Here is a 46,064-nt window from a genome sequence, read left to right as displayed (position 1 = left end):
AATCTGATTTATTCAACAAAGCCGTCTTGGCCCTACTAAACTCATTTCCCCTTTCAGTACATTAAATAGCTGGGGCAATTCATCTAAGCTAGTACGCCTCAAGAAAGCCCCAATTTTAGTAACTCTAGGGTCATTCTTTAATTTAAAAGTTTCTTCCCATTCTTTTCTTGCATTTATATCCTTCAAAAGAAGTTCTTCTAAAACTTCCTTTGAGTTAATAACCATCGATCTAAATTTTAAACATTTAAAAGGTTTCCCGCCTTTCCCGATTCGCTCATGGCCATAAATAGCTGGCCCACCATCTTCTTTAACTTTGCGACTGATATAGATTAATATTGGCGAAAGCAAAATTATTATTGAAATTGAGCCTATAATATCAAATATTCTTTTTATAAGTCTTGATGACAATTTTGCCAAATTTTGCTGAACTCTGAAAATCATAACTTCGTGGCTAAAAATAAACGACATATCTGTGCTATCCAAAGGCATACCACGCAGTGTTGGTATGACTGATACGTAGCGATAGCCTTTAATCATAAAATTCCGTAGCCATGTATTTCTTATTTCACTTTGTGAAGATTCAACAGCAACGATAAATTGGGTATTTTTATTTTTATTTTTTAGCCATTCTATATCATTTGGTAAGACTGGTATATTGTTAATAATCGATTTGTTTGTTTCATGATCATCGCTCGCAATAAAGCCGACTATTTCAAGCCCCAGATTTCTCTCGCTACTTATTGCTTTAAAAGCCTCCTGCGCATTTGGACCATTACCTATGATCCAAGTTTCGCGCCGCCACAGGCCTAATGAATCTAGAATACGCTTGGCCGTCATGCGAAAAACAGGCACCAGCAGCAATACAAAAACCCAAGTCAAAATCCACAAGAATCTAGAGAATGACCATGTTGTGAAAGCCATTACAGCTATTTCAATAACACCAAAAATAATTAAAGTCCGTAATATCTCTTTCAATTCAAACCAAAACGTTTTACGATAAAAATAATGTCTAAGCCTGACTGAGTACCAAGCAACACAACAAAATGCAAGAATCCAGTGAAGAAAAACCCATCCTTTTATTTGGTTAACATGTATGGATTCAAAAGAATTACTTGCCGTAAGATTTAATATACCAATTGCCAGATAAAGCGACATAATAAAGCTTATTAAGTCTGTGATAGCAAGCGTAATGCTTACTATAAAATTCCGCCCAAATGGTGTCATATTATTTTCTCGCAAATTGAGTTTTATAATATTAATTTTTACTTATTGTTAATAACTGTAAAGCCGACAATAAATGTCGGCTTTAAAAATCATATATTAAGAATCTTTATATGAATATCCATAATGATTATAACCATAGCCATAGTAACTACTTGCTTTTTTGACAACACCATTAAGAATACAGCCTTTAACAATTACGCCACTTTGCTCAAAACGCTTATAACTCACTTCAATTTCTTTGGGCGTGTTTTGTTCAAATCGCGCTATTAGCAAAGTTGTCCCAGCATAATGACCAATGATGGCTGCATCGGTAACAGCTAGTATAGGTGGTGTATCTAATATAACAATATCATAATTATTGCTCGCCCAAGTAATTAACTCGCCAAATCGTCTATGCATCAACAGTTCAGCTGGATTAGGAGGAACAACTCCACGAGATATGAAATCGAATTCTACATTCTTTATTTTTTTTACTGACTTTGGTAAATCATTTTTACCAGATAGAAAATCAGAGAGCCCATATTCATTTGAAACTTCAAATAATTTATGGGTATAGCCTTTACGCATATCTGTGTCTATTAATAAAACTTTTTTTCCTGCTTGCGCAATAATTGCAGCTAAGTTTGTACTAACAAACGTCTTACCAGCATTTGGACTAGCTCCAGAAATCATTAATACATTGTTTCTAGCCTCCATCATTGCAAAGTGAAGACTAGTTCTTAAACCTCGAATTGCTTCAATTGCAAGATCAGCCGGGTTTTCAATCGCTAGAAAACCATAAGTATCTTTATTTCGATTTTTTTTCCAAGATGGCGTTTGAACCATTCTTTTAGCGAATGTTTCAGACACAGGTATACTCGCATATACGTTTATGCCTAACTCTTCAAGCTGCTCCGGATTCTCAATCCCACGTCTTAAGAACACGCGTAATAATACTATTCCTACTGAAGTAGCAAATCCAAGAAATACCCCGATCAAGACAATTAGTATTTTCTTTGGCTTTACTGGTTTAGTTTGCGTAATGGCTGTATCAATAATTCTAACATTACCAATCGCGCTTGATTTTGCAATATTAAGCTCTTGTTGTCGATTTAATAATTGCATATAAACAGCCTGCCCCGACTCAACATCTCTACTCAATCTTAATATTTCTTGTTGAGTTTTTGGCATAGCTGAAACTTTGTTATTCAATTTTTCTTTTTCGTCTTGAAGAGTTTTCCTTTTCTCTAGTAAGGCTTTATAGGTTGGATGTTCTTTCGTATAGAGTTGTGATATTTCAGACTCCCTGAATGTTAATTCATTGAGTTGATTGTCAACATTAACTATCTGCTCTAATACAGATTTAGCCTCAAGAGAAAGATCTACCGAGTCTTTTTGTCTTCTATACTGATTTAATGTGTCCTCTGCAATATCAAGATCTTTACGAACCTTTGGCAGCTGTATATTCAGAAACTCCAAACTTTTTTCATCTTGCGCAGCTTGTCGTGCAATATTTTGTGACAAATAATTTTGTGCAATACTATCGACAATTTTGCGAATGAGAATTGGATTGTCACCCGTTAAAGAAAGTGTGAGAATTCCAGTATCTTTTCCTTGATCAGCTACCGTAAATACATCTTGTAAGTCTGAAATCGCTTTTAGTCTATCTTCATATTTGACCGTGAATCTACTGCCTGGTTTTGCCGAGATTTCAGAAACTTTTAATGAAACTCCTTCTTCATCTATTGCTATTCCAACAGTTCCTTCTATAACTTTATTATTATATTTGACAAAATAATGCGATTGATCTTTGACTTCTATTTCTAATTCGGATGCCTCATTATCAACTATTGGAATATATAACCTTGTGATTTCTAATGTACCATTTTTTTCCCCCATCAACCTCGATAAACCTTTCCCAAAAATAGGAAAATACTTTGGTTCAATTTTTGACTGCAGATTCAAATCGTCGACCGTTTTGCCTAAAATCATTCTTGACTGTAAAAGAGCAATTTCAGGTGCTGACATTGGTTGGCTATTTGGAAGCATTTGGCTAAGATTGCTTAAAATAGCATTGCCTTGCTTTTGCTCGACCTGTACTAAAGCATCAGCTTTATATATTGGTGTAGCAAAAAGCGCATATACTAAGGCCAGTACGGTGAATAATGCAGTCACAGAAATTATTAGTTTTCTGTGATCAATTAATTCACCGATAATTCGGCCTATATCTATTTCATCCGTATCTTTTGTGACGCTATGTTTAAGTACTGGAGACATGCAATGATTCCTGATTATTAACCGCTTAGTTTCTCAACCCAGCGCTGACCTGTATTTTCGATTAATTGAAACACCAACGCAAAAGCTTCTTCACTTTTACGATAAGGATCGGGAATTTCCTTTTGTCCTAACCAATGCCCAAATAACATTGTCTTACCACGAGCTTCGGGCGCAATTTTTGAAATTTTATCAAGATGTTCTCGCTCCATGACAAGAATTAGATCATAATTTCTGGCAAGGGATGATGTGAACTGCCTAGCTTTGTGGCCTTCTAATGATAATCCATTTTGCTGTGCAATTCTTTGCGCTGCTGAATCTGCTTCATGATCAACTAAAGCCCCAGTACCTGCAGAATCTATTTTTTTATTCGGCAGAGCATTCCTTAAGTATCGCTCCCCAAGCGGAGAACGACATATATTACCTGTACAGACAACAAGAATTGAATCAAACATATCAATTCCAAGTTCTTATAAATTTTGCAGTTTCAGTCATATCATGTACCCCAGTGATTGTTGGTACCAATTGAGATATAACTCTATTCCATCTCACAATTGGTGCAGACGTTACATACACGATATCATATGGTTGTAACTGAAATTCAGTTCCTAAAACCATGGCGGATGCATCTTGAGCATTTAGTTGATAAACGTTCGCAATCTTCCCATTCTTATCATCTTTCAGCTGGCGAATTACAAACACTCCTGTAGCGTCACTAAATGCTTGAGACATACCTTCTGCATTGCTAATCGCCTCAGCTAAGGTCATCCCGCTGCGATCCATTTTCATGGTGCTTTGTTTTCCTACCTCACCCATAACGAACACTTTAAGATCGTCATTACGAGGAACAAACAGAATATCTCCAGAATATAAAAGATGATTTTGAGACAAATCGCCTTTTTGCATTAAAGCGTATAACGATACTTTTGTATCCTTACCATCATGGGTTAATACAACATTACGCCAGTCGGCATCAGGTGCAAGTCCTCCTGCAGCATTTATCGCATCCATTACAGTTAGTGGAATGTTCGTTATTGGCTGCTGACCGGATTTAACTACTTCGCCTGTTACATAGGCTTTTTGCGATCGAAACGCTGCAACGCTTACATCAACCTGCGGACTTTCAATATAAGTGGTCAATCGACTGGCGATATCTTGCCGTACCTGACTTAATGTTTTACCCGCAACCTGAAGCTTTCCAATGTATGGATAGAAAATTGTACCATCTGAATTAACCCAGTTACCGGTGTCGCTGGCGCTACGATATTGACCCGCAGGAGTAGTCAATTCCGGATGATCCCATACCGTAACCATCAGTACGTCACCAACCCCAATGCGATATTCATAACTACGCAACAAATTATCCAGCTGCGGATTTGGACGAGCCAGAACAGTTTCCGGTCGGAGTTGGTCGATCAGGCCTGGTGTCATCGGATACACATTCACCAGCTTATCCAAATCGTAATCACTATCTGGGAGTTCAACCACGTTCTTGCGCAGACTGTTTAATCCTTGACCAGGGATGATTGTACAACCCGATAAAAACCCAATCGCCAACGCTAATGCCGAAAATCTAACAATTTTTTTCTTCATAATGTCACATCATCAGTAAATCAAAATTTGCCAATTCCTGAGCAGCTGTCATCGCCGTTGCTTACCTGCCGGCTTGTGGAGAGATAAAAACTGACTGCCTCCTGCAGCACTACCACCCTCTCTCCTCTATTTTCAGCATTCAGCCTTATAAACTAAACGGTATCTCTATCCCTGCGCTGGCCCCAACGTCATCGCTGTCGCTGTTGTTCGCGTTTGTGTACCACAAAGAGGTATTCAGACGAACAGACTGGTAAACATCGCCGCTCCAGCCTAGCTGTACACCTTTCAAGGTATCAGCATGGGGGAATGCTTTATTGATCGACTGGTTCTCAGGGTTAACTTTGGCGTAAACGAGGCGTGTACTCCAACGCTGGTTATCATCGGTAATCAGCTCAACCTTCCCGGCAATGAGTTGACCATCCCCACCCATCGCATCCCCCAGTGGATACCCTTGTTGGTAATAACCATCTTTATAGATGTGGTGGGTATAGCTGTAATTGGTTCGGCTCATGTTGGTACGCGTGTCATGCGCTTCCACATACCAGTTAACCGCATCTTTGCCCCACCCTTGGTGCCCTTCAACACCGCCAAGGAACATATTTGCTGAAGGAAGAAAACCAGACTCATCCTCGCCGATCATCTGCCCGTAGAAGCTCACCGGCCAGCCAAGAGTCGGCTCGAGTTTGAACTTAAAGTCAAAACCGGCCAGTTGGTTCCCTGGTTCATTGGGATCGTTTGCGGCGGTATTATCCTTGCCTGTTAAACCATCCCAGAAGTTACTGAGTGATTCAGGCCGCCCTTCCCCACCCCACTGCATAATGCGTGATGCGCCTAATTCTAAAGACTGGAATGGTGTAAAGGTAAAACGACCGCCGATAATTTTGGCATGGGGTACCGCGGTATATTGATTCATCTGGCTGGCGGAGATCTGGTACTGCCATGGGCCGACCCAGCGCAACCACCAGGTTTCTGGCGCTGCCTGCTCTGCGCGCTGCATCAGGAAACCAGTCATCGGCCGCATGGCATCCCCGCGGATCAGGTTACCTTCATAGCCCGGTCCCCACCACTGCGGAACCTGACCAAAAGAGAGCCACTGGTTCCAGAACTTCACCGCGCCGTATGCGCCGTTGGCGTTGAAGCGCGATCCGTTGCTGATCCGCTCCCCTCCTTCGACGTTGCCCTGGAGGTGGATATCCCACCACTCGCCGCTGTTGTTGAACGCCAGGCCTAACGAGTTATCTGCCGGCTGTGTCTGACCAAACCCCTGCGGAGTGCCCGGCTGATCGGTTGAAGTGTAGCCGGTAACCCGGAAATCCGCTTTTAAGGCAGACAGTCGCTGGTTAATACGAGCAAGGACCACTTGCTCAGAAGAATAGGAAGGCTTGGCCTTTTTCAGCGCCCGGGCGATCTCTTCCTGGCTTAGCGGCCACGTCGACAGGCTCAGATGAATGACCCCACGATCGGAAAGCCAGGCCAGGTCGTTACGCAAGTCGTTGTCATTTACTACTAACCCGGCCGCGTAAGCCTGGGCTCCCAGGGAGGAAAGCAAACCCAACGTCACGGCAATGCGCGCAATTTTTATCATTGTACAAGATCCATTTTCAGCCCCGCTGTCGTATCTCAATGAGAATGAGGGGAATACCAAGATAGAAAGCGCTCGCGGCACCAGCTGACTTCGCTGTGCAACACCGGCGAGGCAAGTACATTTACCCTAAGCTGCTTGTTAGCCTTATAACATCCACTCAGCTCACAATGTAGGCGAATTTTACCCTACAGGCTATGGATGAGACAGGAAAGTTAATGTCCAGGCGATAACAGCAGCCGCTCCTGGCCAACTTCTGAGGATATCCGTAGAAAATTGATAGATATCTATTGATGATGATCATCCTGACCGGGTCGATATTTACAGCCGTTGAAGAGAACCTCTGTGCAGCAGCAAGCGGCTTCAGCGACGCTACCGCCCCTGGCTTAACAGCTACCAGCGCACTGACTACCTGAACGACTTAATTTTTATCGACCTGTGGATGAATAATTGGTCAGGCCATTATTTTTGGCGGCGTTAAGTTTACGGGATTTCGGTCACAATTGGGAGTGTTGTTACCGAATATCTGCCAATTAATGCCACCTGTCGTTCTACTGACAAAAAATAAGCGGGTCACCAATTAAGATTATTCACTGATTTCCAGGGTTAGAGATCTTCCCGGTATTGCTACATCATCACACATGCAGCTAACTGACTGTAAAAAAACGTCTTTTTACATAGCTCATCATCATGCAAAAATCAGATGATGGCGTTATAGTCAACTACAATTTCTAATAGTTTCCTGTGTCTGGATATTCATTGAATGTGCATCAGGTAACGTCTCAGCGCATTTAAGAAACGTCTGATCAAAGCTATATCCAGGCAAATATTCAATAACAATGTAGTAGCACTTCATTATTTCATAAATATGAATTATCAATTACCGGGTATATAGTAGATTATTTTCTTATTTGTCTAATTAACCGGCGAAAACTTAATTTCCCCTGTAAAACAAATGGCGATTACCAAGCCTGCTTGTGCAGATCGGTACGCGTAAAGGGTTTATCCAGCGGCCCCACCGCGGTGGCGATTTGTCCCAGCAGGGACTGAGTCGGCGCTTTGCTGCCGCTATGTAACAGGATAAGCGGAACCATCACCAGGCATGCAACACCGCCCCATGAGATATTCACGCTTTCCGGATCAGGGGTACGTTTTTGCAACACCAGGAACAAAGCGCTGCCAGCAGCGCCCAGCAGCAGGCCGGCAATCACTTCCGAGACGGAATGCGCATGGATGACCAGCCGCGAATAGCCCACCACGGCGGCCAGAACATAGCCGGTAATAACGGCCGCTTTACGCAGACCGACGGAGAAACGGGCGCTGAGCAGCCACAGGAATATAGGCCAGAAGGCCGCGGAGAGCGCGGAGTGGCCGCTGAAGCCGGTGTAATCCAGTTCACGAATACCCAGACCCCAGCCCATAAAGGCCAGTTTGGAGGCGCAGACGATAGCGCCGGTGATGCCGAACAGCAAACTCCACTGCCACGCCAGCAACCGCGACGTTTTACGCAGCATCAGGACAATAAACAGCGCCGCTGCGCTGGGCAGCAAAACGGTGCTATCGCCAAAAAATGAGATGAGTTGCCAGTTCATATACCTGTGATCCTTCGATGATGTCCACTGCCGTGCTCAGGGATTATCCGTAATGTCTGTACCAGCTCGCATGCCAATTCATTTCACATTTTTATGCATGCAAGTGAGATGTTTAAAGCGGAAACATGATCGCAGTCAAGTTTTATTTTTGGCTGTCGTTGACCGCTTTCCCTTCGCTTTAGGAATTGTCGCACTAAGTGACTATTCATAAAGCATTATTGCCGCTACTCCGACCATTGCACCACAGAGGCCAGAGACAAACTACCAGAAGTCTACGAAGCCATACGTTTCTTTACAATCGTTATAACATTCGCGTTATGAATAATTTCTGCATAACGTTATGAGCGGCAGGACGAATGCTTCAGCCTTGCCGCTCGGTTTCAGGCTGGCGCTCAGGCCAGCAGTTTTTTAATACTTTCGCGGAATTTGGCGCCTTCTTTCAGGTTACGCATCCCGTAGGTGACGAAGGCCTGCATGTAGCCCATTTTCTTCCCGCAGTCGTAGCTTTCGCCGGTCATCAGCATCGCGTCGACGGACTGCTTCTTCGCCAGTTCGGCAATGGCGTCGGTCAGTTGGATACGGCCCCATGCGCCCGGCTCGGTACGTTCCAGTTCGGCCCAGATATCCGCCGACAGCACGTAGCGCCCCACCGCCATCAGATCGGAGTCCAGGGTCTGCGGTTCGTCCGGTTTTTCAATAAACTCGACGATACGCGCCACCTGGCCTTCAGCCACCATCGGCTCTTTGGTCTGGATGACGGAGTATTCGGAGAGATCGCCCGGCATGCGTTTCGCCAGCACCTGGCTGCGACCGGTCTCGTTAAAGCGGGCGATCATAGCGGCGAGGTTATAGCGCAGCGGGTCAGCGGTGCCGCCGTCAAGGATGATATCCGGCAGGACCACCACAAACGGGTTGTCGCCGACTACCGGGCGGGCGCAGAGGATGGAGTGGCCCAGGCCCAGCGGCTGCGCCTGACGCACGTTCATGATGGTCACGCCCGGCGGGCAAATGGCCTGCACTTCCGCCAGCAGCTGGCGCTTCACGCGCTGTTCCAGCAGGGCTTCCAGCTCGTAGGAGGTGTCGAAGTGGTTTTCCACCGCGTTCTTCGAGGAGTGCGTCACCAGAACAATCTCTTTGATCCCGGCGGCGACGATTTCGTCAACGATGTACTGAATCATTGGCTTATCAACGATCGGCAGCATCTCCTTTGGAATTGCCTTTGTGGCCGGCAGCATATGCATGCCTAGTCCTGCGACCGGAATAACCGCTTTCAAATTCGCCATATTCATCTTCACCTGTTTGGTTGCAAAACACGCGGTTTTGCAAAATTGTACATGTCACAAATCCATTGAAACTGATAATACACGGATACTGCCCGGGCATCTGCCCGCCAAATTCTTAAATTCACTGTCACGTAAAAGAATACACACAACTCCCTTATACCAACAGTTAGAAGTGAGAATAATCTTATTTTCGTTCAGGTTATTCAGCGGCTCGTTCCCTTGCGCCGCGCGATGTGGCTGAGAGGCCCGTCTATCGGGGTCTGTTGGCCGCCGGCCCCGCCGCGCCGCGCGTATGCCTGGAAAGAATAGATATAGATAATAAATTTCGCCAGGCAATATATTTCAGCATAAACAGCCGGATATGACGACATATTAGCCTGAATCCGCGGCGGTGAACTGCGATCCGCCCTATTCTGCACTCACTTCATAATATGAATTATGCCGGTTTTGTGAGCGGGCTTCGCGCTTCGTTTCTGCTCTGCGCATCCGCGCTCGCCGTGACGAACCGCGGGAGGAAGGCCTTTTGCCGCCCTCGCTGAAACGCAGCGGAAAAAGTTCTGATATCGGCAAGATTATTCCATGGTCGCCGCCATGGTGTTATTTTTTCACTGTTCTTTTCCGGAACATAATTCTTATCGGTTCGCTTAATCCGCTGGAAATATATCCACCCACGGCAGGGCGATATCCGCGTCGTTATTGCATTTTAGACTCATCTTATCCATGATCGTGGTAACACATACCGCAGTCGTACAGGTTTTAATACATATGGAATGGATTGCCGATCCGTCAATCTGGGCAGGTCTCGTCACGCTGGTGGTTATCGAACTGGTATTGGGTATCGATAACCTGGTCTTTATCGCTATCCTCGCCGAGAAACTCCCTCCCACCCAGCGCGACCGCGCGCGGATCACTGGCCTGATGCTGGCGATGGTCATGCGTCTCCTGCTGCTGGCCTCTATCTCCTGGCTGGTCACCCTGACCAAACCGCTGATTGTTTTTCACGACTTCAGCTTTAGCGCCCGCGATTTGATTATGCTGTTTGGCGGCCTGTTTCTGCTGTTTAAAGCGACCGTCGAGCTTAATGAGCGGCTGGAGGGGAAAGACAGCGATAACCCCACCCAGCGCAAAGGGGCGAAATTCTGGGCCGTCGTGGCGCAGATCGTGGTGCTCGACGCCATCTTCTCGCTCGACTCGGTGATCACCGCCGTCGGCATGGTTGATCACCTGGCGGTGATGATGGCCGCGGTGGTTATCGCCATCAGTCTGATGCTGATGGCCAGCAAGGCGCTGACGCGCTTCGTTAACAGCCACCCGACCATCGTGATCCTCTGTCTGAGCTTCCTGCTGATGATCGGCTTCAGCCTGATTGCTGAAGGCTTCAGCTTTATCATTCCGAAAGGCTATTTATATGCGGCCATTGGCTTCTCGGTCATGATTGAAGCGCTTAACCAGCTGGCGCAATTTAACCGCCGTCGCTTCCTCTCCGCCAATATGACGCTGCGTCAGCGCACTACCGAAGCGGTGATGAATCTGCTGAGCGGGCAGAAAGAAAAAGCTGAACTGGATGCTGACACGGCGTCGCTGGTCGCCGATCAGGATCAACATCCTCTGTTTAATCCGCAGGAACGACTGATGATTGAGCGGGTGCTGAACCTTAATCAGCGCAGCGTCAGCAGTATTATGACGTCGCGCCATGATATCGAGCGCATCAACCTCAGCGCGCCGGAGGAAGAGATCCGCAGCCTGGTAGAGAAAAATCAGCATACCCGGCTGGTGGTGACCGGCGGGAAGGATAATGAAGATCTGCTGGGGGTGGTGCATGTTATTGACCTGCTCCAGCAGTCCCTGCGTCAGGAGCCGCTGGATCTGCAGGCGCTGGTGCGTCAACCGCTGGTCTTCCCGGAGGGCCTGCCGCTCCTCTCGGCGCTCGAGCAGTTCCGCCAGGCCCGCACCCATTTTGCCTTTGTGGTCGATGAGTTTGGTTCCGTCGAGGGGATTGTGACCCTCAGCGACGTGATGGAGACCATCGCCGGTAATCTGCCCAACGAGGTGGAGGAGATCGATGCCCGGCACGATATTCAGCATCATCAGGACGGCTCATGGACGGTTAACGGCCATATGCCGCTGGAGGATCTGGTGCAGTACGTTCCGCTGCCGCTGGATGATAAACGGGAGTACCACACCGTCGCCGGTCTGCTGATGGAGTATCTGCAGCATGTGCCGCAGGTGGGGGAAACCATTGAGATTGACGGCTATACCCTGCGCACGCTGCAGGTTGACAGCCATCGGGTGCAGAAGGTGCAGATCGTCCCGCCGGTAAAGCAGGATGAGCTGGATTATGAGGTGTAATCGTCAGGCATAAAACGGCCCGGGGTATCCCGGGCCGTAAAATTGATAGCCAGATATCCTGTTTAATGCCTGATGGCGCTTCGCTTATCAGGCCTACGGGATGGCGAACTAATCGGGGGATGACACCCACCGTATAATCCAGGCCGGGTCAGGCGTAGCCGCCACACTGCCTGATGGCGCTTCGCTTATCAGGCCTACGGGATGGCGAACTAATCGGGGTATGACACCCACCGTATAATCCAGACCGGGTCAGGCGTAGCTGCCACACTGCCCGATGGCGCTTCGCTTATCAGGCCTACGGGATGGCGAACTAATCGGGGTATGACACCCACCGTATAATCCAGGCCGGGCCAGGCGTAGCCGCCACACTGCCTGATGGCGCTTCGCTTATCAGGCCTACATTAAGTGGCGACGCAAACGGATGATATTGCGCACATCCCAGGCCGGGTCAGGCGCAGCCGCCACCCGGCATCATTGTGACATTACGCTTTGACGATAAACACAGCCCGGAAACTTCCGGGCCGCGGTGGTAGGAATTACAGCTTATCGAGCAGCTTTTTGGCATCGTTGCCGTCTTTGCTGCCTTTATTACGCTCAACCCAGTCGTTGAGGCGCTGCTTCGCTTCATCCTGCAGCTGTTTGCGCAGGATCTGGTCGACCTGCAGACTGTAGCTCAGCGACTGCCACTCGCCGTAGATGCGCAGCGGGATAGCGGTCTGTTTCAGGCGGTCGATAAGCTTGCCCTCCCCTTTCCAGCCGCCGAGCACGCGCACGTTGAAGCGCATATCGCAGTTCTCTTTCTGCAGATCGAGCTGTCCTTCGCCGGTCATCGCCATCACGTCGGACTGCCCCTGCAGGCGGTTCAGCGTCACCAGCCCGTTATCCAGCGTCAGCCGGCTGCTCACGGAATCCAGGCGGGTGGCATTGTCGTAATTTTCCTGCGCCCGCACGTTGGTGCTGCGCTCCACGGCCTGCTGCACCAGCTGCTGGAAGTTCAGCCCTTCGGTGCGGGTATCGGCCATCTGGAGCTGAGCCTGTCCCTGCCAGTGGCGACGGAAATCATCGGCGTCAATGCGCGTTCCGGAAAATTCGCCGCTCAGCGACAGCTTGCCGGTCAGGTTTAAGGAATAGTTAAAGGCTTTGATCAGCGAACCGATCTCCACATTCTGCAGCGCCGGCTGGAACGTCGCCAGCGGCGTGTCGCCGCGGGCATCCAGGGTGCCAGGGAGAGAGAGCTGCCCGCCGTCAAGATTGCCCTGCATTTTGCTGACCGTCAGCAGCCCCTGCTGGTTGCTGATTTCGCTCTGCACCTGGGTGAAGTTCAGACCGCGCCACTGCAGCTGGTCGGCGCTCAGGGCCATTCGGCCGTTGAAGCCGCGCAGGCTCTGGTAATCTTCGCGCTCATCGCTGTCGGCGATCACCGGGCGCAGCGGTCGCGTCTGACTCTGGCCCTGCTGACTGGCACTACTGTCCGTCGCCGGCGACCTTTGCGCCAGCAGACTATCGAGATCGAGAGTGGTGGCGTGCAAATCCAGCGACCAGTCCGGGCGATCCCCCAGCACCACGCTGCCGCTGCCGGTAACGGTGCTGCGGTTAGCCATCAGATTCAGGTTGTCAAAACGCAGGGTCTTGTCATCTTCCTGCCAGCTGGCCTGCAGACTTCCCTGACCATTAATGCCGTCCGGTGGGAGCTCGGCGCCGCGCAGCTGCCAGCTAAGCTGGGTAAAGTCGGCTTTTAAGGAGTGCGGATAATCGCCGCCCTGCACGGTGGCGGAGAAGTTCAGCGCCAGGTCGCGCTGGTCGCGGTTCACCCGGCCGGAGAAATCCACGGTGGCCCGGTGATTCTCATCCTGCTCCATCTGCAGACGGATATCGCGCACGGTCACCTGCTCGCCGTTCTCGTGCTGGAAGAAGAGCACGCTGTCGGCCACCTGCAGCTGACGCACATCGTAGGACCATCCGCGATCCTCCGGGGCCAGCGGCAGGGTGTTGTCATGCGGCACCACCGGCGCTGAGCTGTCGCGAACCGCCTCGGTTTTCGGGGTCAGCTGGATCACCGCGCCCTTGAGCATCACCTGCTTCACCTGCAGCTGATGCGAGAGCAGCGGCAGCAGCGCCACGTCGAGGCGCATATTGTCGGCGCGGATCACCGGCTCTTCGGCGCCTCGGGCGGTCAGCGTCATCCGTCCGCTGAGAATGCTGAGCTGCGGCCAGACGTGCCAGCGCAGCGGGCCATCAAGGTCAAGCTGATAACCGCTGCGCTCTGCCACCTCATGCACCATATAGGCGCGAAAATCGTTGGGATTGACCAGCAATACCAACGAGGTAAGCCCGGCGACAATGACCGCCAGCAGGATCATCAGCGTTGTCAGTATTCGTCTCATGGCACCCTCAGCAACACCCCGTTGACGTTATCAATCCTTGTCGATTCGGCTCGCCACCGCGCCCTGCTGGTCGCGATATTTGGCGTCTTCACGGCGGTTATACGGCCGGGCCGCCGGGCCCGATAACGGTTCAAAGCTCAGCGCGCCGATGGGCATCCCCGGGCGTAGCGCCAGCGGCAGCTTGCCGGAGTTGTAAAACTCAAGCACGATGCAGCCGGACCAGCCTGGGTCGATACGGTGCGCGGTAACGTGCACCATCAGCCCCAGGCGCGCCAGCGAGGAGCGTCCGTCCAGCCAGCCTACCAGGTCGGCAGGCAGGGTGACAGACTCGTAGGTCACCGCCAGCGCCAGTTCGCCCGGATGCAGGAAAAAGGCCTCCCCTTCCGGCAGGACGATCTCTTCGCTCATCACGCGGTCCAGCGCGGCGCTGACCTCGGCCTTCGGGCCGCTTAAATCGATAAACGGCGCCGTGTGGCCACGGAAGGTGCGGAATTTATTACCCAGCCGTACATCAACCGTCGCGCCATTAATACGCTCAACGGGCGGACGCGGATTGATGGCGAGTCGCCCTTCATCCAACCAGGCTTCGATATCTCGGTCACACAGACGCATGGGCTTTCTCCTTATAAGGCTGCTTCCCGCACGCTTCGCGGCGGAGAGGGCAACAGGGCTACTCTTTGCACGTTACACAATTCGGCCAGGTTATTCAAAGAACTGACTGATTTTGGCCTTCAGAATATCAATAGCGATGCGGTTTTTGCCGCCGCGCGGCACGATGATGTCGGCATACTGCTTCGACGGTTCAATAAACTGCAGGAACATCGGGCGCACGGTTTTCTGATACTGGGCCATCACCGAGTCCATGGAGCGGCCGCGCTCGTTAACGTCGCGCTTAATACGGCGCATCAGGCAAATATCGAGAGGGGTGTCGACGAAAATAGAGAAGTTGAGCTCGTTACGCAGGCGCGCATCGGTCAGCAGCAGGATCCCTTCAAGGATAATCACCTTCTTCGGCTCGACGTGAATGGTGTTCGGCGTGCGGGTATGCTCGACGTAGCTATATACCGGCAGTTCAATCGGCTGGCCGCTTTTCAGCATCTGCAAATGCTGGAACAACAGACTGTGGTCCATTGAGCTCGGGTGGTCATAGTTGGTTTTGACGCGCTCTTCCATCGACAGATGGCTTTGATCTTTGTAATAGCTGTCTTCCGGAATGACGCCAATATGTTCGTCGCCAACTTGTTCACGCAATTCGCGATAGAGAGTACTGGCGATAAGACTTTTGCCAGAAGCCGATGCGCCGGCGATGCCTACAATGACGCACTGATGGGACATATCAGTCATAAATTTTTGCGACCTGATTAACCTGGATAGAGATGGAGGGTGGCGGCGGACCGCCAAACGCGGCAATTATAGGGATTTCAGCGTCCCGATACCAGTGGTATGCGCCCCGGGCGGCTATTCCGCCGCCGGCGCCCAGTCATCGGTATACCAGATATGCAACAGCGCGTAGGATCGCATCGGCTGCCAGCGGCGGGCATAGCGGGCGATGGCGGCCGGGGTCATTCCCGGAAAGCGCTGTTTAATCAGGTAATCATCCGGCAAAAAGATATCTTTCGCCTGCCAGCCGCGCAGGGCAAAGTAGTTTGCCGTCCAGCGGCCAATCCCGGGCAGGGTCTGCAGTTGACGCAGCCCGGCGTCAATATCCGCCGGCGCCGTCAGGGGCAGCTCGCCGCTGAGCGCCGCCCGGGCGAGGTGGATCAGCGCCTCCGCGCGCCGCAGCGGCATCCCCAGCGCCTTAAGCGCCTGCGGATCGGCCCGGGACAGGGCCTCTGGCGTCGGGAACAAAACAGAGCCGGGTGCCTCCGCCAGCGGTTCGCCCCAGCCAGCCGCCACTTTGGCGGTGAGCCGGGCGGCCATCGCCACGCTCACCAGCTGGCCCAGCACCGCGCGCACCGCCTGCTCGAAGGCATCCAGCGCCCCCGGCAGGCGCAGCCCCGGCCGCGCCTGCGCCAGGTCGCCCAGCGTGCGAGCGACCTGCCGCGGGTCGCAGGCTAAATCAAACAGCTGGCCAATTCGCGCATAGCAGATCTCCGCCACCGGCTGCAGCCCGGGGGAAAGGGTCACCCGCAGGCCCTGCGCCTCTTCGTCCGGCGCCAGATGAATCAGCCCGCGGTGGCCTTCCACGCCAAAGCTGCGGCTGTAGCCCCCATCGTGAAAACGCTCGACGCCGGCAACCGCGCGCGCCTGCAGAAAACCAACCATCCACGCCCAGTCATAGGGCGGGGTCCAGGGTAACAGCACCATAAGCTCTCCTTTATATAGCGTTTCAATGATAGTCGCCCTTGACCATAAGCGCCTTGCTTTTAAATTCCGGTTGTCGGCATGGCGACGATCCGCTAAAGTCGCCCCCCTTCTTCACCGGCATGGGGATTTTGCAGACGATGTTTATTGGTTTTGACTACGGCACCGCCAACTGTTCGGTGGCCGTGATGCGGGAAAACACCCCTCAGCTGTTGACACTGGAAAACGGCAGCGCCCTGCTGCCCTCGATGCTCTGCGCGCCAACGCGCGAAGCGGTCAGCGAGTGGCTCTATCGCCATCATGATGTCCCCACCCACAGCGACGAAAACCAGGCGCTGCTGCGTCGGGCCATCGCCGCCAACCGCGACGAAGACATCGAGGTGCTGCGCAACAGCGTGCAGTTCGGTCTCGCCTCGCTGCATCAGTATGTTGAAGATCCGCAAGAGGTCTACTTCGTTAAATCGCCAAAATCCTTCCTCGGCGCCAGCGGGCTGAAGCCGCAGCAGGTGGCCCTGTTTGAAGACCTGGTCTGCGCCATGATGCTGCACATCAAACTGCAGGCCGAAAGCCAGCTTCCCGAGCAGATCGACCAGGCGGTGATTGGCCGACCGATTAACTTCCAGGGCCTCGGCGGCGACGACGCGAACGCCCAGGCGCAGGGGATCCTTGAGCGGGCGGCTCTCCGCGCCGGTTTCCGCGATGTGGTTTTCCAGTTTGAACCGGTTGCCGCCGGGCTCGATTTTGAAGCGACCCTCAATGAAGAAAAGCGGGTGCTGGTCGTCGATATCGGCGGTGGGACCACCGACTGTTCCTTGCTATTGATGGGCCCGCAGTGGCGGGAGCGCGCCGACCGCCAGCAGAGCCTGCTCGGCCACAGCGGCTGCCGCATCGGCGGTAACGATCTCGACATTGCCCTGGCCTTCAAATGCCTGATGCCCCTCCTCGGCATGGGCGGCGAAACGGAAAAAGGCACCGCGCTGCCGATCCTCCCATGGTGGAACGCGGTGGCGATCAACGACGTGCCGGCGCAGAGCGATTTCTACAGCACCGCCAACGGCCGCCTGCTGAACGATCTGCTGCGCAGCGCCCGGGATGCCGACAAGGTGGCTCTGCTGCTGAAGGTCTGGCGCCAGCGTCTCAGCTATCGTCTGGTGCGCAGCGCCGAAGAGAGCAAAATCGCCCTCTCCAGCGCCGCCAGCGTCGAAACCGCGCTGCCGTTTATTCAGGACGAGCTGGCCACCGCCATCGCCCAGCAGGGTCTGGAAGCCGCGCTGGATCAACCGTTGACCCGCATTATGGAACAGGTGCAGCTCGCGCTCGACAGCAGCCAGACCACCCCGGACGTGATCTATCTTACCGGCGGCAGTGCCCGCTCGCCGCTGATCAAAAAGGCGCTGACCGCCCAGTTGCCGGGGATTCCGCTGGCCGGTGGCGATGATTTTGGCTCGGTAACCGCCGGGCTGGCCCGCTGGGCGCAGGTGGTTTTCCGCTAACCCCAGCCCACCGCCGCCGCGCAGCAGGTCTGTCCTGATCCTGCCGATGCAGATTACGCTGGAATATTCCTGGTCTCCCACGCAAAATGGCCTGTTCGTCCGGACAGGCCTGTCCACTTTTCCCCCTTCCGGGGGCGTATTATCCATACCGTAGCCAGATGTCTGCGGTCTGTATCGTTGGCTTGCCGCAAGGGGGCGTGATTGAAAAGGGTGTCTGCGATCTTCGCGGCGGTCCGGCGTTGCCGGCCGCAGTTCCTGGCAGGCTGGCTGCTCAGCTGTGGATTACTCTTGCTGCTGGTCGCCCCACAGGCGCAGGCGGCGACGCGCCAGGTGGGCATTGATATTCCGGTCCAGTGGTACGCGGACGCCAGCGGCCAGATGACCATCGATCGCTTCGCCGCCCTGCCCACAGACCAGCTCGCCACCACCCGGCAGATCCCCTCCTTTGGTTATTCGCGAAAAACCTGGTGGCTGCGCAGCGAACTGCCGGGAACGTGGTTTGCCGGGGAGCCGCGCTGGCTGCAGCTGGGCCCCTCTTTTGTCGACCATCTGACTATTTACTACCGGCCTCTGGGCAGCGATGCCCCCTGGGCACAGCGCACCTTTGGCGACCGCGACGGCGCCCGCGAGAGCGACCTGCACTGCCGCGAAAGCGTGCTGATCCTCCCCCCGCCGCCGACCGCCGCCGGCTATGAGGTGGTCTTTCGCCTGCAGAGCACCAGCACTCTGATCCTGCTGGCCTCGCTCTCTTCGCCGCAGGAATTTGTACAGCGGGCGACCGCCGACACCGCGTTCTGGAGCTTCTATTTCGGCCTGGCCGCTGTCGCCAGCGGCGTGGCGCTGTGGCTGGCGCTGGCCCTGCGCCGGCGTCTGCTGTGGGGCATCTGTCTTTTCTCGCTCAATTATCCGCTGGTGGCCGCCCTGCACGGCTTCCCGGAGTGGTTTTTCGGCCACGCGGCGCTGCCGTTCCAGGACTTCATGATCAGCAGCCTCTCCCTGTTCAGCTATGCTACCGCCCTCTGGCTGCACAGCGAGATTTTTGATCTGAAGAAGAATATGCCGCGACTTCATCAGCTGCTGATCGCCGCCGTGATACTCAACCTGATGCTGCAGGTCAGTATTCCGCTCGGGTTTTACGGCTTCGCGATGCAGATTGAAGGGGTAGTATTCATCATTATCACCCCGGTGCTGCTGTTCACCTCCTGGTGGCTGTGGCGCAAAAAAGCTATCGATCGTACCACCCTGCTGCTGGGTCTGCTGCCGCCGTTCTATGTCGTCGCCGCGGTGCTGGTGCAGTTGTCGATCCATGGGATTATCCCGTTCCATATGGCGATCTATTCCCTCTGGCAGTACGCGCTGATCGTCCACATCATTACGGTGCTGATCATTGCCATCCTGCGGGTGCGTGCTGAAAACCGCCAGCTGGAGCAGAAGCAGCGCCTGGCGCGCGAACTGCAGATTGAGCGTGAAGCCAGCTTCCACCAGCGGCAGTTTATGGGCATGGTGGCGCACGAATTCCGCACCCCGCTAGCGGTGATCCAGGCGGCGCTGGAGAATCTTCGCCTCTCGGCGGCCTCGACCAGCCAGGAGGCGCGCTTCGATCGCATCGGCCGCGCCGCCACCCGCCTGGTGCAGCTCACCGATAACTGCCTTGCCGACGCCCGGCTCGCCTCCCACGATCTGCACGTCGAGCGCCAGCAGACCGCCCTGCTGACGGTGATCAACATGGCCGCCTCGGTGGTGGCCATCTCCCATGATCACTACCTGAACATCCGCCAGCACGGCGCGGTGGAAAGCCCGCAGCTGCAGGCCGATGCCGGCCTGCTGTGCATCGCCATCGCTAATCTGCTGGATAACGCCGTCAAGTATTCGCCCCCCGGTGAAATCGCCATCGATATTCATTCCGATGCCGGGCAAACGGAGCTACGCATTCGCGACCACGGCCCGGGACTCCCCGCCGGACAGGCGGAACTGATCTTTGAGCGCTACCGCCGCGGCGAGCACACATCGCCGGTACCAGGCGGCACCGGTCTCGGACTGTATGTTGCGCGTCAGATAGTGCAGGCTCATGATGGCAAACTGTGGCTGGCCGAGCATGGCCCGGACGGCTGCACCTTTATTCTCACCCTCCCCACGGTTGCTTAAGAGGAGAACGACGTATGGCTTTACGGCTGGCGATAATTGAAGATAACGCCGATCTGCTGGATGAACTGCTGGCCTGGCTGGGCTATCGCGGCTTCGAGGTGTGGGGGACGCGCAGCGCCGAAGCCTTCTGGCGGCAACTGCACAGCCATCCGGTGGATATCGTGCTGGTTGATATCGGCCTGCCCGGCGAGGATGGCTTCAGCGTACTGAACTATCTGCATGAGCTGGGGCACTACGGTCTGGTGGTGGTCAGCGCCCGCGGTCAGCAACAGGATAAACTGCAGGCGCTGAGCCTTGGGGCCGATGCCTATCTGATCAAACCGGTAAACTTCGCCCATCTTGCCGAGACCCTCACCGCCCTCGGCGCGCGCCTGCGCCAGGACCGTCCGGCGGCTCCGCCTGCGGAGGCGATCGGCACGCCGCCGGCCGTCTCCACCGGCAGCTGGCGTCTGCAAGAGGATAAACTGATTTCACCCGACGCCCGGACGCTGGAGTTAACCCAGCAGGAATATCGCCTGGTGGAGCTCCTGATGCGCAATCGCAACGAAGTGTGCAGCAAACTGGATCTCCATGCCTGCCTGTTTTCCCATGAAAGCGAGCCTGACCTGCACCGGATCGACGTGGTGGTTAGCCGCCTGCGTCACAAGGCACGCCAGCAGGGGATCCACCTGCCCGTTCGCGCAATCTTTGGTAAGGGACTGGCCTTTATTTCCTGAACGACGGGGCGCGTCGGCGGCCGCGCGGGATATAAAAAACTCGCAAGTGTTAATTTTTCTCATTTTCTGAGAGAAATGAGAGGAATGAGACTGACGATGACCTTAAGAACTTTCTTATAGTGCTAGCACATCAGGATGATGGCGTAAGATTTTCGCGGGACAGAAAAGCATATAACAAAACGTATTAGCCGTTCGCGGCAAATTCTGACACCATGCAACACAATCAGGGTAAAAACGATGGCCATGCAAACGTGGTTAGTTTTATTGCTATGCATTTTTTTCTTCAGCATCTCTGTATACAGTTTTATTTCCTATCTGAAAGACAGGAGGCGGCAGAAATTTACTTTTAACGATAAGCGTTCGATGCGTCGTAAATAATTCACTTTAAAATAATAAAAAATTATTGTAGGTGCTTTTATATCTTCAACACACCGCATACGCCCGGAGGATTTGTCACAGCATGGCGTTATGTTTTGCGTAAGGAAATAACGCCATGAGAAACATTAATGTCACCATCAACACCCGCAATGCCTTTGTCCGTGAATCGCTGGTGGCCATGGTCAATGACCTCACCCGGGGCGATCTGCGGGCGCGTTTTTCCTGGCGTAACACCGATCTGTCAGCTGAAGATATCATTATCTGCGAAGTGATCCCCGGGGAAATATACCTGTGTAATACCCTGATTAAGAACAGAAAAAGAGGAAGCTCGCTGATTATCCTCCATAGCTATGACCAGCTGCCGGAAGATGAGTTCATGATTAACTGCCTGAAAGGGGTCATTTTTGTTTCGCTAAAAACGGCCAGTATTCCGCAATTGCTGACGATCATTAAAAGCGAGCTTCAGCATTGTATGACCCCCACGGCTACCGACGCCGCAGGCCGGGAACTCAGCTGCGCCAGCTGTCCGCATCGCGTGTTATCGCGATCGCAGACCGCCGTAGTGCACGGTATTCTCGAAGGGCTGGATATGAGTAAAATCGCCGCCCTGCAGCGTGTGAGTCCCCGCACCGCCGCCTATCATAAGAATAAGATCATGGAAAAATACAGCCTGAATAATAATCATGAATTTTTCCAGTTTATGAATCTTTTACGTGAGCGCTGGTAGGCAAACAGCAGCACAAAAAAATAAGATATTGACCTGTCTATATTGTCGGAAATCCGAAAATAGTCGCAGGATGCTAAAAAATATCCAGCGCTGGCGGACATAACGTTAAACTCTGACGCTTCCTCGGTATAAAGACGTTACCGCCCGTCTTTATATAATAAAAAACACGCTACACGAGGAAAACTGATACTTCGTCACATTGCCCCTGACGTGCCTGTCAGGGGTCTTTTTTCCGTGTGGAATAGCGCCCTCAGTGAAAGGGCGCGGCAGGATCAGGCTTCCGCTTTCTCCACTTCCCAGTCCGGCTGCGCTTCCTCGTCGGTCAGCAACCCTTCATTTTTCGACAGCATCGCGGTGGCGATGCCATTACCCAGCACGTTGATGGCGGAGCGCCCCATGTCGAGGAAATGGTCGATACCCATCAGCAGCAGGATCCCGGCGACCGGTATATTGAAGCTGGGGATCGTCGCCGCCAGCACCACCAGCGCCGAACGCGGCACCCCGGCGATACCTTTCGAGGCCAGCATCAGGGTCAGCATCATGACCGTAATCTCGCTAAAGCTCAGCGGCACGTTATAGGCCTGGGCGATAAACATCGCGGCGAAGGAGCAGTAGACCATCGAGCCAACGAGGTTGAACGAGTAGCCAATCGGCAGGACGAACGAGACGATATTGCGCGAGCAGCCAAACTTCACCAGTCGCTCAAGGGTCTTCGGATAGGCCGCTTCCGAGCTGCTGGTGGTAAAGGCCACCAGCACCGGATCTTTCAGCATGTTCAGCAGGCGGAAAACCTCTTTTTTCAGCACCATATAGCCGACGGCAATCAGCACCGCGCTGGTCAACAGCACCGCCAGGTAGTAGCCGCCGATGAACGAAGCATAGTTGAGCAGGATCCCCAGCCCCTGGGAGGCAATCACCGACGAGATGGCGGCGAAGATGGCCAGCGGCGCAACGTACATCACATAGCCCGTCACCTTCAGCATAATGTGCGACACCACGTTAAGGGCCGCCACCAGCGGAGCATTAAACTTCTCCCCCAGCGACGCGCCGGCGATGCCGAAGAACATCGAGAACACCACGATCTGCAGGATCTCGTTGTTGGCCATCGCCTCGGTGATGCTGGTGGGGATGGTGTGCGACAGGAATCCTTTCAGGCTCATGCCGCTGACCGCCAGGCCGGTATCCACCGCCTCTTTCGGCACCGCCAGGTTTAACCCGGCGCCCGGGTGCTGGAAGGTGACGATCACCAGCCCGACGAGAATGGATAATACCGAGGAGGTGATGAACCAGACCATCGCCTTCCCGCCTACCCGGCCGATGGTCGCCGTCTCGCCGAGGCGCATAATGCCGACCGTCAGGGTGCTGAACACCAACGGCGCGATGACCATTTTGATCAACCGCAGAAACAGATCGGTGAGCAGCGTAATGTTGTCCGCCCAGGCGGAGACGGTGGTTGGCGTCGCGTAGGCATGGATAGCCGCGCCGGAGAGGATCCCCATCAGCATAAAAATGACGATGAAGAGCGTGAGTTTGTTTGCGTTTGCCACAGCAATGACCCCTGATTATTTAACACGTTGATTTTTAAGTGCATATTTTATTATTATGAGAATGCACTGATTTATTCACCGCATAAATCTAATTAAAGCCCCCGCGGATACAACTATTTTTTGCTTTTTTAAACTAAAAGTTGATATCACCCCGGATATCGGCCGCGGGAGCGCCCGGCGTCGCGGCGGTTATCCAGACATTTCTCAACCTTCTTTTCATAATTCCTCCATTTTTACGGCCCCTTCCCTCACTAAACTAGTATCATTCAGCGAAACGCTTCAGGATGAGACCGTAAACTAATGAAAGGCAGTAACATACGTCGTTGGGGCGCCGCGCTGGCGGTAGTGATTATCGCCGGGGCCGCCTACTGGTTCTGGCACGATCGCGGGACGAGCGGCAGCGGGGCTCCCGCCGCCGGACAGGGCCCGCAGGGGCCGGGCGGCGCACGCCATGGCCGCTTTGGCGCCGCGCTGGCGCCGGTGCAGGCGGCTACCGCCACCGAAGAAGCGGTCCCGCGCTATCTCACCGGGCTGGGTACGGTGACGGCGGCCAACACCGTCACCGTCCGCAGCCGGGTCGACGGCCAACTGCTGAGCCTTCACTTCCAGGAGGGACAGCAGGTCAAAGCCGGCGACCTGCTGGCGCAGATCGACCCCAGCCAGTTTAAAGTCGCCCTCGCCCAGGCGCAGGGTCAGCTGGCGAAAGATCAGGCCACCCTTGCCAACGCCCGCCGCGATCTCGCTCGTTACCAGCAGCTGGTGAAGACCAACCTCGTCTCCCGCCAGGAGCTCGACACTCAGCAGTCGCTGGTGGTGGAATCCGGCGGCACGGTGAAAGCTGATGAAGCGGCCGTCGCCAGCGCCCAACTGCAGCTCGACTGGACCCGCATTACCGCGCCAATTGACGGCCGCGTCGGCTTAAAGCAGGTCGATATCGGCAACCAGATCTCCAGCGGGGATACCACCGGGATCGTGGTCCTTACCCAGACGCACCCGATCGACGTGGTCTTTACCCTGCCGGAAAGCAGCATCGCCACGGTGGTGCAGGCGCAGAAAGCGGGCAAAACGCTCAGCGTCGAAGCCTGGGATCGCACCAATAAGCAGAAAATCAGCGTCGGCGAGCTGCTGAGCCTCGATAACCAGATCGATGCGACCACCGGGACCATCAAGCTGAAGGCGCGCTTTAGCAATCTGGACGACGCGCTGTTCCCCAATCAGTTCGTTAACGCCCGCCTGCTGGTGGACACCCAGCAGAACGCGGTGGTGATCCCTGCCGCCGCGCTGCAGATGGGCAACGAAGGGCATTTCGTATGGGTGCTGAACGATGAGAATAAGGTCAGCAAACACAGCGTGACGCCCGGCATCCAGGACAGCCAGAAAGTAGTCATCAGCGCCGGGCTTTCCGCCGGAGATCGCGTGGTCACCGACGGGATTGACCGTCTGACCGAGGGAGCGAAGGTAGAAGTTGTCACCGCCAGCAGCGGCGAGCAGGCGCAGCCCGCCCCGCGCCAGAGCGGTAAACACGGAGCGCGTTCCTGATGCAGGTGTTACCTCCAGGCCGCACCGGCGGCCCGTCCCGGCTGTTTATTATGCGTCCGGTGGCCACCACTCTGCTGATGGTGGCTATCCTGCTGGCCGGGATCATCGGCTACCGCTTTCTGCCGGTCTCCGCCCTGCCGGAGGTCGATTACCCGACCATTCAGGTAGTCACCCTCTATCCGGGCGCCAGCCCGGACGTGGTGACCTCCGCCATCACCGCCCCGCTGGAGCGCCAGTTCGGCCAGATGTCAGGCCTTAAGCAGATGTCGTCGCAAAGCTCCGGCGGCGCCTCGGTAGTCACGCTGCAGTTCCAGCTGACCCTGCCGCTGGACGTCGCCGAGCAGGAAGTGCAGGCGGCCATTAACGCCGCCACCAACCTGCTGCCGAGCGATCTGCCCAACCCGCCGGTCTACAGCAAGGTGAACCCGGCGGATCCGCCGATCATGACCCTCGCCGTCACCTCCTCCGCCATCCCGATGACCCAGGTTGAGGACATGGTGGAGACCCGGGTGGCGCAGAAGATCTCCCAGGTTTCCGGCGTCGGTCTGGTGACCCTCGCCGGCGGCCAGCGCCCGGCGGTGCGGGTGAAGCTTAACGCCCAGGCCATCGCCGCCCTCGGCCTGACCAGCGAAACCGTGCGCACCGCTATCACCAGCGCCAACGTTAACTCCGCGAAAGGCAGCCTCGACGGCCCGGCCCGCGCGGTGACGCTTTCCGCTAACGATCAGATGCAGTCCGCTGAGGATTATCGCCGGCTGATTATCGCTTATCAGAACGGGGCGCCGATCCGGCTCGGCGATGTCGCCAGCGTCGAACAAGGGGCCGAAAACAGCTGGCTCGGGGCATGGGCCAACCAGCAGCGGGCCATCGTGATGAACGTCCAGCGCCAGCCGGGGGCCAACATCATCGACACCGCCGACAGCATTCGCCAGATGCTGCCGCAGCTCACCGAGAGCCTGCCGAAATCGGTGAAGGTGCAGGTCCTCTCCGACCGGACCACCAACATCCGCGCCTCGGTGCGCGACACCCAGTTTGAGCTGATGCTGGCCATCGCCCTGGTGGTGATGATCATCTACCTGTTTCTGCGCAACGTGCCGGCGACCATTATTCCCGGCGTCGCGGTGCCGCTGTCGCTGGTGGGCACTTTCGCGGTGATGGTGTTCCTCGACTTTTCGATCAATAACCTGACGCTGATGGCCCTGACCATCGCCACCGGCTTCGTGGTGGATGACGCCATCGTGGTGATCGAGAACATCTCGCGCTATATCGAAAAAGGCGAGAAGCCGCTGGCCGCCGCGCTGAAGGGCGCGGGGGAGATCGGCTTCACCATCATCTCCCTCACCTTCTCGCTGATCGCGGTGCTGATCCCGCTGCTGTTTATGGGCGATATCGTCGGCCGCCTGTTCCGCGAATTCGCCGTCACCCTTGCCGTCGCTATTCTTATCTCGGCGGTGGTCTCCCTGACCCTGACGCCGATGATGTGCGCCCGCATGTTAAGCCACGAATCGCTGCGTAAGCAGAACCGATTCTCGCAGGCCAGCGAGCGTTTCTTCGAACGGGTGATCGCCGTCTACGGCCGCTGGCTGAGCCGGGTGCTGAATCATCCGTGGCTGACGCTCGGCGTCGCCCTGAGCACCCTGGCGCTGTCGATTATCCTGTGGGTCTTTATCCCGAAAGGCTTTTTCCCGATCCAGGATAACGGCATTATCCAGGGTACCCTCCAGGCGCCGCAGTCGGTCTCCTTCGCCAGCATGGCCGAGCGCCAGCGGCAGGTGGCCAGCATTATCCTTAAGGATCCGGCGGTGGAGAGTCTGACCTCCTTCGTCGGCGTCGACGGCACCAACCCGGCGCTGAACAGCGCCCGTCTGCAGATCAACCTCAAGCCGCTGGATGAACGCGACGACCGCGTCCAGACGGTGATAAGCCGCCTGCAGCAGGCGGTGGACGGCGTCCCCGGCGTGGCGCTCTACCTGCAGCCGACCCAGGACCTGACCATCGACACCACGGTGAGCCGCACCCAGTATCAGTTCACCCTGCAGGCAAACTCCCTCGAGGCGCTGAGCACCTGGGTGCCGCCGCTGCTCAGCCGCCTGCAGGCCCAGCCGCAGCTGGCCGACGTCAGCAGCGACTGGCAGGACAAAGGCCTGGCCGCCTATATCAAGGTGGATCGCGACAGCGCTAGCCGCCTCGGCATCTCAATGGCCGATGTCGATAACGCGCTGTACAACGCCTTCGGCCAGCGGCTGATCTCCACTATTTACACTCAGGCGAATCAGTATCGCGTGGTGCTCGAGCAGGATACCGAGGCGACGCCGGGCCTGGCGGCGCTGGAGAATATCCGCCTCACCAGCAGCGACGGCGGCATCGTGCCGTTGACCGCCATCGCCACGGTGGAGCAGCGCTTTACCCCGCTGTCGGTGAACCACCTCGATCAGTTCCCGGTGACCACCATCTCGTTTAACGTCCCGGACAACTACTCGCTGGGCGAAGCGGTGGAGGCGATCCTCGCCGCCGAACAGTCGCTGGATTTCCCGACCGATATTCGCACCCAGTTCCAGGGTAGCTCGCTGGCCTTCCAGTCGGCGCTCGGCAGCACCGTCTGGCTGGTGGTCGCCGCGGTGGTGGCGATGTATATCGTGCTGGGGGTGCTGTACGAGAGCTTTATCCATCCGATTACGATTCTCTCCACCCTGCCCACCGCCGGGGTCGGGGCGCTGCTGGCGCTGTGGCTGGCGGGCAGCGAGCTGGACGTGATCGCCATCATCGGCATCATTCTGCTGATCGGCATCGTGAAGAAGAACGCCATCATGATGATCGACTTCGCGCTGGCCGCCGAACGCGAGCAGGGCATGCCGCCGCGGGAAGCGATCTACCAGGCCTGTCTGCTGCGTTTTCGGCCGATCCTGATGACCACCCTCGCCGCCCTGCTCGGCGCCCTGCCGCTGATGCTGAGCACCGGCGTCGGCGCGGAGCTGCGGCGTCCGCTGGGGATCGGCATGGTCGGCGGTCTGATGCTCAGCCAGGTGCTGACCCTGTTCACCACCCCGGTGATCTATCTGCTGTTCGACCGCCTGTCGCTGCACCTGAAGCGCCGCTTCCCGCGTCAGGAAGAGGAGGCGTAAGTGAAGTTTTTCGCCCTCTTCATTTACCGCCCGGTGGCGACGATCCTCATCTCGCTGGCCATCACCCTGTGCGGCATTCTCGGTTTCCGGCTGCTGCCGGTAGCCCCGCTGCCGCAGGTGGACTTCCCGGTGATCATGGTTAGCGCCTCGCTGCCGGGGGCCTCCCCGGAGACCATGGCCTCGTCGGTGGCCACCCCGCTGGAACGCTCCCTGGGACGGATTGCCGGGGTCAATGAGATGACCTCCTCCAGTTCGCTGGGCAGTACGCGCATCATTCTTGAGTTTAACTTCGACCGCGATATCAACGGCGCGGCGCGCGACGTTCAGGCGGCGATCAACGCCGCGCAAAGCCTGCTGCCGAGCGGGATGCCCAGCCGGCCGACCTACCGCAAAGCCAACCCGTCGGATGCGCCGATCATGATCCTGACGCTGACCTCGGACACCTACTCCCAGGGTGAGCTGTATGATTTCGCCTCCACCCAGCTGGCGCAGACCATCGCGCAGATCGACGGCGTGGGTGATGTCGACGTCGGCGGCAGCTCCCTGCCGGCGGTGCGCGTCGACCTCAACCCGCAGGCGCTGTTCAACCAGGGCGTGTCGCTGGACGCGGTGCGCACCGCCATCAGCGACGCTAACGTGCGCAAACCGCAGGGGGCGCTGGAGGACAGCGCGCACCGCTGGCAGGTGCAGACCAACGATGAGCTGAAGACCGCCGCCGACTATCAGCCGCTGATCGTCCACTACCAGAATGGCGCCGCAGTGCGGCTGGGGGATGTCGCCACCGTCTCGGATTCGGTGCAGGACGTGCGCAACGCCGGGATGACCAACGCCAAACCGGCGATCCTGCTGATGATCCGCAAACTGCCGGAAGCCAATATTATCCAGACAGTGGACAGCATCCGCGCCCGCCTGCCGGAGCTGCAGCAGACCATTCCGGCGGCTATCGACCTGCAGATCGCCCAGGACCGTTCGCCGACCATCCGTGCTTCGCTGGAGGAGGTGGAGCAGACGCTGGTGATTTCGGTGGCGCTGGTGATCCTCGTGGTGTTCCTGTTCCTGCGCTCGGGGCGCGCCACGCTGATCCCGGCCGTCGCCGTCCCGGTTTCCTTAATCGGCACCTTCGCCGCGATGTATTTGTGCGGCTTCAGCCTCAATAACCTGTCGCTGATGGCTCTGACCATCGCCACCGGCTTCGTGGTGGATGACGCTATCGTGGTGCTGGAGAATATCTCCCGCCATCTGGAAGCGGGGATGAAACCCCTGCAGGCGGCGCTGCAGGGGAGCCGCGAGGTCGGCTTTACCGTGCTGTCGATGAGCCTGTCGCTGGTGGCGGTGTTTCTGCCGCTGCTGCTGATGGGCGGCCTGCCCGGCCGCCTGCTGCGCGAGTTCGCCGTCACCCTGTCGGTGGCGATCGGCATCTCGCTGGCGGTGTCCCTCACCCTGACACCGATGATGTGCGGCTGGCTGCTGAAAAGCGGTAAGCCCCACCAGCCGACGCGCAACCGCGGCTTTGGCCGCCTGCTGGTGGCCGTGCAGGGCGGCTATGGGAAATCGTTAAAATGGGTGCTCAGGCACAGCCGGCTGACCGGCCTGGTGGTGCTCGGCACCATCGCCCTCAGCGTCTGGCTCTACATTTCGATCCCGAAAACCTTCTTCCCGGAGCAGGACACCGGGGTGCTGATGGGCGGCATTCAGGCCGACCAGAGCATCTCCTTCCAGGCGATGCGCGGCAAGCTGCAGGACTTTATGAAGATCATTCGCGAAGATCCGGCGGTGGATAACGTCACCGGCTTTACCGGCGGCTCGCGGGTCAACAGCGGGATGATGTTTATCACCCTCAAGCCGCGCGACCAGCGCCACGAGACGGCGCAGCAGGTGATCGACCGGCTGCGCAAAAAGCTGGCCAACGAGCCCGGGGCCAACCTGTTCCTGATGGCGGTGCAGGATATCCGCGTCGGCGGCCGGCAGTCGAACGCCAGCTATCAGTACACCCTGCTGTCCGACGACCTGTCGGCGCTGCGCGAGTGGGAGCCGAAGATCCGCAAAGCGCTGGCGGCGCTGCCGGAGCTGGCGGACGTCAACTCGGATCAGCAGGACAATGGCGCCGAAATGGACCTGGTTTATGACCGGGATACCATGTCGCGCCTCGGCATCAGCGTCCAGGACGCCAACAACCTGCTGAACAACGCCTTTGGCCAGCGGCAGATCTCTACCATCTACCAGCCGCTCAACCAGTATAAGGTGGTGATGGAGGTGGATCCGGCCTACACCCAGGACGTCAGCGCCCTGGATAAGATGTTCGTCATTAACAGCGACGGCAAGCCGATCCCGCTGGCCTACTTCGCTAAATGGCAGCCGGCCAATGCCCCGCTGTCGGTGAACCACCAGGGGCTGTCGGCGGCATCCACTATCTCCTTTAACCTGCCCACCGGCCGCTCGCTGTCGGAAGCCAGCGAGGCCATTGACCGCGCGATGACCCAGCTCGGGGTGCCGTCGAGCGTGCGCGGCTCCTTTGCCGGTACCGCTCAGGTGTTCCAGCAGACCATGAACGCGCAGGTGATCCTGATCCTCGCGGCTATCGCCACGGTCTATATCGTGCTGGGGGTGCTATATGAGAGCTATGTGCATCCGTTGACCATCCTCTCGACGCTGCCCTCCGCCGGGGTGGGCGCTCTGCTGGCGCTGGAGATCTTCGATGCCCCGTTCAGCCTAATCGCCCTGATTGGGATTATGTTATTAATTGGTATCGTTAAGAAAAACGCCATCATGATGGTTGATTTTGCCCTGGAGGCGCAGCGTAACGGCAACCTGACGCCGGAAGAGGCGATTTTCCAGGCCTGCCTGCTGCGTTTCCGGCCGATTATGATGACCACCCTCGCCGCGCTGTTCGGCGCCCTGCCGCTGGTGCTCTCCGGGGGCGATGGCTCTGAGCTGCGCCAGCCGCTGGGGATCACCATCGTCGGCGGTCTGGTGATGAGCCAGCTGTTAACGCTCTACACCACGCCGGTGGTCTATCTTTTCTTTGACCGTCTGCGGCTGCGTTTTTCGCGTCACTCCTCTCAACCGGTAAGCGAATAACATGACAGACCTCCCGGCCAGCGTGCGCTGGCAGCTATGGATAGTGGCGTTCGGCTTCTTTATGCAGTCGCTGGACACCACCATCGTTAATACCGCCCTCCCCTCGATGGCCAAAAGCCTCGGGGAGAGTCCGCTGCATATGCATATGATTATCGTCTCCTATGTGTTAACGGTGGCGGTGATGCTGCCGGCCAGCGGCTGGCTGGCCGACCGGGTCGGGGTGCGCAATATCTTCTTCACCGCCATCGTGCTGTTTACCGCCGGATCGCTGTTTTGCGCCCAGGCCAGCACCCTCGACCAGCTGGTGATGGCGCGGGTGCTGCAGGGGGTCGGCGGCGCGATGATGGTGCCGGTCGGCCGCCTGACGGTGATGAAGATCGTCCCGCGCAATCAGTATATGGCGGCGATGACCTTCGTCACCCTGCCGGGCCAGGTCGGTCCGCTGCTCGGCCCGGCGCTGGGCGGGGTGCTGGTGGAGTACGCCTCCTGGCACTGGATCTTCCTCATCAATATCCCGGTGGGGATCGTCGGCGCTATCGCCACCCTCTGTCTGATGCCCAACTACATCATGCAGACCCGGCGCTTCGATCTCTCCGGCTTTCTGCTGCTGGCCGCTGGAATGGCGACCCTGACCCTGGCGCTCGACGGCCAGAAAGGGCTCGGCATTTCCCCTGCCTGGCTGGCGGGGCTGGTGGCCGTCGGCCTCTGCGCCCTGCTGCTCTACCTGTGGCACGCCCGCGGTAACGCCCGGGCGTTGTTTAGCCTTAACCTGTTTCGCAACCGCACCTTCTCCCTCGGCCTCGGCGGCAGCTTCGCCGGACGCATCGGCAGCGGCATGCTGCCGTTTATGACCCCGGTGTTTCTGCAGATCGGCCTCGGCTTCTCCCCCTTTCACGCCGGGCTGATGATGATCCCGATGGTGCTCGGCAGCATGGGCATGAAGCGGATCGTGGTCCAGGTGGTCAACCGCTTTGGCTACCGTCGGGTGCTGGTAGCCAGCACCCTGGGCCTGGCGGCGGTCAGCCTGCTGTTTATGTTTAGCGCCCTGGCCGGGTGGTATTACGTGCTGCCGCTGGTCCTGTTTCTGCAGGGGATGATCAACGCCAGCCGCTTCTCCTCAATGAATACCCTGACGCTGAAAGATCTCCCGGACGATCTGGCCAGCAGCGGCAACAGCCTGCTGTCGATGGTGATGCAGCTGTCGATGAGTATCGGCGTGACCATCGCCGGGCTGCTGCTGGGGCTGTATGGCCAGCAGCATATGAGTCTCGACGCCGCCAGCACCCATCAGGTCTTTCTCTACACCTATCTGAGCATGGCGGCGATCATCGCCCTGCCGGCGCTCATCTTTTCCCGGGTACCGGATGACGTCGGCAGCAATACCGTCCTCCGTCGACGCAACAGGAGTGGATCGTGAAATTTTGGCGCCCGGGTATTACCGGCAAGCTGTTCCTCGCTATATTCGCCACCTGCATCGTGCTGCTGATCAGCATGCACTGGGCGGTGCGCATTAGTTTTGAACGCGGGTTTATCGACTATATCAAGCGCGGCAATGAGCAACGCTTAACCATGCTCAGCGACGCGCTGAGCGAGCAGTATGCCCAGCATGGCAGCTGGGCGTTTCTGCGCAATAATGACCGCTTTATCTTCCAGCTGCTGCGCACCTTCGAACGGGATAACGACGACCGCTCGCCGCCGGGGCACGCCATGAAGCCGGACGCCGCCCCGGACGGGCCGCCGCCGGATGGCCCCCCTGACGGCCCGCGCCCGAGGCCGGAAATGCCGCCCCACGGCTGGCGCACCATGTTCTGGGTGGTGGATCAGTCGGGGCGCGTGCTGGTGGGGCCGCGTGAGCGCGTCCCGGAGGACGGCACCCAGCGCAGCATCGTGGTCAACGGCGCGGAGGTGGGCAAAGTGATCGCCTCGCCGGTAGAGCGGCTGACGCGCAATACCGACATTAACTTCGACCGGCAGCAAAAGCGCACCAGCTGGCTGATTGTCGCCCTTGCCACCCTGCTTGCCGCGCTGGCCACTTTCCCGTTGGCCCGCGGTCTGCTGGCGCCGGTGAAGCGGCTGGTGGAAGGCACCCATAAGCTGGCGGCAGGCGACTTTTCCACCCGCGTGACGGTGACCGGCGGCGATGAGCTCGGCCGCCTGGCGCAGGATTTTAACCAGCTCGCCAGCACCCTGGAGCGCAACCAGCAGATGCGTCGCGATCTGATGGCCGATATCTCCCATGAGCTGCGTACCCCGCTGGCGGTGCTGCGCGGCGAGCTGGAGGCGATTCAGGACGGGGTCCGGCGCTTTACCCCCGAGTCGATTCCTTCTCTGCAGGCTGAGGTGGCTACCCTCACCAAGCTGGTGGACGACCTCCATCAGCTGTCGATGTCCGACGAGGGGGCGCTGGCCTACCAGAAAACCTCACTGGATATCATCACCCTGCTGGAAGTGGCGGCGGGCGCTTTTCGCGAGCGCTTCGCCAGCCGGCAGCTAAGCATTCAGGTGTCGCTCCCGGAGCAGGCGATGATCTTCGGCGACCGCGACCGCCTGATGCAGCTCTTCAACAATCTGCTGGAGAACAGCCTGCGCTATACCGACAGCGGCGGCAGCCTGCACATTACCGCCCGCCGCAGCGGCCGGATGCTGGTGATTGACTTCGCCGACAGCGCCCCCGGCGTCAGCGATGAGCAGCTGGCCCGCCTGTGCGAACGCTTTTACCGGGCGGAAGGATCGCGCAACCGCGCCAGCGGCGGCTCCGGCCTCGGGCTGGCGATTTGCCTCAATATCGTAGCGGCCCACGGCGGCACCCTGCGTGCCGACCATTCGCCTTTTGGCGGGGTTAGCATTAAAGTTGAGTTACCTCTGGAACATGATTTACCGAGAGACGTATGACTGAATTGCCTGTAGATGAAAACACCCCACGCATCCTTATCGTGGAAGATGAACCGAAGCTCGGCCAACTGCTGATTGATTATCTGCAGGCCGCCGGCTATGCGCCTGCGTTGATTAACCACGGCGACAAGGTCCTGCCCTACGTCCGCCAGACGCCGCCGCACCTGATCCTGCTGGATCTGATGCTGCCCGGTACCGACGGTCTGACGCTGTGCCGGGAAATTCGCCGCTTCTCCGATGTTCCGGTGGTGATGGTGACGGCGAAAATCGAAGAGATCGACCGTTTGCTGGGGCTGGAAATAGGCGCCGACGACTATATCTGCAAGCCCTACAGCCCCCGGGAAGTGGTCGCCCGGGTAAAAACCATCCTCCGCCGCTGCAAGCCGCAGCGCGATCTGCAGGCGCTGGACGCCCAGAGCCCGCTGATTGTCGACGAAGGTCGTTTTCAGGCCTCCTGGCGCGACAAGCTGCTGGACCTCACTCCCGCCGAGTTCCGGCTGCTGAAAACCCTCTCCCAGGAGCCGGGCAAAGTGTTCTCCCGCGAACAGCTACTCAACCATCTGTATGACGATTATCGGGTAGTCACCGATCGCACCATCGACAGCCACATCAAGAACCTGCGGCGCAAGCTGGAGGCGCTGGACGCCGAGCAGTCGTTTATCCGCGCGGTGTATGGCGTTGGCTACCGCTGGGAAGCGGACGCCTGCCGGCTGGCGTAGTTAGCCTTTTCCCGGCTCGCGCTGCGCTTCGCCGGGCTACACGTTCACCGCCATCTGCAATCCGTAGCCCGGGTAAGGCGTTTACGCCGCAACCCGGGGAACTCCCTAGAGCCTATCCCACCAGGCGTTATTAACGCTGTCAGTGTGAGTACTGCCCAGGTTCAAAATGGCAAACAAATTAGCCATACTGAAAGATACCTATCTGATATTTACTCCCCTTCGCCGCGGCGCTACAATGCCCGCCCTTAATGTGGGGACACTCCCCAACTCGCCGCACCAGGTGCGGCGAATCTGACCTGTCATCAGAACGAGAACACCATGTTTAAACCAGAACTCCTCTCCCCGGCGGGAACGCTGAAGAATATGCGTTACGCTTTCGCCTATGGCGCCGATGCCGTTTATGCCGGCCAGCCGCGCTACTCGCTGCGCGTGCGTAACAACGAATTCAATCACGAAAATCTGCAGCTCGGCATCAATGAAGCCCACGCGCTGGGTAAAAAATTCTATGTGGTGGTCAACATCGCCCCGCATAACGCCAAGCTGAAAACGTTTATTCGCGATCTGAAGCCGGTGGTGGAGATGGGTCCGGACGCGCTGATCATGTCCGATCCTGGTTTAATCATGCTGGTGCGGGAACACTTCCCGGAGATGCCGATCCATCTTTCAGTGCAGGCCAACGCCGTCAACTGGGCGACGGTCAAATTCTGGCAGCAGATGGGGCTGACCCGCGTGATCCTGTCGCGTGAACTGTCGCTGGATGAAATCGAAGAGATTCGCCGCCAGGTGCCGGAGATGGAGATCGAGATTTTCGTCCACGGCGCGCTGTGCATGGCCTACTCCGGCCGCTGCCTGCTCTCCGGGTATATCAACAAGCGCGACCCGAACCAGGGGACCTGCACCAACGCCTGCCGCTGGGAATACAACGTGGCGGAAGGCAAAGAGGACGACGTCGGCAACATCGTCCACAAATATGAGCCGATCCCGGTGCAGACCGTGGAGCCCACCCTCGGCATCGGCGCGCCGACCGATAAAGTCTTTATGATTGAGGAAGCCAAACGTCCGGGCGAGTACATGACCGCCTTTGAGGACGAACACGGCACCTACATCATGAACTCGAAAGATCTGCGGGCTATCGCCCACGTTGAGCGTCTGACCCAGATGGGCGTTCACTCGCTGAAGATCGAAGGCCGCACCAAATCCTTCTACTACTGCGCGCGCACCGCTCAGGTTTACCGCAAGGCGATCGACGATGCCGCCGCCGGCAAACCGTTCGATACCAGCCTGTTGGAGACCCTGGAAGGGCTGGCCCACCGCGGGTACACCGAAGGCTTCCTGCGCCGCCATACCCATGATGATTATCAGAACTACGAGTACGGCTACTCCGTCTCCGAGCGCCAGCAATTTGTCGGCGAATTCACCGGAGAGCGTAACGGCCCGCTGGCGGCCGTGGCGGTCAAAAATAAGTTCAGCGTCGGCGACAGCCTTGAGCTGATGACCCCGCAGGGTAACGTCAATTTCACCCTTGAGCATATGGAGAATGGCAAAGGCGAAACCATGCCGGTGGCCCCGGGCGATGGCTATACCGTCTGGTTGCCTGTGCCGGACGACCTGCCCCTGCAGTATGCCCTGCTGATGCGCAACTTTACTGGTCAAACAACCAGAAATCCGCACGGTAACTAGTTAATTTGCGTTATTTTTCCACGATGTAAGGATATTAGAATCGGATCACATACCGTTTCGATCGAAACAGGTATCATCCATTTCGCTGAAAAACATAACCCATAAATGCTAGTTGTACCAGGAACCACCTCCTTAGCCTGCGTAATCTCCCTTACGCGGGCTTATTTTTTTGCCTCTCCTCCGGTCTTCGCTTTCGTCATGCGGTACACTTTATGCAACATTGAGCAATAAAGGTTCCCTTGATGATGTCTACGTTTCCTGCCAGCTTACTGATCCTTAACGGCAAAGGTGCCAATGAACCGCAGCTACGCGAAGCGGTTAACCTGTTACGCGATGAAGGGATTGATATTCACGTCCGCGTGACCTGGGAAAAGGGCGATGCCGCTCGGTTTATCGATGAAGCCCTGCAGCTGAACGTTGAAACGGTGATCGCCGGCGGTGGCGATGGCACCATTAATGAAGTGGCGACCGCGCTGGTGGAGCGCGGCGGCAAGATGGCGCTGGGGATTTTACCGCTGGGCACGGCTAACGACTTTGCCACCAGCGTCGGTATTCCGCAGGACCTGGCCAGCGCCCTCAAGCTGGCGATCGTCGGCCGCGATGTGCCGATAGATATCGCCCGGGTGAATGATAAAACCGGCTTTATTAATATGGCGACCGGCGGGTTCGGCACCCGGATCACCACCGAAACGCCGGAAAAACTCAAGGCCGCGCTCGGCGGTGTCTCTTATTTAATCCACGGTCTGATGCGCATGGATACCCTGAAGCCGGACCGCTGCGAGATCCGCGGGGAGAACTTTCACTGGCAGGGCGATGCGCTGGTCATCGGCATCGGCAACGGCCGCCAGGCCGGCGGCGGTCAGCAGCTGTGTCCGGAGGCGTTGATAAACGATGGTCTGCTGCATCTGCGCATTTTCACCGGCGAAGAGCTGATCCCTGCCCTGTTCAGCACCCTGGCGAATCCGGAAAACTCGCCGAATATTGTTGACGGTGTCTCCTCGTGGTTTGAAATAACCGCGCCCCATGAGATGACCTTTAACCTCGACGGCGAGCCGCTCAGCGGCAAAACCTTCCGTATGGAGCTGTTGCCGGCGGCCCTGCGCTGCCGGCTGCCGCCCGACTGCCCGCTGCTACGCTGATCAGGCTTCGCAAAGCAAAGACGGCGCCCGGCTGGTATACAGCAGCCGGGTTCGTTGATTGAGCCTCTGAATGTTAAGGTAAAACGGCGCCTGCGGCTGCAGGAAAAACCTGGGCAGGATATCGATCCAAACACCGCGCTTACATTAATAGACGATACCCACAACCACAAAAAACTATTATATCAAATAGTTACCTATTAAAATGGGCGCATCTGCCGTGAGACAATGCGCCATAAAGCTTAGTATTCCGCCACCTCGCGCGCCATTTCGCGCGTATATTGCCGACTGGCGTTAACCAGCATCTGCGTATAGGCCGTCTGCGCCTGGCCGCTGACCAGCGCATCGACCGTCAGGGTTTCGAGGATCTTCCCGTACTGCATCACCGCCACTTTCTGGCATAAGTGGGCAATAACCCCAAGATCGTGGGTGACCATCAGGTAAGTGAGCTTAGCCTCCCGCTGCAGTTCCGCCAGCAGGTTAAGGATCTCAGCCTGCACCGACACATCCAGCGCCGACGTCGGCTCATCCAGCAGCAGCACCTGAGGCTCAAGAATCAGCGCTCTGGCTATCGCCACGCGCTGCCGCTGCCCGCCGGAGAGCTGATGCGGATAGCGCTCGCGAAAGGCGCGGTTGAGGCCAACTTTATCCAGTAGCACATTGATCCGCCGGTCGCGGTCGTTGATACGATGGATCTGCAGCGGCTCTTCGAGGATATCGCCAATGGTGTGACGGGGATGCAGCGATCCGTAGGGGTCCTGAAATACCATCTGCACCTGACGGCAGCGCTCGCGGCTAATTTCATGCCCTAAGGGCTGAGCATCGATGGTCAGTTCCCCCTGCCAGTGGGTAAACAGCCCCGCCAGGCACTTGAGCACCGTCGTTTTACCGGAACCGGACTCTCCTACCAGACCGTAGATCTCGCCGGGCTTAACGTGGAAACTGACGTCATACAGCACCTGGTTACGCTTCTCCCCCTCGCCAAACGCGAGGTTGAGATGTTGAACTTCAATCATTATCCGCTCCTTAATCCGTTAACCAGCTGGCCTGACGCTGCAGCACCGGCAGTATCGGGCGACGATGCTGCATATCCGGCAGCGAGTTAATCAATCCCTGAGTGTAGGGGTGACGGGCGTGATCGAGATCTTTAGCGGCGATGGACTCCACTACCCGTCCGGCGTACATCACCAGCACCCGGTCGCAGAAGCTGCGCACCAGGTTGATATCGTGGCTGATAAAAATCAGCCCCAGCCCGCGCGACTGAACCAGGTCATCCAGCAGGCCCAGCACCTGCAGGCGCACCGACACGTCCAGCGCGGAGGTGGGCTCATCGGCAATGATCAGCTCCGGGTCGGTAATCAGCATCATGGCGATCATGATGCGCTGTCCCTGTCCGCCGGATATTTCATGCGGATAAAGCTGATAAACGCGCTCCGGCTGGCGAATACGCACCACCTCCAGCATCTCCAGCGCCCTGGCTTTCGCCTCATCTTTGCGCCCGGGATGATGAGTAAGCCAGGCCTCGGCGATTTGCTTACCCACGCAGACCACCGGATTCAGCGAATATTTCGGATCCTGCATAATCATCGAGATACGTTTGCCGCGTACGCCGCGCATCTGCGCTTCGCTAAGATGCTGCAGATCGAGGTCGGCAAACTGCATCCGGCTGGCGCTGACGCGGGCCTTTTTCGGATGCAGCTGCAGCAGCGCGCGCCCAACGGTGGACTTACCCGAACCGGACTCGCCGACAATAGCCAGCTTCTCATGTCCCAGCTGGAAGGAGACGCCGCGCACGGCGTGGGTCACCGCGCTACCGTTAACAAAGTCGACGCACAAATCGCGCACGTCGAGCAGCGGTGCATTATTCACTACGGGGATCGAGGATGTCACGTAGGCCATCTCCTAAGAAGTTGAACGCTAAGCTATTGATCAAAATCGCCAGCCCCGGAATGGTTACGACCCACCAGCACTCCATCATATAAGTGCGCCCGCTGGAGATCATCGCTCCCCACTCCGGCTCTGGCGGCTGCGCGCCGAGGCCGAGAAAGCCGAGGCCGGCCGCGGTCAGAATGATCCCGGCCATATTCATGGTGATACGGATAATGACCGAGGGCAGACACAGCGGCACGATATGGCGCCAGAGGACGCGGGCCGATGAAGCGCCCTGCAGACGCACGGCGGAGATAAAATCAGCCTGGCGCAGAGAGAGCGTTTCGGCGCGCGCCAGACGGGCAATCGGCGGCCAGGCGGTCAGCGTGATGGCGATAACCACGTGCTCCAGCCCCGGTCCTAAAGCGGCGACAAACGCCAGCGCCAGGACCAGACTCGGGAAGGAGATGAAAATATCGGTGACGCGCATCAGCACCATATCGACTTTACCGCCGAAATAACCGGCGCTGACGCCCAGCAGCAGTCCGAGCGGACCGACGGTCACTGAGACCAGCAGCACGATATAGAGCGTGATGCGGGAGCCGTACACCAGGCGACTAAAGATATCCCGGCCAAACTCATCGGTGCCGAACCAGTGCTGCGCATTCGGCGCGACCAGCGCACTATTCAGGTGCTGTACCAGCGGGTTATAAGGCGCAATCAGCGGCGCGAAAATCGCCACCACCAGCAGCATAAAGATAATTCCTCCGCCGATGGCCGTGAGCGGATTGCGCGCCATTTTGCCGATAAACCCGACGGCCCGCGCCGCCGCGCGTTGCAGCCGCTGACGGCCTTCGCCCGCACCACCCGAAAGCGGCGAATCCAGAGAAACGGTCATGATTTTGTCCTCGGGTCAAAGAATTGATACAGCATGTCGGAGAGCAGGTTGAGCATCACGAAGATCACCCCCACCAGCAGCACGCAGCCCATCACCGCATTCATATCGCCCAGCAGCAAGCTTCCGGTAAGGTAGGAGCCAAACCCCGGCCATGAGAAGACGGTTTCAATCAGCACCGCGCCTTCCAGCAGCGCGCCGTAGGCCAGCGCCACCACCGTCAGCAGTTGCACGAGGATGTTACGAAACGCATGGTTCCAGATAACCTGGCGCTCGGTCAGCCCTTTCACCCGGGCGGTAATAATGAACTCCTGCGACAGCTGGGCCAGCATAAAGCTGCGGGTCATACGGCTGATATAAGCCAGCGAGTGAAAACCCAGCAGCGAGGCGGGAAGAATCAGATGATTAATGGCGTTCCAGAACACCTGGCCGTTGCCGGCCAGCAGCGCATCAACGGTGATCAGCCCGGTGCGGCGCGGCACCACACCATCCAGCCCGAGATCTACCCTCCCGGCGCCGCCTACCCAGCCAAGCCAGGCATAGAACACCAGCAGCCCCATCATCCCGACCCAAAAGATCGGCGTCGAGTAGCCCGCCAGGCTGATAATGCGTACCACATAATCGGAGACGCTATTGCGCCGCGCCGCCGCCAACACGCCCAGCGGAATACCTAGACCCGCGCCGACAATAATCGCCATCGTTGCCAGCTCCATGGTGGCCGGGAAGACGCGGATAATATCGTCCACCACCGGTTTCCCGGTCAGCAGCGCGTTGCCCAGATCGCCGTGCAACAGGTTGACGAAATAGATGCCAAACTGGGTGGTCAGCGATTTATCAAACCCCAGCTGCTGGTAAACCTGCTGATAGGTACTCTGGTCAGCATCCGGGCCGACAATCGCCAGCACCGGGTCGATGGGCATGACGCGGCCAATGGTAAAGGTCAGCAGCAGCAGGCCGAACAGTGTAATCACCACCTGCAGTAGCCGTTTTGATAAGCGCCGGCCGCGTGAGCCGGGCGCAAGGATTGCGGTACTCATCCTTTCTCTCCTTCGCGGACTTTATAGACGTCACGCAGAAAAGTGGTGGCGGAGGGGTGCGGCTGATACTCCCGTACCTCGTTGCGCACGACGACCGAATCAACCATCTGTGAAAGCGGAATTAAAGCCGGAACCAGCTGGTCGTAGCGTGTCTGGATGGCCTGGTAGTCAGCCACCTGTTTTTGCGGATCGCGTTCCAGCAGGGCCTGGTCAATCATCGTATTCAGTTGCGGGTCGTAAAAACCGGTACGCCAGCCCTGGAAGTTGGTCAGGCGCGCCTTATCGCTGTTATCCGGGTTATAGACCAGCGCGCGCAGGCTGGAGTACGGATGCGGCTCCATCCCGCTGCCGCCGCGACCTACCAGCAGGTCAAATTTACGCTCGCGCATTGCGCCGTAGATCTGGTTACCAGTGCCGGTGATGATTTTGGCGTTAATCCCCGCCTGCATCAGCGTCGACTGCACGGCGATAGCGATGTTAAGAAATGGCTGATCGGAGAGTACCCGCAGCGTGGTATCAAAGCCGTTGGGATATCCCGCTTCCGCCAGCAGCTTTTTCGCCCGCGCCACGTCCAGCCTGTAGCCGGGATCGGGTAGCGTGGACGGCATTCCCGCTTTGATAGGCCGCTGGTGCAGCACGCCGTAGCCCGGCATCAGCGCTTTATTGATACCTTGGTAATCAATCAGATAGCGCACCGCCTCGCGCACTTTCGGATTGGCGAAGTGCGCCTCTTTCATGCTCATCGCCACGTAGTACATGGTGCCGCGCTGCACCGCATCGAGGGTCAGCTGCGGGTCGCTGCGCAGGGCGTTGATATCGGAAACCGCCATATTGTTGGCAATATCAAGGTCGCCTTTTTCGGTCATCAGGCGCAGAGTTTGCGACTCCTGGAAATGACGCAGTACCACGCGGCTCATTTTCGCCTCGCCGCGCCAGTAGTCAGGGTTGCGCTTCATGCGCAGCACATCTTTCGCCTGCCAAGTTTCGAGGATAAACGGCCCGGAACCGGCTTCATGGGTGGTTAGCCAGCGGTTACCCCAGTCGTTATCCTGCTGGTGGCTTTGCACCGTTTTACTGTCCAGCACTCCGAGGTTGCCCAGCGCCGCCAGCGAGTAAATCACCAGCTGCGGATCGTTATCTTTGGGTAATACGATTTGCACCGTGAAGCGGTCCGGCGCGCTGACCTGGCTGTCGATATTTTTCTTACTGAAGCCATAGGATTTCCATACTGAGGCCTGGGCCAGGTTGAGGTGCAGGATGCGCCGCATTGACCACACGACGTCGGCGGCGGTCAGCGGGTTGCCGGAGTGAAACTTAACGTCATCGCGCAGATGAAAGGTCAGGGTTTTGCCGTCGGGGCTGATATCCCAGGATTTCGCCAGCGCGGGCCTGACGGTGGTGAGCTGCTCAGGGTCAAGCTCCACCAGCGAGTCGTAGAGGTTGACCACGATCCCCACCACTTCGTTACCGGTCATCGCCGCCGGGTCAAGGGTGAGCAGGTTATTCATATTCATGCCGATGATCAGCTGGTCGGGCGGCGTTTTCGCCACCGCCTCCCCGCTCCCCATCGACATGGCGAGCGCGAGAATACACGCTCCCAGTAAGGAGGTTTTTTTCATATCTCTGTTTGCCTGTACTGTAGGGTACATGTTGCCGGATGGCGGCATTTTCGGCTTATCCGGTCTACCGGGCCGCAGGCTCGATAAGCGCAGCGCCATCGGGTATTTATTTTTTTAAATCAGTCGTGGCTAACGGTATTGGCTTCGATATACGCAAAATTAATGTCTTCACCGAGACCCGGACGTTGTGACAAATGCACAAATCCCTGGTCATCCATCGGGTCGACAATGCTGTTGAGATAGGCCGCCGGTTCATCGTAGTCGAGGAACGGATGCAGCAGGCCGCGCTCGTACCAGCGGCAGTTGCGGATCGCGCCCACCACCGCCAGGCTTGCCGCTCCGTTGCCGTGGACTTCGCAATCCATGCCGAAAGATTCCGCCAGCGCCGCCACCTTCATGGTCGGTGTAATCCCCCCCACGCCGTTAGCGCCGGCGCGCAGAATGTCGCAGGCCCCGGCTTTCACCCATTCGGCGCGCATGTGGTGCTTGCCGCCGAAGCTCTCCGGCCCGACGATGGGAATCGACAGGTTTTCCGCCAGCCACGCATAGGAAGACATCGAATCCTCCTCCATCGGCTCTTCAAACCAGGCGAAATTGAGTTTTTCCAGCTCTTTGCCGATCCACAGCGCCTCGGCGCGGCTGTACCAGTGATAGCCATCAATCATCAGGTCAATATCCGGCCCTACGGCTTCGCGCACCGCCGCGCAGGCTTTAATGTCCATTTTGGGATTGGGCGCAAAAGAGATTGGCGGCATCCAGGTGTGCAGTTTGATAGCCTTGTAGCCGCGGGCGACCAGCTTCTCAGCAAAAGCGGCATACTCTTCCGGGGTCGACAGGCCGCCCGGCAGATCGTCGCCGCACATGGTGCTACCGTAAGCCGGGACAGTGTCGCGATAGCCGCCGAGCAGCTTATAAACCGGCATCTTAAGGCTGCGGCCGATCAGGTCCCACAGCGCCTGTTCAACAAACGACAGCGCGCGCTCCGTTAGCTGATGTGCGCTGCCGCGCTGCCAGTGGTTAAGATCCTGCCAGATACGCTCACGGTTAAACGGGTCCTGTCCCACCAGCACTTTGCGAAAAAAAGTATTCACCACGAACGGGCGCACGACTTCCGGAGGCGCAAACGAAAAGCCCTGCGCCCCATCATCAGCGGTGATGGTCAGCATCGCCATTTTGGCCATGCTTTCAACCCCCGGATGGGAGTGCCCGGCGCTGTCGGAAACCCGACGAGTGGGATATTGGAAAACGGTGACATTCACAGATTCAATTTTCATGCTCGGTCCTTATCACGGCCAAATCCGATCGACACAAGCAGATCGGCAAAGCGGTTTCACATTATTGAAAATACGTTTCAATATATAATCTAAGCACAACTTCGTAGTAGTGCCTCGGACAAACACCGCTAAGCAAGGCCATAAATTTGGGCATTGGCACAACAAGACGTGACTGTTTTCACAAAAGATGAGCGAAATGTGAGGCAGATCGACCAGGAGAAAAAAGGGCGTGAGCGCAGAGAAGAGATTAACCGACCAGCTACATCCCGGGAATGTCTGCGCCCACAAATGGCTGACTTAAACCGCCGCCGCTGGCTCCGCGCTAAGCGCTTCCAGCAGTTCAGGTAAGGTTTGATAGCGGCCAGCGGCGGCCTGATAGCGCCCCTGTCGGCTATCTTCGGCAACCACCGCCGTGGGAATACCGGCGGCCTGAGCCGCGCAAAAGCCGGTAAAGCTATCCTCAATCACCAGACACTGGCTGGCGTTGAGATTGAGCTTGCGCAGCGTCGTCAGATAAACCGCCGGATGTGGCTTTCCACGTTCTTCATCATCTGCGCTGCAAACCACGTCGAAAAAGTGCCAGAGCGAGAGCTTGTTCAGCACAGCGGCAATAACCTGGCGGGATGATGACGTGGCGAGCGCAATTTGATAGCCCGCCTCACGAAAATAGCGTAACGCCTCATGCACGCCGTGCATCGGCTCGGCTTCGGTGGCGATCAGGCCGGTAATACGCTGCAATATCGCGTCTTCAAGCCGCTGCGGAGCGAGATCAAGCTGAAAATAGCGGCACCAGGTGCCGGCAATGTCGTCGAGGCGCTTGCCCTTGGTCAGGGTTTCACATTCAGCAACGCTCGCCGTTGCCCCCCACTGCGCGAGGGCGTCAATCTGCGCCTGACGCCACAGCGCCTCGGAATCAATAATCACGCCATCCATGTCAAAAATAACCGCCTGCATACTCATTCGTTCACCTCATTAAGGCTGGCATGAAGCGCATGCCAGCCGCAGTACCTATGAGAATTCAACCTGCTCGCGGGCGGTTGCTTCCTTGTGGGAGAACCCCGGCTGCTCCACGCGGATAAAGGCGCAGAGGAAAAAGGCCACCACGTACAATCCGGTATAGGCGATCACCACCCCGATGGTGCTGAAGAACGGCAGCAGCACCACGGCAATAGCCGGTGCGAGAAAGTTCGACATCCCCGCCGACAGGTTATAGACCGAAATGGCCGCACCTTTATGCTTCGGCTCCAGCGCCGGGAACACGGCCGCCAGCGGCACGAAGGCGGCGACAAAGATCCCGAGGGCGATGGCGGGGATCAGCGCCATCGCAAAGCTATGGCCAAAGTGCTGAGGAATGTAGTAAAACGCCAGGCTGGAGAGCGCCATCCCGATGCAGCCGAACCAGCGCACCACCTTCATCCAGCCCAGTTTTTCCCCGAGGATCCCCCACAGCACGTTAGAGAAAATGGTGGTGAAGAAGAAGACTGCCCATACCTGGAGCCATTCTGAAGTGCTGAAGCCCAGCTCATCGACAAACATCATCGGCATAATCACCGCAAAGCCGAACAGCGAGAGGGTATTGATGATCCTCACCATGCTCGACAGCAGAATATTGCGGTTGGTATAGAGCAGCGTCG

Annotated in this window: 33 protein-coding genes and 2 pseudogenes; 15 read left to right on the top strand and 20 right to left on the bottom strand. The window is 56.8% G+C overall.

The genetic code is table 11. The features are described 5' to 3' along the window. Window positions 1-12: 12 nt before the first annotated feature. The 5 genes from KHQ23_RS20635 to KHQ23_RS20615 all read right to left on the bottom strand — a co-directional run bounded on the left by KHQ23_RS20635 (window position 13) and on the right by KHQ23_RS20615 (window position 6,655). Window positions 13-1,224, bottom strand: a complete 1,212-nt coding sequence (locus KHQ23_RS20635; protein WP_211776940.1) for a sugar transferase — start codon at window positions 1,222-1,224, stop codon at window positions 13-15. Window positions 1,225-1,320: 96 nt separating this feature from the next. Further along, window positions 1,321-3,480, bottom strand: a complete 2,160-nt coding sequence (locus KHQ23_RS20630; RefSeq protein WP_032442097.1) for a polysaccharide biosynthesis tyrosine autokinase — start codon at window positions 3,478-3,480, stop codon at window positions 1,321-1,323. Between the two features lie 17 nt (window positions 3,481-3,497). Then, window positions 3,498-3,932 (bottom strand): protein tyrosine phosphatase, encoded by a 435-nt coding sequence (locus KHQ23_RS20625; protein WP_071994526.1) that lies wholly within the window; start codon window positions 3,930-3,932, stop codon window positions 3,498-3,500. Between the two features lies 1 nt (window position 3,933). Then, window positions 3,934-5,070, bottom strand: coding sequence for a polysaccharide export protein (locus KHQ23_RS20620; protein WP_040174441.1), 1,137 nt, complete (start codon window positions 5,068-5,070; stop codon window positions 3,934-3,936). Between the two features lie 145 nt (window positions 5,071-5,215). After that, window positions 5,216-6,655: a capsule assembly Wzi family protein gene (locus tag KHQ23_RS20615; RefSeq protein WP_040174439.1), complete on the bottom strand. Its 1,440-nt coding sequence runs from the start codon at window positions 6,653-6,655 to the stop codon at window positions 5,216-5,218. A gap of 290 nt (window positions 6,656-6,945) precedes the next feature. Here KHQ23_RS20615 and KHQ23_RS20610 point away from each other — a divergent pair, with 290 nt between their 5' ends. Next, window positions 6,946-7,068: a hypothetical protein gene (locus KHQ23_RS20610; RefSeq protein WP_020324291.1), complete on the top strand. Its 123-nt coding sequence runs from the start codon at window positions 6,946-6,948 to the stop codon at window positions 7,066-7,068. Window positions 7,069-7,614: 546 nt separating this feature from the next. Here KHQ23_RS20610 and KHQ23_RS20605 read toward each other — a convergent pair. Both KHQ23_RS20605 and galF read right to left on the bottom strand, forming a co-directional pair. Further along, complete coding sequence (locus tag KHQ23_RS20605; protein WP_004184823.1) at window positions 7,615-8,244, bottom strand: phosphatase PAP2 family protein; 630 nt, start codon at window positions 8,242-8,244, stop codon at window positions 7,615-7,617. A gap of 315 nt (window positions 8,245-8,559) precedes the next feature. Beyond that, window positions 8,560-9,533 (bottom strand): annotated as a pseudogene (gene galF / locus KHQ23_RS20600) (GalU regulator GalF). A gap of 759 nt (window positions 9,534-10,292) precedes the next feature. Between galF and KHQ23_RS20595 the strand changes: the two are divergent. Beyond that, window positions 10,293-11,876: a TerC family protein gene (locus KHQ23_RS20595; protein ID WP_040175905.1), complete on the top strand. Its 1,584-nt coding sequence runs from the start codon at window positions 10,293-10,295 to the stop codon at window positions 11,874-11,876. Window positions 11,877-12,412: 536 nt separating this feature from the next. Here the strand turns inward: KHQ23_RS20595 and asmA are convergent. From asmA to alkA, 4 genes are all read right to left on the bottom strand, one after another. Then, window positions 12,413-14,260: an outer membrane assembly protein AsmA gene (gene asmA, locus KHQ23_RS20590; protein WP_004180531.1), complete on the bottom strand. Its 1,848-nt coding sequence runs from the start codon at window positions 14,258-14,260 to the stop codon at window positions 12,413-12,415. A gap of 30 nt (window positions 14,261-14,290) precedes the next feature. Beyond that, a complete protein-coding gene (gene dcd, locus KHQ23_RS20585) occupies window positions 14,291-14,872 on the bottom strand; it encodes a dCTP deaminase (protein ID WP_004151145.1) in 582 nt (193 codons plus the stop codon). Window positions 14,873-14,962: 90 nt separating this feature from the next. Further along, window positions 14,963-15,604 (bottom strand): uridine kinase, encoded by a 642-nt coding sequence (gene udk / locus KHQ23_RS20580; protein ID WP_002912442.1) that lies wholly within the window; start codon window positions 15,602-15,604, stop codon window positions 14,963-14,965. 114 nt (window positions 15,605-15,718) lie between these two features. Continuing rightward, on the bottom strand, window positions 15,719-16,567 hold the full coding sequence (gene alkA / locus KHQ23_RS20575; protein ID WP_004184825.1) for a DNA-3-methyladenine glycosylase 2: 849 nt from the start codon (window positions 16,565-16,567) through the stop codon (window positions 15,719-15,721). A 137-nt stretch (window positions 16,568-16,704) separates the two neighbouring features. On the opposite strand from alkA, the gene yegD reads away from it, so the two are divergent. The 5 genes from yegD (at window position 16,705) to KHQ23_RS20550 (ending at window position 22,023) form a co-directional block, all read left to right on the top strand. Beyond that, the gene (gene yegD / locus KHQ23_RS20570) at window positions 16,705-18,057 is read left to right on the top strand and encodes a molecular chaperone (RefSeq protein WP_023286715.1); all 1,353 of its coding nucleotides are present in this window, start codon (window positions 16,705-16,707) and stop codon (window positions 18,055-18,057) included. 288 nt (window positions 18,058-18,345) lie between these two features. Next, a complete protein-coding gene (locus KHQ23_RS20565; protein WP_040175485.1) occupies window positions 18,346-20,202 on the top strand; it encodes a sensor histidine kinase in 1,857 nt (618 codons plus the stop codon). 14 nt (window positions 20,203-20,216) lie between these two features. After that, window positions 20,217-20,918 (top strand): response regulator transcription factor, encoded by a 702-nt coding sequence (locus KHQ23_RS20560; protein WP_040175483.1) that lies wholly within the window; start codon window positions 20,217-20,219, stop codon window positions 20,916-20,918. A 237-nt stretch (window positions 20,919-21,155) separates the two neighbouring features. Further along, complete coding sequence (locus KHQ23_RS26500; protein ID WP_004146563.1) at window positions 21,156-21,296, top strand: small membrane protein; 141 nt, start codon at window positions 21,156-21,158, stop codon at window positions 21,294-21,296. A 115-nt stretch (window positions 21,297-21,411) separates the two neighbouring features. Then, window positions 21,412-22,023 (top strand): response regulator transcription factor, encoded by a 612-nt coding sequence (locus KHQ23_RS20550; RefSeq protein ID WP_009483956.1) that lies wholly within the window; start codon window positions 21,412-21,414, stop codon window positions 22,021-22,023. A gap of 272 nt (window positions 22,024-22,295) precedes the next feature. Here KHQ23_RS20550 and KHQ23_RS20545 read toward each other — a convergent pair whose 3' ends face one another. After that, window positions 22,296-23,570 carry a dicarboxylate/amino acid:cation symporter gene (locus tag KHQ23_RS20545; protein WP_004149053.1) on the bottom strand — a complete coding sequence of 425 codons (1,275 nt, stop codon included), beginning with the start codon at window positions 23,568-23,570 and terminating at the stop codon, window positions 22,296-22,298. 300 nt (window positions 23,571-23,870) lie between these two features. Between KHQ23_RS20545 and KHQ23_RS20540 the strand changes: the two genes are divergently transcribed. The 8 genes from KHQ23_RS20540 (at window position 23,871) to yegS (ending at window position 37,739) form a co-directional block, all read left to right on the top strand. After that, the gene (locus tag KHQ23_RS20540) at window positions 23,871-25,109 is read left to right on the top strand and encodes an MdtA/MuxA family multidrug efflux RND transporter periplasmic adaptor subunit (RefSeq protein WP_040175481.1); all 1,239 of its coding nucleotides are present in this window, start codon (window positions 23,871-23,873) and stop codon (window positions 25,107-25,109) included. Further along, window positions 25,109-28,231 (top strand): MdtB/MuxB family multidrug efflux RND transporter permease subunit, encoded by a 3,123-nt coding sequence (locus KHQ23_RS20535; protein WP_023280345.1) that lies wholly within the window; start codon window positions 25,109-25,111, stop codon window positions 28,229-28,231. The genes KHQ23_RS20540 and KHQ23_RS20535 overlap by 1 nt, the downstream gene beginning before the upstream one ends. Continuing rightward, window positions 28,232-31,309, top strand: a complete 3,078-nt coding sequence (gene mdtC, locus KHQ23_RS20530; protein WP_047694797.1) for a multidrug efflux RND transporter permease subunit MdtC — start codon at window positions 28,232-28,234, stop codon at window positions 31,307-31,309. A gap of 1 nt (window position 31,310) precedes the next feature. Next, window positions 31,311-32,726 (top strand): MFS transporter, encoded by a 1,416-nt coding sequence (locus KHQ23_RS20525; protein WP_032436663.1) that lies wholly within the window; start codon window positions 31,311-31,313, stop codon window positions 32,724-32,726. Further along, the gene (gene baeS, locus KHQ23_RS20520) at window positions 32,723-34,201 is read left to right on the top strand and encodes a two-component system sensor histidine kinase BaeS (RefSeq protein WP_004149058.1); all 1,479 of its coding nucleotides are present in this window, start codon (window positions 32,723-32,725) and stop codon (window positions 34,199-34,201) included. The genes KHQ23_RS20525 and baeS overlap by 4 nt, the downstream gene beginning before the upstream one ends. After that, window positions 34,198-34,920, top strand: coding sequence for a two-component system response regulator BaeR (gene baeR / locus KHQ23_RS20515; protein ID WP_004175198.1), 723 nt, complete (start codon window positions 34,198-34,200; stop codon window positions 34,918-34,920). Before baeS ends, baeR begins: the two co-directional genes overlap by 4 nt. A gap of 318 nt (window positions 34,921-35,238) precedes the next feature. Beyond that, on the top strand, window positions 35,239-36,600 hold the full coding sequence (gene yegQ / locus KHQ23_RS20510; RefSeq protein WP_004144192.1) for a tRNA 5-hydroxyuridine modification protein YegQ: 1,362 nt from the start codon (window positions 35,239-35,241) through the stop codon (window positions 36,598-36,600). A 242-nt stretch (window positions 36,601-36,842) separates the two neighbouring features. Beyond that, window positions 36,843-37,739 (top strand): lipid kinase YegS, encoded by an 897-nt coding sequence (gene yegS, locus KHQ23_RS20505; protein WP_004151134.1) that lies wholly within the window; start codon window positions 36,843-36,845, stop codon window positions 37,737-37,739. A gap of 239 nt (window positions 37,740-37,978) precedes the next feature. Here the strand turns inward: yegS and KHQ23_RS20500 are convergent, their stop codons facing one another. The 8 genes and pseudogenes from KHQ23_RS20500 to dalT form a co-directional block, all read right to left on the bottom strand. Further along, window positions 37,979-38,752: an ABC transporter ATP-binding protein gene (locus tag KHQ23_RS20500; RefSeq protein WP_004180550.1), complete on the bottom strand. Its 774-nt coding sequence runs from the start codon at window positions 38,750-38,752 to the stop codon at window positions 37,979-37,981. Between the two features lie 10 nt (window positions 38,753-38,762). Further along, window positions 38,763-39,626: an ABC transporter ATP-binding protein gene (locus tag KHQ23_RS20495; protein ID WP_004175147.1), complete on the bottom strand. Its 864-nt coding sequence runs from the start codon at window positions 39,624-39,626 to the stop codon at window positions 38,763-38,765. Beyond that, window positions 39,598-40,503, bottom strand: coding sequence for an ABC transporter permease (locus KHQ23_RS20490; protein ID WP_047681735.1), 906 nt, complete (start codon window positions 40,501-40,503; stop codon window positions 39,598-39,600). Before KHQ23_RS20490 ends, KHQ23_RS20495 begins: the two co-directional genes overlap by 29 nt. Further along, on the bottom strand, window positions 40,500-41,537 hold the full coding sequence (locus KHQ23_RS20485) for an ABC transporter permease (RefSeq protein WP_004151133.1): 1,038 nt from the start codon (window positions 41,535-41,537) through the stop codon (window positions 40,500-40,502). The genes KHQ23_RS20490 and KHQ23_RS20485 overlap by 4 nt, the downstream gene beginning before the upstream one ends. Next, the gene (locus KHQ23_RS20480) at window positions 41,534-43,156 is read right to left on the bottom strand and encodes an ABC transporter substrate-binding protein (RefSeq protein ID WP_211776939.1); all 1,623 of its coding nucleotides are present in this window, start codon (window positions 43,154-43,156) and stop codon (window positions 41,534-41,536) included. The genes KHQ23_RS20485 and KHQ23_RS20480 overlap by 4 nt, the downstream gene beginning before the upstream one ends. Window positions 43,157-43,275: 119 nt before the next feature. Then, window positions 43,276-44,430 (bottom strand): mandelate racemase family protein, encoded by a 1,155-nt coding sequence (locus tag KHQ23_RS20475; RefSeq protein ID WP_002912648.1) that lies wholly within the window; start codon window positions 44,428-44,430, stop codon window positions 43,276-43,278. Between the two features lie 297 nt (window positions 44,431-44,727). Continuing rightward, window positions 44,728-45,390: an HAD family phosphatase gene (locus KHQ23_RS20470; protein WP_040174877.1), complete on the bottom strand. Its 663-nt coding sequence runs from the start codon at window positions 45,388-45,390 to the stop codon at window positions 44,728-44,730. A 48-nt stretch (window positions 45,391-45,438) separates the two neighbouring features. Then, window positions 45,439-46,064: pseudogene (gene dalT, locus KHQ23_RS20465) on the bottom strand (D-arabinitol transporter); the annotation flags it as partial.

Origin of the sequence: Klebsiella sp. 64 (genome assembly GCF_018223915.1) — a bacterium.
Taxonomy (GTDB): Bacteria; Pseudomonadota; Gammaproteobacteria; order Enterobacterales; family Enterobacteriaceae; genus Klebsiella; species Klebsiella pneumoniae.
This window is presented reverse-complemented; position numbering and strand designations above follow the sequence as displayed.

Excerpts from the sequence above, each read along its gene's own strand:
- KHQ23_RS20635 (WP_211776940.1), bottom strand. The coding sequence starts at position 1,224 with ATGACACCATTTGGGCGGAATTTTATAGTAAGCATTACGCTTGCTATC.
- KHQ23_RS20630 (WP_032442097.1), bottom strand. The coding sequence starts at position 3,480 with ATGTCTCCAGTACTTAAACATAGCGTCACAAAAGATACGGATGAAATA.
- KHQ23_RS20625 (WP_071994526.1), bottom strand. The coding sequence starts at position 3,932 with ATGTTTGATTCAATTCTTGTTGTCTGTACAGGTAATATATGTCGTTCT.
- KHQ23_RS20620 (WP_040174441.1), bottom strand. The coding sequence starts at position 5,070 with ATGAAGAAAAAAATTGTTAGATTTTCGGCATTAGCGTTGGCGATTGGG.
- KHQ23_RS20615 (WP_040174439.1), bottom strand. The coding sequence starts at position 6,655 with ATGATAAAAATTGCGCGCATTGCCGTGACGTTGGGTTTGCTTTCCTCC.
- KHQ23_RS20610 (WP_020324291.1), top strand. The coding sequence starts at position 6,946 with ATGATGATCATCCTGACCGGGTCGATATTTACAGCCGTTGAAGAGAAC.
- KHQ23_RS20605 (WP_004184823.1), bottom strand. The coding sequence starts at position 8,244 with ATGAACTGGCAACTCATCTCATTTTTTGGCGATAGCACCGTTTTGCTG.
- KHQ23_RS20595 (WP_040175905.1), top strand. The coding sequence starts at position 10,293 with ATGGAATGGATTGCCGATCCGTCAATCTGGGCAGGTCTCGTCACGCTG.
- asmA (WP_004180531.1), bottom strand. The coding sequence starts at position 14,260 with ATGAGACGAATACTGACAACGCTGATGATCCTGCTGGCGGTCATTGTC.
- dcd (WP_004151145.1), bottom strand. The coding sequence starts at position 14,872 with ATGCGTCTGTGTGACCGAGATATCGAAGCCTGGTTGGATGAAGGGCGA.
- udk (WP_002912442.1), bottom strand. The coding sequence starts at position 15,604 with ATGACTGATATGTCCCATCAGTGCGTCATTGTAGGCATCGCCGGCGCA.
- alkA (WP_004184825.1), bottom strand. The coding sequence starts at position 16,567 with ATGGTGCTGTTACCCTGGACCCCGCCCTATGACTGGGCGTGGATGGTT.
- yegD (WP_023286715.1), top strand. The coding sequence starts at position 16,705 with ATGTTTATTGGTTTTGACTACGGCACCGCCAACTGTTCGGTGGCCGTG.
- KHQ23_RS20560 (WP_040175483.1), top strand. The coding sequence starts at position 20,217 with ATGGCTTTACGGCTGGCGATAATTGAAGATAACGCCGATCTGCTGGAT.
- KHQ23_RS26500 (WP_004146563.1), top strand. The coding sequence starts at position 21,156 with ATGGCCATGCAAACGTGGTTAGTTTTATTGCTATGCATTTTTTTCTTC.
- KHQ23_RS20550 (WP_009483956.1), top strand. The coding sequence starts at position 21,412 with ATGAGAAACATTAATGTCACCATCAACACCCGCAATGCCTTTGTCCGT.
- KHQ23_RS20540 (WP_040175481.1), top strand. The coding sequence starts at position 23,871 with ATGAAAGGCAGTAACATACGTCGTTGGGGCGCCGCGCTGGCGGTAGTG.
- KHQ23_RS20535 (WP_023280345.1), top strand. The coding sequence starts at position 25,109 with ATGCAGGTGTTACCTCCAGGCCGCACCGGCGGCCCGTCCCGGCTGTTT.
- KHQ23_RS20525 (WP_032436663.1), top strand. The coding sequence starts at position 31,311 with ATGACAGACCTCCCGGCCAGCGTGCGCTGGCAGCTATGGATAGTGGCG.
- baeR (WP_004175198.1), top strand. The coding sequence starts at position 34,198 with ATGACTGAATTGCCTGTAGATGAAAACACCCCACGCATCCTTATCGTG.
- yegQ (WP_004144192.1), top strand. The coding sequence starts at position 35,239 with ATGTTTAAACCAGAACTCCTCTCCCCGGCGGGAACGCTGAAGAATATG.
- yegS (WP_004151134.1), top strand. The coding sequence starts at position 36,843 with ATGATGTCTACGTTTCCTGCCAGCTTACTGATCCTTAACGGCAAAGGT.
- KHQ23_RS20500 (WP_004180550.1), bottom strand. The coding sequence starts at position 38,752 with ATGATTGAAGTTCAACATCTCAACCTCGCGTTTGGCGAGGGGGAGAAG.
- KHQ23_RS20490 (WP_047681735.1), bottom strand. The coding sequence starts at position 40,503 with ATGACCGTTTCTCTGGATTCGCCGCTTTCGGGTGGTGCGGGCGAAGGC.
- KHQ23_RS20485 (WP_004151133.1), bottom strand. The coding sequence starts at position 41,537 with ATGAGTACCGCAATCCTTGCGCCCGGCTCACGCGGCCGGCGCTTATCA.
- KHQ23_RS20480 (WP_211776939.1), bottom strand. The coding sequence starts at position 43,156 with ATGAAAAAAACCTCCTTACTGGGAGCGTGTATTCTCGCGCTCGCCATG.
- KHQ23_RS20475 (WP_002912648.1), bottom strand. The coding sequence starts at position 44,430 with ATGAAAATTGAATCTGTGAATGTCACCGTTTTCCAATATCCCACTCGT.
- KHQ23_RS20470 (WP_040174877.1), bottom strand. The coding sequence starts at position 45,390 with ATGAGTATGCAGGCGGTTATTTTTGACATGGATGGCGTGATTATTGAT.